The 55,808-nt window shown below is 57.1% G+C and carries 57 protein-coding genes, 2 tRNA genes, 1 other RNA gene and 2 pseudogenes (1 of these 62 running past the window's edge); 19 read left to right on the top strand and 43 right to left on the bottom strand.

Annotated features, from left to right (window positions below; all coding sequences use genetic code 11):
• The 5 genes in view from FOT55_RS09035 to FOT55_RS09015 are tightly spaced (at most 45 nt apart) and all read left to right on the top strand, a layout consistent with a single transcriptional unit that may run on beyond the window.
• A protein-coding gene (locus FOT55_RS09035) for a fimbrial biogenesis chaperone (protein ID WP_230490452.1) crosses the window boundary here: on the top strand, positions 1-14 show its final stretch. The gene continues 739 nt to the left of window position 1, outside the view; 14 of the gene's 753 nt are visible here — the last part of the coding sequence; the start codon falls outside the window, past its left edge; it ends in the stop codon at positions 12-14.
• 20 nt (positions 15-34) lie between these two features.
• Entirely contained in the window at positions 35-2,569 is a 2,535-nt protein-coding gene (locus FOT55_RS09030; protein ID WP_147823382.1) for a fimbria/pilus outer membrane usher protein, read from the top strand.
• Between the two features lie 28 nt (positions 2,570-2,597).
• Positions 2,598-3,938: a fimbrial protein gene (locus FOT55_RS09025; protein ID WP_038629212.1), complete on the top strand. Its 1,341-nt coding sequence runs from the start codon at positions 2,598-2,600 to the stop codon at positions 3,936-3,938.
• Positions 3,938-4,687 (top strand): fimbrial biogenesis chaperone, encoded by a 750-nt coding sequence (locus FOT55_RS09020; RefSeq protein ID WP_187181936.1) that lies wholly within the window; start codon positions 3,938-3,940, stop codon positions 4,685-4,687. The genes FOT55_RS09025 and FOT55_RS09020 overlap by 1 nt, the downstream gene beginning before the upstream one ends.
• Before the next feature lie 45 nt (positions 4,688-4,732).
• A complete protein-coding gene (locus tag FOT55_RS09015) occupies positions 4,733-5,605 on the top strand; it encodes a hypothetical protein (RefSeq protein WP_147823381.1) in 873 nt (290 codons plus the stop codon).
• A gap of 140 nt (positions 5,606-5,745) precedes the next feature.
• Here the strand turns inward: FOT55_RS09015 and hutU are convergent, their stop codons facing one another.
• The 7 genes from hutU to FOT55_RS08980 all read right to left on the bottom strand — a co-directional run bounded on the left by hutU (position 5,746) and on the right by FOT55_RS08980 (position 14,196).
• Positions 5,746-7,440 carry a urocanate hydratase gene (gene hutU, locus FOT55_RS09010; protein WP_147823380.1) on the bottom strand — a complete coding sequence of 565 codons (1,695 nt, stop codon included), beginning with the start codon at positions 7,438-7,440 and terminating at the stop codon, positions 5,746-5,748.
• A gap of 79 nt (positions 7,441-7,519) precedes the next feature.
• Positions 7,520-8,932 (bottom strand): UbiD family decarboxylase, encoded by a 1,413-nt coding sequence (locus FOT55_RS09005; RefSeq protein ID WP_147823379.1) that lies wholly within the window; start codon positions 8,930-8,932, stop codon positions 7,520-7,522.
• Between the two features lie 12 nt (positions 8,933-8,944).
• Entirely contained in the window at positions 8,945-10,177 is a 1,233-nt protein-coding gene (locus FOT55_RS09000) for an MFS transporter (protein WP_141997797.1), read from the bottom strand.
• A 17-nt stretch (positions 10,178-10,194) separates the two neighbouring features.
• A complete protein-coding gene (trpF, locus tag FOT55_RS08995; protein WP_147823378.1) occupies positions 10,195-11,415 on the bottom strand; it encodes a phosphoribosylanthranilate isomerase in 1,221 nt (406 codons plus the stop codon).
• Positions 11,375-12,463, bottom strand: coding sequence for an anthranilate phosphoribosyltransferase (gene trpD / locus FOT55_RS08990; RefSeq protein WP_049209208.1), 1,089 nt, complete (start codon positions 12,461-12,463; stop codon positions 11,375-11,377). Before trpD ends, trpF begins: the two co-directional genes overlap by 41 nt.
• Positions 12,460-13,074, bottom strand: a complete 615-nt coding sequence (locus FOT55_RS08985; RefSeq protein ID WP_049209209.1) for a cysteine hydrolase family protein — start codon at positions 13,072-13,074, stop codon at positions 12,460-12,462. Before FOT55_RS08985 ends, trpD begins: the two co-directional genes overlap by 4 nt.
• 45 nt (positions 13,075-13,119) lie before the next feature.
• On the bottom strand, positions 13,120-14,196 hold the full coding sequence (locus FOT55_RS08980) for an LLM class flavin-dependent oxidoreductase (RefSeq protein WP_141997791.1): 1,077 nt from the start codon (positions 14,194-14,196) through the stop codon (positions 13,120-13,122).
• A 622-nt stretch (positions 14,197-14,818) separates the two neighbouring features.
• On the opposite strand from FOT55_RS08980, the gene FOT55_RS08975 reads away from it, so the two are divergent.
• The gene (locus FOT55_RS08975) at positions 14,819-15,235 is read left to right on the top strand and encodes a hypothetical protein (RefSeq protein ID WP_060432890.1); all 417 of its coding nucleotides are present in this window, start codon (positions 14,819-14,821) and stop codon (positions 15,233-15,235) included.
• Between the two features lie 43 nt (positions 15,236-15,278).
• Here the strand turns inward: FOT55_RS08975 and FOT55_RS08970 are convergent, their stop codons facing one another.
• The 5 genes from FOT55_RS08970 to FOT55_RS08950 form a co-directional block, all read right to left on the bottom strand.
• Entirely contained in the window at positions 15,279-15,872 is a 594-nt protein-coding gene (locus FOT55_RS08970; RefSeq protein ID WP_060432889.1) for an ATP-dependent Clp protease proteolytic subunit, read from the bottom strand.
• A gap of 45 nt (positions 15,873-15,917) precedes the next feature.
• Positions 15,918-16,247, bottom strand: a complete 330-nt coding sequence (locus FOT55_RS08965; RefSeq protein ID WP_025302474.1) for an SRPBCC family protein — start codon at positions 16,245-16,247, stop codon at positions 15,918-15,920.
• Complete coding sequence (locus FOT55_RS08960) at positions 16,244-16,558, bottom strand: ArsR/SmtB family transcription factor (protein ID WP_049295409.1); 315 nt, start codon at positions 16,556-16,558, stop codon at positions 16,244-16,246. Before FOT55_RS08960 ends, FOT55_RS08965 begins: the two co-directional genes overlap by 4 nt.
• Before the next feature lie 110 nt (positions 16,559-16,668).
• Positions 16,669-17,094 (bottom strand): universal stress protein, encoded by a 426-nt coding sequence (locus FOT55_RS08955; RefSeq protein WP_025302472.1) that lies wholly within the window; start codon positions 17,092-17,094, stop codon positions 16,669-16,671.
• Positions 17,095-17,241: 147 nt separating this feature from the next.
• A complete protein-coding gene (locus FOT55_RS08950) occupies positions 17,242-17,760 on the bottom strand; it encodes a hypothetical protein (protein WP_089180784.1) in 519 nt (172 codons plus the stop codon).
• Positions 17,761-17,996: 236 nt separating this feature from the next.
• On the opposite strand from FOT55_RS08950, the gene metQ reads away from it, so the two are divergent.
• Positions 17,997-18,812 (top strand): methionine ABC transporter substrate-binding lipoprotein MetQ, encoded by an 816-nt coding sequence (metQ, locus tag FOT55_RS08945; protein ID WP_147823377.1) that lies wholly within the window; start codon positions 17,997-17,999, stop codon positions 18,810-18,812.
• Between the two features lie 46 nt (positions 18,813-18,858).
• Here the strand turns inward: metQ and FOT55_RS08940 are convergent, their stop codons facing one another.
• The 5 genes from FOT55_RS08940 to FOT55_RS08920 all read right to left on the bottom strand — a co-directional run bounded on the left by FOT55_RS08940 (position 18,859) and on the right by FOT55_RS08920 (position 24,294).
• Positions 18,859-19,623: an SDR family oxidoreductase gene (locus tag FOT55_RS08940; RefSeq protein WP_147823376.1), complete on the bottom strand. Its 765-nt coding sequence runs from the start codon at positions 19,621-19,623 to the stop codon at positions 18,859-18,861.
• Between the two features lie 139 nt (positions 19,624-19,762).
• Complete coding sequence (locus FOT55_RS08935; RefSeq protein ID WP_043141597.1) at positions 19,763-20,683, bottom strand: sugar ABC transporter substrate-binding protein; 921 nt, start codon at positions 20,681-20,683, stop codon at positions 19,763-19,765.
• A 65-nt stretch (positions 20,684-20,748) separates the two neighbouring features.
• Positions 20,749-21,789, bottom strand: coding sequence for an ABC transporter permease (locus tag FOT55_RS08930; protein ID WP_049204184.1), 1,041 nt, complete (start codon positions 21,787-21,789; stop codon positions 20,749-20,751).
• A gap of 15 nt (positions 21,790-21,804) precedes the next feature.
• On the bottom strand, positions 21,805-23,289 hold the full coding sequence (locus tag FOT55_RS08925) for a sugar ABC transporter ATP-binding protein (protein WP_025302466.1): 1,485 nt from the start codon (positions 23,287-23,289) through the stop codon (positions 21,805-21,807).
• Between the two features lie 75 nt (positions 23,290-23,364).
• Positions 23,365-24,294, bottom strand: coding sequence for a sugar ABC transporter substrate-binding protein (locus FOT55_RS08920; RefSeq protein ID WP_025302465.1), 930 nt, complete (start codon positions 24,292-24,294; stop codon positions 23,365-23,367).
• A 484-nt stretch (positions 24,295-24,778) separates the two neighbouring features.
• On the opposite strand from FOT55_RS08920, the gene FOT55_RS08915 reads away from it, so the two are divergent.
• From FOT55_RS08915 to dcuR, 3 genes are all read left to right on the top strand, one after another.
• A complete protein-coding gene (locus FOT55_RS08915) occupies positions 24,779-25,621 on the top strand; it encodes a class I fructose-bisphosphate aldolase (protein ID WP_025302464.1) in 843 nt (280 codons plus the stop codon).
• Positions 25,622-25,746: 125 nt separating this feature from the next.
• Positions 25,747-27,360, top strand: coding sequence for a sensor histidine kinase (locus tag FOT55_RS08910; RefSeq protein WP_147823375.1), 1,614 nt, complete (start codon positions 25,747-25,749; stop codon positions 27,358-27,360).
• Positions 27,353-28,072 carry a two-component system response regulator DcuR gene (gene dcuR / locus FOT55_RS08905; RefSeq protein ID WP_004940959.1) on the top strand — a complete coding sequence of 240 codons (720 nt, stop codon included), beginning with the start codon at positions 27,353-27,355 and terminating at the stop codon, positions 28,070-28,072. The genes FOT55_RS08910 and dcuR overlap by 8 nt, the downstream gene beginning before the upstream one ends.
• A gap of 37 nt (positions 28,073-28,109) precedes the next feature.
• On the opposite strand, the gene FOT55_RS08900 is transcribed toward dcuR, so the two are convergent.
• From FOT55_RS08900 to fabV, 7 genes are all read right to left on the bottom strand, one after another.
• Positions 28,110-28,445, bottom strand: coding sequence for a hypothetical protein (locus tag FOT55_RS08900; protein ID WP_025302462.1), 336 nt, complete (start codon positions 28,443-28,445; stop codon positions 28,110-28,112).
• A 33-nt stretch (positions 28,446-28,478) separates the two neighbouring features.
• Positions 28,479-28,904, bottom strand: coding sequence for a hypothetical protein (locus FOT55_RS08895; RefSeq protein ID WP_049204176.1), 426 nt, complete (start codon positions 28,902-28,904; stop codon positions 28,479-28,481).
• A 61-nt stretch (positions 28,905-28,965) separates the two neighbouring features.
• Positions 28,966-29,265 (bottom strand): hypothetical protein, encoded by a 300-nt coding sequence (locus FOT55_RS08890; RefSeq protein ID WP_043141607.1) that lies wholly within the window; start codon positions 29,263-29,265, stop codon positions 28,966-28,968.
• Between the two features lie 170 nt (positions 29,266-29,435).
• Entirely contained in the window at positions 29,436-29,675 is a 240-nt protein-coding gene (locus FOT55_RS08885; RefSeq protein ID WP_072008265.1) for a hypothetical protein, read from the bottom strand.
• 227 nt (positions 29,676-29,902) lie between these two features.
• Positions 29,903-30,118 (bottom strand): helix-turn-helix domain-containing protein, encoded by a 216-nt coding sequence (locus tag FOT55_RS08880; RefSeq protein ID WP_025302459.1) that lies wholly within the window; start codon positions 30,116-30,118, stop codon positions 29,903-29,905.
• 7 nt (positions 30,119-30,125) lie between these two features.
• Positions 30,126-30,689 carry a DUF2975 domain-containing protein gene (locus FOT55_RS08875; protein ID WP_025302458.1) on the bottom strand — a complete coding sequence of 188 codons (564 nt, stop codon included), beginning with the start codon at positions 30,687-30,689 and terminating at the stop codon, positions 30,126-30,128.
• A 157-nt stretch (positions 30,690-30,846) separates the two neighbouring features.
• On the bottom strand, positions 30,847-32,046 hold the full coding sequence (fabV, locus tag FOT55_RS08870) for an enoyl-ACP reductase FabV (RefSeq protein ID WP_025302456.1): 1,200 nt from the start codon (positions 32,044-32,046) through the stop codon (positions 30,847-30,849).
• 200 nt (positions 32,047-32,246) lie between these two features.
• Between fabV and FOT55_RS08865 the strand changes: the two genes are divergently transcribed.
• On the top strand, positions 32,247-33,083 hold the full coding sequence (locus FOT55_RS08865; protein ID WP_049209429.1) for an aminoglycoside phosphotransferase family protein: 837 nt from the start codon (positions 32,247-32,249) through the stop codon (positions 33,081-33,083).
• Between the two features lie 38 nt (positions 33,084-33,121).
• On the opposite strand, the gene FOT55_RS08860 is transcribed toward FOT55_RS08865, so the two are convergent.
• From FOT55_RS08860 to FOT55_RS08845, 4 genes are all read right to left on the bottom strand, one after another.
• A complete protein-coding gene (locus tag FOT55_RS08860; protein ID WP_025302454.1) occupies positions 33,122-33,472 on the bottom strand; it encodes a DUF4377 domain-containing protein in 351 nt (116 codons plus the stop codon).
• Between the two features lie 135 nt (positions 33,473-33,607).
• Complete coding sequence (locus FOT55_RS08855) at positions 33,608-34,027, bottom strand: hypothetical protein (RefSeq protein WP_230201378.1); 420 nt, start codon at positions 34,025-34,027, stop codon at positions 33,608-33,610.
• Between the two features lie 354 nt (positions 34,028-34,381).
• A complete protein-coding gene (locus tag FOT55_RS08850) occupies positions 34,382-35,614 on the bottom strand; it encodes a hypothetical protein (protein ID WP_141997780.1) in 1,233 nt (410 codons plus the stop codon).
• A 675-nt stretch (positions 35,615-36,289) separates the two neighbouring features.
• A complete protein-coding gene (locus FOT55_RS08845; protein ID WP_147823374.1) occupies positions 36,290-37,348 on the bottom strand; it encodes an acyltransferase family protein in 1,059 nt (352 codons plus the stop codon).
• Positions 37,349-37,425: 77 nt separating this feature from the next.
• Here FOT55_RS08845 and FOT55_RS08840 point away from each other — a divergent pair.
• A pseudogene (locus tag FOT55_RS08840) lies at positions 37,426-37,617 on the top strand (tyrosine-type recombinase/integrase); the annotation flags it as partial.
• Between the two features lie 351 nt (positions 37,618-37,968).
• On the opposite strand, the gene FOT55_RS08835 reads toward FOT55_RS08840, so the two are convergent.
• From FOT55_RS08835 to ftnA, 4 genes are all read right to left on the bottom strand, one after another.
• A complete protein-coding gene (locus FOT55_RS08835; RefSeq protein WP_025302452.1) occupies positions 37,969-38,310 on the bottom strand; it encodes a YebY family protein in 342 nt (113 codons plus the stop codon).
• Between the two features lie 69 nt (positions 38,311-38,379).
• A complete protein-coding gene (gene copD / locus FOT55_RS08830; RefSeq protein ID WP_141969492.1) occupies positions 38,380-39,261 on the bottom strand; it encodes a copper homeostasis membrane protein CopD in 882 nt (293 codons plus the stop codon).
• Between the two features lie 2 nt (positions 39,262-39,263).
• Positions 39,264-39,680, bottom strand: a complete 417-nt coding sequence (yobA, locus tag FOT55_RS08825; RefSeq protein ID WP_046899289.1) for a CopC domain-containing protein YobA — start codon at positions 39,678-39,680, stop codon at positions 39,264-39,266.
• 292 nt (positions 39,681-39,972) lie between these two features.
• Positions 39,973-40,491 (bottom strand): non-heme ferritin, encoded by a 519-nt coding sequence (ftnA, locus tag FOT55_RS08820; RefSeq protein WP_147823373.1) that lies wholly within the window; start codon positions 40,489-40,491, stop codon positions 39,973-39,975.
• 340 nt (positions 40,492-40,831) lie between these two features.
• Between ftnA and FOT55_RS08815 the strand changes: the two genes are divergently transcribed.
• On the top strand, positions 40,832-41,062 hold the full coding sequence (locus FOT55_RS08815; RefSeq protein ID WP_063989545.1) for a DNA polymerase III subunit theta: 231 nt from the start codon (positions 40,832-40,834) through the stop codon (positions 41,060-41,062).
• Between the two features lie 78 nt (positions 41,063-41,140).
• On the opposite strand, the pseudogene tnpA reads toward FOT55_RS08815, so the two are convergent.
• From tnpA to FOT55_RS08790, 4 genes and pseudogenes are all read right to left on the bottom strand, one after another.
• A pseudogene (tnpA, locus tag FOT55_RS08810) lies at positions 41,141-41,555 on the bottom strand (IS200/IS605 family transposase).
• 154 nt (positions 41,556-41,709) lie between these two features.
• Positions 41,710-42,072, bottom strand: a complete 363-nt coding sequence (locus tag FOT55_RS08805; protein ID WP_147823430.1) for a hypothetical protein — start codon at positions 42,070-42,072, stop codon at positions 41,710-41,712.
• 456 nt (positions 42,073-42,528) lie between these two features.
• Positions 42,529-43,482, bottom strand: coding sequence for a prolyl aminopeptidase (gene pip, locus FOT55_RS08795; protein ID WP_025302447.1), 954 nt, complete (start codon positions 43,480-43,482; stop codon positions 42,529-42,531).
• Between the two features lie 156 nt (positions 43,483-43,638).
• Entirely contained in the window at positions 43,639-44,034 is a 396-nt protein-coding gene (locus FOT55_RS08790) for a RidA family protein (protein ID WP_049203470.1), read from the bottom strand.
• 148 nt (positions 44,035-44,182) lie between these two features.
• Here FOT55_RS08790 and FOT55_RS08785 point away from each other — a divergent pair, with 148 nt between their 5' ends.
• Entirely contained in the window at positions 44,183-45,079 is an 897-nt protein-coding gene (locus tag FOT55_RS08785) for a LysR family transcriptional regulator (protein WP_147823371.1), read from the top strand.
• 4 nt (positions 45,080-45,083) lie between these two features.
• Here the strand turns inward: FOT55_RS08785 and dksA are convergent, their stop codons facing one another.
• Positions 45,084-45,509 (bottom strand): RNA polymerase-binding protein DksA, encoded by a 426-nt coding sequence (dksA, locus tag FOT55_RS08780; protein ID WP_025302444.1) that lies wholly within the window; start codon positions 45,507-45,509, stop codon positions 45,084-45,086.
• 369 nt (positions 45,510-45,878) lie between these two features.
• Here dksA and FOT55_RS08775 point away from each other — a divergent pair, with 369 nt between their 5' ends.
• Positions 45,879-46,625 carry a carbon-nitrogen hydrolase family protein gene (locus FOT55_RS08775; RefSeq protein ID WP_147823370.1) on the top strand — a complete coding sequence of 249 codons (747 nt, stop codon included), beginning with the start codon at positions 45,879-45,881 and terminating at the stop codon, positions 46,623-46,625.
• A 26-nt stretch (positions 46,626-46,651) separates the two neighbouring features.
• Positions 46,652-47,320, top strand: a complete 669-nt coding sequence (exoX, locus tag FOT55_RS08770) for an exodeoxyribonuclease X (RefSeq protein ID WP_060433866.1) — start codon at positions 46,652-46,654, stop codon at positions 47,318-47,320.
• Between the two features lie 35 nt (positions 47,321-47,355).
• Here exoX and FOT55_RS08765 read toward each other — a convergent pair whose 3' ends face one another.
• From FOT55_RS08765 to FOT55_RS08740, 6 genes are all read right to left on the bottom strand, one after another.
• Positions 47,356-49,389 (bottom strand): S9 family peptidase, encoded by a 2,034-nt coding sequence (locus FOT55_RS08765; RefSeq protein ID WP_147823369.1) that lies wholly within the window; start codon positions 49,387-49,389, stop codon positions 47,356-47,358.
• 68 nt (positions 49,390-49,457) lie between these two features.
• The gene (locus FOT55_RS08760) at positions 49,458-50,111 is read right to left on the bottom strand and encodes a tellurite resistance TerB family protein (protein ID WP_025302440.1); all 654 of its coding nucleotides are present in this window, start codon (positions 50,109-50,111) and stop codon (positions 49,458-49,460) included.
• Positions 50,112-50,268: 157 nt separating this feature from the next.
• Complete coding sequence (locus FOT55_RS08755) at positions 50,269-50,847, bottom strand: TorD/DmsD family molecular chaperone (protein WP_060432878.1); 579 nt, start codon at positions 50,845-50,847, stop codon at positions 50,269-50,271.
• A gap of 42 nt (positions 50,848-50,889) precedes the next feature.
• Positions 50,890-51,627, bottom strand: a complete 738-nt coding sequence (locus tag FOT55_RS08750; RefSeq protein WP_025302439.1) for a phosphatase — start codon at positions 51,625-51,627, stop codon at positions 50,890-50,892.
• A 90-nt stretch (positions 51,628-51,717) separates the two neighbouring features.
• Positions 51,718-52,659 carry a glyoxylate/hydroxypyruvate reductase GhrA gene (gene ghrA, locus FOT55_RS08745; protein WP_043141640.1) on the bottom strand — a complete coding sequence of 314 codons (942 nt, stop codon included), beginning with the start codon at positions 52,657-52,659 and terminating at the stop codon, positions 51,718-51,720.
• Between the two features lie 126 nt (positions 52,660-52,785).
• Positions 52,786-54,252 (bottom strand): peptide MFS transporter, encoded by a 1,467-nt coding sequence (locus tag FOT55_RS08740; RefSeq protein ID WP_049203463.1) that lies wholly within the window; start codon positions 54,250-54,252, stop codon positions 52,786-52,788.
• 447 nt (positions 54,253-54,699) lie between these two features.
• On the opposite strand from FOT55_RS08740, the gene FOT55_RS08735 reads away from it, so the two are divergent.
• From FOT55_RS08735 to FOT55_RS08725, 3 genes are all read left to right on the top strand, one after another.
• A tRNA-Ser gene (locus FOT55_RS08735) sits at positions 54,700-54,789 on the top strand.
• Positions 54,790-55,424: 635 nt separating this feature from the next.
• Positions 55,425-55,514: transfer RNA gene (locus tag FOT55_RS08730), tRNA-Ser, on the top strand.
• Positions 55,515-55,560: 46 nt separating this feature from the next.
• A non-coding RNA gene (locus FOT55_RS08725) (RtT sRNA) lies at positions 55,561-55,680 on the top strand.
• Positions 55,681-55,808 lie beyond the last annotated feature (128 nt).

The raw sequence follows: 55,808 nt of genomic DNA, 5'->3' as shown, positions 1-55,808 counted from the left end.
GCGTCGCGCGCTGACGCCAGACAGGGAGGTTTTCATGTTCGATGCTCGCAAAGCGACGCCGCTGCCCGCACGCTGGTGTTGCGCGCTGCTGGCGCTGCCGCTGGGCTGCGCCGCCGCCGACGGCTATACCTTCGATCCCACGCTGCTGCGCGGCAGCGTGCTGAGCAACAGCGCCCTGAGCCAGTTCAACCAACAGGACGCCGTCGCCCCCGGCAGCTATCAGATCGATCTGTATCTCAACGGCCAGTTTCTCGAGCGCGATCAAATTCGCTTCGTGCGCGAAGGCAAGCAGGTGTTGCCCTGTTTCGATCGGCCGCAGCTGACGCGCTTCGGGCTGAAAAATCCGCCGGCGGCCGCCGAAGCAGAATGCCTGCTGCCTGGGCGGGATCTGAAGGATATCGCGGTGAGCGCGGACATTTCGCGGCTGCGGCTGGATCTCAGCATTCCGCAGGCGCTGTTGAACGGCCAGCCGCGCGGCAGCGTCAATCCCGCCAGCCTGGACAGCGGCGAATCGATGGCCTTCGTCAATTACAACCTCAACCAGTACCACGTCAGCTACCGACAGGGGCAAACCCGCGATCTCGACTCGACCTACGCCAACCTGAACGGCGGGTTCAACCTCGGGCTATGGCGCTACCGCCAGCAGTCCAGCTACCGCTACGATCGGGAGTTCGGCGGCCACCTGGACACCAGCCGCCGCTACGTGCAGCGCGCGATCTTGCCCTGGCGCAGCGAAATGCTGTTGGGCGAAGGCTTTACCGACGGGCACTTCTTCTCCGGCCTGGGCTTTCGCGGCATTCAGCTCAGTTCGGACGACCGCATGCTGCCGGATTCACAGCGCGGCTATGCGCCGGTGGTGCGCGGCGTGGCGAAAAGCAACGCGCGCGTGACGGTGCTGCAGGGCAAAAGCACGCTGTATGAAACCACCGTCGCACCGGGGCCGTTCGCCATCAACGATCTGTACGCCACCAACTACGCCGGCGATCTCACCGTGGTGGTGACCGAAGCCGACGGCAGCGTCAGCACCTTCACCGTGCCGTTCGCCGCGGTGCCGGAATCCATCCGCCCCGGCCAGTCGCGCTACTCCGCGATCGTCGGCCGTTCCCGCTACGTCGGCGACAACGATCTGTTCAGCGAAGTGACCTGGCAGCACGGTCTGACCAACGCCCTGACCTTCAACCTCGGCAACCAGCTGGCGGACGGCTACCAGGCGATGATGCTGGGCGGCGTGTACAGCAGCTGGCTGGGCGCCTTCGGCATGGATACCACCTATTCCCACGCCAGCCTGCCGGACGGCGGCGCCTCCGGCTGGATGCTGCACCTCTCTTACAGTCGAACCTTCAGCCCGACGGACACCACCTTATCCATCGCCGGCTACCGCTACTCTACCGAAGGCTTTCGCGATCTCAGCGACGTGCTCGGCGTACGGCGCGCCGCCACTACCGGCCAAAACTGGCAGTCCGACTCCTACCGCCAGCGTTCGCGTTTCGAGGTCGCCGTCAATCAGGGGATGGGGGCATTCGGCAGCCTGACGATGTCCGGCTCGACTCAGGACTACCGCGATCAGCGCGGCCGCGATAATCAGCTCCAGTTGGGTTGGGGGAAAACCTTCGGCAACGGCGTGGCGCTTAACCTCTCCGTCACCCGCACCCGCAGCCTGGGCGACAGCAACGGCGACTACCGCGGCTACGGGCCGCTGGACAACGTCTACAGTGCGCCGCTGGCGCAGAACACGCAAACCGTCACCGCCCTGTCGCTGAGCTTCCCGCTCGGACGTTCATCATCCGCCCCCAGCGTCTCGCTGTTGGCCAACCACAGCCAGGGTCAGGGCGGCAACTATCAGGCTGCGCTGTCGGGCAGCGTCGGCGACGAGCAGCCGGTCAGCTACGGCCTGAACTTCACCACCGACGACGATCGCCAACAAAGCATCTGGGGCGGCAACCTGCAAACCCGCCTGCCTTACGCCAACGTCACCGGCTCGTTCTCCACCGCGCGCCAGTACCGACAAGGCTCCCTGTCGCTGCAGGGCGCCGTGGTGGCGCACCGCGGCGGCGTGACATTAGGGCCGTATGTCGGCGATACCTTCGCCCTGATCGAGGCGCCCGGCGCCAGCGGCGCACGGGTGATGGACGGCCAAGGGGCGCGTGTCGATCGCTTCGGCTACGCCCTGGCGCCGTCGCTGGTGCCCTATCACTACAACACCGTCGCGCTGAACCCCGAGGGCATGAACGACAAAGCGGAACTGGAAGACGGCCAGCGCCGCGTCGCCCCGTACGCCGGCGCCACGGTGCGCCTGCACTTCAACACCGTGCGCGGCCAGGCGCTGCTGATCACCGCGCAGCGGCCCGATAACGCACCGATCCCGATGGGCGCCAACGTCCTTGACACGGCAGGCAACAGCGTGGGCATGGTCGGCCAGGCCAATCAGGTATATCTGCGCAGCGATAAGCGCGCCGGGGAACTGACGCTGAACTGGGGCGACGCGCCCAGCCAACAGTGCACGCTGCATTACCGCTTGCCCGCCGGGGAAGACGGCCCGATTCAGCGGCTCAGCGCCCCATGTCGCTAGCCCATTAAACGTATTCTCAGGAGAGACGATGAAACGTATTGCTTACCCGATCGCCGCCCTGGCGCTGCTTGCTCTGTCGCTGTTCGGCGCGCCCGCCGCGCTGGCCCAATGCACCCGAGTCGCCCCCTGGATCGATTCCGGTTGCGATCCCTGCGGGGTGGGCACGGCGCTGGGCCGGGTCAATCTGACCAGCACTTACCTGCAGCCCGTCGGTACGCCGCTCGGCACCAGCGTGTTCGATCTTACGTCCGGCACGCGCTATCCGGATCCCAACAAGGTGTTGTATGAATGCGACGCTAGCGATGCGGGGCAGATCTATGAAGTCTTCGCCACCAACGGCGACGATCGCGTCGGCGGCTATTACGATCTGGGCGCCCAGGACGGCAACCCCAACTACTACGCCACCTACTTCCCTTACGTCGGCATCCGCCTGACCCACCTGGATTCCGGCAAGGTTTTTACCCGCTACTGGCAGTCGGCGCCGATTACCCGCTACGCCACCGTCGGCAGCAAAATTCAGATCCGGGTGAAAGACTTCAGCGCCATCCGTGCCGACCTGATCCGCATCAGTTCGCTGCCGGGTGCGGGCGCCAGCAACTACTGTGGCTACAGCGCCGGCAACCCGCTAGTGGGCATGGCCTCGACCACCGGCAATTCGAACTATACCTGCACGCAGCCGAACGGCTATGTCACCTTTCAGGGGCCCGGCATCGCCTCGGATCCTATCGGCAGCGACTCCGCCACCAACTACGCCACCTGGGGCACCGGGCGGTGGAACGCGATGGGCATGGGCACCGCACCGATCTCCTCATTGACCTATACCGCCACCTGCGTGGCGCGCAACGTCACGCCGCTGGTGATCCTGCCGACCCTCTCCGTCAGCCAGCTGACCGCCGGGCAAACCTCACAGGCGCAGTTCACCCTCAATATCGAATGTGACAACGCCGCCGTGTCCGGCGTCAGCAGCAACAATACCGCCCTCGGCCTGCAGGTGCCGTATGAAAGCTATGTCGCGGCGCAGCGGCTCGGGTTAGTCAGCGCCAACGGCGGCGTGAGCTACCTGCTCTCCAGCGGCTACGGCACCGACAGCAGCGTCGCCACCGGCGTGGGTATCGCGCTCGCCAACGCCGGCAACGGCGCGCCGATGAACTTCGTCGGCTGGGCGCGCTGCAGCGCCGGGCAATGCCCGCAAGGTAATGACGCCGGCTGGTACCCAGTGCTTAACGGCGCCAGCGGCGGGGGCAGCACCGCGGCGGGGTTTACCCACTACACCACCCAACTCACTGCCACGCTCGCCCGGCTGCCCGGGCAGACCGTCACCGCGGGCAAAGTGGACGCCAGGGCCTACGTCTGGGTTAAGGTGCAATGATGAGAAAGAAATATCTGACGATGGGATGCGCCCTGTTGCTGACGCTGGCGACCATGGGCGCGCAGGCGGGCATCATCGCCTCCGCCACGCGGGTGATCTTTCACGAGGGCGAGACGGAAAAAACCCTGATGCTGCTCAACACCAACGGCTATCCGATCGTAGCGCAAACCTGGGTCGATAACGGCGACGTCAACGCCGCCCCCGAACTGTCCCGCGCACCGTTTGTCACCCTGCCCAGCGTATTCGCCCTGCCGCCTTCCGCGCTGAAAGGGCTGCGGATCCTGTTTGCCGGCGCGAGCCTGCCCACCGACAGGGAGTCGGTGTTCTGGCTTAACCTGTATGAGATCCCGCCCAGCCGGCCGATCACGCCGCCGCAGGCGTCGCGCGTGACGATGGCGATGAACACGCAGATGAAAATCTTCTACCGCCCCAGAGCGCTGAAGGGAAACGCCGACAACGCGGCCGAGGCCGTTTCGTTCACGCTGCAAAAATCACCGCGTGGCTATCTGCTGCGCTGTCACAACCGGTCGGCGTTTTATCTCTCCTTCGCTCGCATCGCCGTGCAAACCGACAGGCGCGATGCCCCGGTGCGGCAAGAAAGCGACATGACGACCGCGCCATTCAGCACGCGGGATTATCACCTCGACGGCGTTGCGGCGTCGGGGCTCCCCTCTCAGATCACCGTTCAGGCCACCCTCATCAACGACCAAGGCCAACAGATCGTCAAGTCATACACAGCAAACCCATAACGATAAAAAGCAGCACATTTTTTTTAAGTACAGGAAATAGGGAAAATGAGTCTAAGCAGATTCCAGCTACAGTTTCACCTGGAGAAACAGGCCAACATCATCAGGCAGTCACCGGCGTTTCACGCCGCCATCGTCAAACACGGGGAGTTATTAAAAGAGACCTACAAGAAACATCCGCTGTTTTATAAAATCATCTTCAGGAACAGCCGGTTCATCATTTGTTCCACCATCCTGTCCATTTATTACCACCAGCCCGACGCCGGGCTGAAAGACGTCAAAGCCTTTTTTAAAGGAAAGAACATGATCAGCGAGAACTCCCTGGACTCCTTTCTGTTCTTTTTGCGGGTCGGCCGGCGACTGGAGGTCAAACCCTGCGAACATGACAAACGCCAGCTGCGCTATAAGCCTACGCCGCACGCGCTGGCGGAAACCCAGGCGCTGATCGCCTCCATGGCGCGGCCCTATCAGGCGCTGGCGCCGCAGATGCCCATCGCGGCGCTGCTGGCGGCGCCCGACTTTCTGCCCACCTTTTTCGCCGCCTACGGGCAACTGATGCTCAAGGAGATCTACCTGATCGATCTGGTGCCGCAATCCGGACTGTTTATCAGCAAGGACGCCGGCCACATGGTGCTGCTGATGCTGCATATCGAAAGCATCCGGCAGGACTCCCCCTTTCTGCTGCTCTCCTCGGCGAAAATCGCCAAGTCGTGCTCCGTCTCACGCGCGCACGTGAATCGCATTCTGCAGGCGGCGGAAAAATCCGGCCTGCTGACCACCACCAATAACGTGGTGATCGAACTCAACAGCTCGTTCTTTATCATGGCGGAGCGCTACTTCAGCCTCTATTTCGCGATGGTCGAATGCGGGCTTGAATGGGTTTGGCAAAACTGGCAAGAAGGCCAGACAGCAAAACCGTAAGTTGACGCCAAGACTAAATCGTCACATGCCAAGAGGTGAAATACTCACAAGACAGGCAATACAGTGTAAAAATCATCCTATAGAGAAATAGCGGTTCTACCTTATAAGAACCGCTATAAAGCCTCAATATGCTCTTATTCTCAAAGCATCGGCAGTTTCAATCCAAACCTTTTCGCGGCAGCAACGGCTTGCTCATAGCCAGCATCGGCATGGCGCATCACGCCGGAACCGCAGTCGTTGACCAACACCCGAGCAAGCCGCCGGTCAGCCTCCTCACTGCCATCGCACACGATCACCATTCCCGAATGCTGCGAATATCCCATCCCCACACCGCCACCATGATGCAAACTCACCCAGGTAGCGCCGCCCGCAGTATTGAGCAATGCATTCAGCAACGGCCAATCGGAAACGGCATCGGTTCCATCCTTCATGCTTTCGGTTTCACGATTGGGGCTGGCGACGGAGCCAGTATCCAGATGATCTCGGCCGATAACAACCGGCGCGCTAAGCTCCCCTCTACGCACCATCTCGTTGAAAGCCAGGCCTGCCAGATGACGCTCGCCCAACCCCAACCAACAGATACGCGCCGGCAATCCCTGGAAAGCAATGCGCTCACGCGCCATATCCAGCCAACGATGGATATGCTGGTTTTCAGGAAACAGCGCTTTAACCTTGGCGTCCGTTTTGTAGATATCTTCCGGATCGCCAGATAACGCCACCCAGCGAAACGGCCCTTTGCCCTCGCAAAACAGGGGGCGAATATAAGCCGGTACGAAGCCAGGAAAATCGAAAGCATTTTCCACGCCCATATCGCGTGCGACCTGGCGAATATTGTTACCGTAATCAACAGCCGGCACACCCATGTCAACGAAATCAAGCATTGCCTGCACATGAATGGCGCAGCTAGCGGCTGCGGCGTCAGCCAACCTGGCATGCTGCCCCGGATCGCGTTGCGCTGCTTTCCACTGCGCCACGCTCCATCCCACCGGCAAATAACCGTGGATCAGGTCGTGCGCAGACGTCTGATCGGTAACCAGATCGGGTCGGATACCGCCTGCATGCGCGCGTTTGACCAGTTCAGGTAACACCTCTGCGGCATTGCCTAGCAGGCCTATAGAAACCGCCTGTCCGGCCGCCGTGTGCTCCTTGATCAAGGCGATAGCTTCATCCAGATCTTTTGCCTGTTTATCGAGATAGCGCGTACGCAAACGAAAATCCAGGCTACTCTGCTGACACTCTATATTCAACGAAACCGCGCCGGCCAATGTCGCTGCTAACGGTTGCGCCCCGCCCATCCCCCCCAGCCCGGCGGTGAGGATCCAGCGTCCGGTCAGATCCCCGCCATAGTGCTGGCGGCCCGCTTCGGCAAACGTTTCAAACGTACCCTGCACAATGCCCTGGCTACCGATGTAGATCCAACTACCGGCAGTCATTTGCCCGTACATGAACAATCCCTTGCGATCAAGCTCGCTGAAGTGTTCCCAATTGGCCCACTGTGGAACCAAATTAGAATTGGCGATTAACACTCGGGGAGCATCAGTATGGGTGCGGAATACTCCAACCGGTTTTCCGGATTGAACCAACAGAGTTTCGTCTTCATTGAGCTCTTTAAGTGAGGCCAAAATCTGATCGTAACATTGCCAATTGCGCGCAGCGCGACCGATACCGCCATACACAACCAGCCCTTGCGGGTTTTCGGCGACGTCGGGATCCAGATTATTTTGAATCATGCGATAGGCCGCCTCGGTCAGCCAATTTTTGCAGGTCAATTCGTTGCCCCTGGGGGCACAAATATTCCGGGTGGAATCGAAACGAGGATCGAGAGTATTCGTCATGGTTTGTCTCCTTCAACATGACAGACATCATGGTTCGCCAGCCTGGTCAGGCAGGCTACAGAAAGGCGTACCGCTCACATTAAAACGCCCGTTGAAAACGCCGCCGAGAGCTAAAAGGAACCGTACAATCAACGACGCATTTATTGACGAGCCCATTCGCATCACTCCCGCCATAAAGCGGCAATTGCGAGGGGTCAAGGGAAGTGCCGGGCAGCAAAGCGCTGACGTGAATATCGTGTTCAAGTCGGGCGCGCGTACTCATAGCCCAGAGGACATCACGCTCCGAATAAGGGTCAACATCCTCATCCACCAGTAACACATTTTTGAGTGATGGCACCTCGCCGAGCAATCTCTTAGCTGCGTCGATAACGCGCAGGTCATCACCGCAAGCGCGTTTAGCGACTTGCAATACGGTAAACAAGTGACCGCCGCCGGAAGGCAGAGCCGCGACGCGACAAAACAGCCTCTCAAGTCCCTCTGTTTTTAGTCGGGCGAGCAGCGAACACTCTTGGCCTAAACCAAGTAAAATGGATTGCTCCACACCAGGACCCGACAGCGTCTGATATATCGCCCCGGCGCGGTGACTTAACGCCTGAACCTCCAGTGTTGTGGCCATACCACATGGCGAGCGATAACCCAGATACTCAGGTAAGGTAAAACCGGCCACCTCCGCTGTCTCCGGTTCTTTTTCCGCACCCAACATCCCTTCTATAACGATCTCGGCATGGTCGATATATCGCCCCGTATTGGCGTAACATGGCGCAACCTCCACCGCATTGCTGCGCAGAGCCCCCGCAACGCCTAACTCGTCGCTACCGTAAGAAAGACAAGGCCGAGTCAATACCGAAGCCAGATAAATGGCAGGATCAAGCCCGATATTGACGGAAATAGGCAGTTGCTCTCCGCGCGCCAGATGTGTCGAAAGCATACGTTGCAAGTGACCACGAGAGTCAATCGCCACCACTACCGAATCCTCTTTGAAGGTAATTCGGTGGTAAGAACAATTCGCGGCTCCGGTTCGATTATCGCGTGCATAGATCAACCCCAACGTCACCGTCGGCCCAGGATCATCTTGCAGATAACGTAGGATCGGCAACAAAGCCAGGATTTCAGCAGGCTTACGCACGTTGTGAAAGTTGCGTTCCTCCCCGCCCAGTAATCTGGGCGCTATCGGCCTACTCGCCGCCTGCAGCAACAACTGAGCATTTGATATGTCTGCGGAATAACGTCCGAAGGGATCCAAAAACAACCTACAACGGCGACGATTGCCAAACATCCCCATCAAAACGGGAAACTCGCCCCGTGTTGGTCGTCGATAAAGCCGTAACGGTTGCTCATCGGCAAACCAGGAACCGCCAGGCTGGCGATAGGCATCGAGAAAATCTTCAATCATCTCCACCTCGGGAGAAATCGATCTCTCCACCGGGGTAATCTCATCCCCTGCTTGCCGCAACAACGCCAAGGCAGAGCGCAAGTCATTAGGCAATAGCATTTGACTCCTCCCTCATCCCATCCGGGAAGTACAGCGAGAAGCCAAGACGATCCCCAACGCAGACAGCAGCGCCGCCATGCCAGCCAACGCAATAGACAACGTGTAACTCTGATACAGGTCATACAGCCAACCGGCGGCGCTACCCCCGCCAACGGCGGCGATCCCCACGGCGATATACAATGCCCCCAGAATGGCGCCCAGATTGGCGGTGCCGAACCATGTACTGGCCACTGCCGGGTACAGCGCAATACAGCCGCCGTTGGCCGCGCCGAACAGCAGCGCGAAAATCGCCAGCGCGGTAAAGCTGTGCGCCACACTCCAAAAACCGCATAACAGGGCCAAACTCAACGTGACGATAACCAAAAAACGCCGCGCGCCCATACGGTCGCCTATCCGCCCCAAAACCAGACGGCCGCCGATATTGCCCACGCCGATCAAACCGATGAGCAGATTGGCCTGCGTTGCATTTAGCCCCTGTTGTTGTGCATAAGGATTAATATGAACCAACGCCAGGAACAGTCCGATAGAGCCGAAAAATATCGCGATAAAAAACCACCAAAACTGAGCCTGTCTCGCCGCTTCTCGCAACGTAACGCTACCGTTAAACGCGGAACCCGGTATTAATGCCACCTCTACGGGACGAAGCCCATCGGGATATTCTCCCACGTCCTCTGGCCTGCCTCGCAAGACGAAGGCGGCAGATAATCCCAGCGCAGCGATAGCGACGGCGTAAACTTGTAGGGTGCTTTGCCAGGACAAATGCTGCATCAACCCACCAGCCACCATCGGCCCCACCAGCGTTCCCAAACCGGTGCCAGCCAGCGCTAAGCCGGAAGCCGAACTTCGATGAACGACGAACCAGCGTTGAATGGTTGAAACCGCCGGCACGTAAACCAACCCGACTCCCCCGCCAACCAACAGGCAAAACGTGAACAAAAACGCCGTCAGTGTCGACGCCAGCAGGCTACTGCCCAAAAAGCCTAGGGAAAGCAGTAAAATACCGATGCCGGTTACCGTCCTTACTGAAGTACGATCGCTCCAGGCACCGGAAAATACGCCGACGACGTAGTAAATTAACGCCGTCAACGAGAATATTGAGGCGGTAGAGAAACGCCCCGCGTCAAAATTCGCCTGTAATGCAGTAAAAAATGCGCCAAATGAATAGGCCGCACCGAAAATAACCGCCAGCAAAAGATGAACGGCGCCTACCATGTACCAACCGCGGAATTTCCTTTCCTTGATCATCACAGCCTCCTTTTTATTTAATAATTGACGCCGACAACGACCGAATGCTCGCCGCTCACATCCACTTCAATAAGCGATTGCACCGAGATCCCCGTCGCCTCGAACACGCGCCTGGCTCCACCATAATTGCGTTTTTCCACCACGCATAAGATGCCTGATACATCAGCCCCTGCTTTCCGCACTGCACAAACCAACCCCACCAATGTTCCGCCAGTGCTGATGAGATCGTCCACGATATAAACGTTATCGCCGGGCTCCACGCCGTTCAAAAAGAGGCTGCCGCCGGTATATTCGCAATCGAAATCAACCTGAACCTGTCCTTCAAGACCGGATGGGTACCAGCGGGCAATGCCGTATGGCAGGCCTGAAAGCAGCGAAACGGCAGCCAATAAACCGCCTCCTTTGTCTTCTTCCCCCACCAACTTGGTACCAGGTGGAAATTGCGCCGCATCGCAGACTCGCCTGGCTGCTTCACGCAAGAGTTCAGCCGGGGTTGCCGGGATCTGTTCCGTCAGAGCATTCAGCAGAAATCGCCGCCCTTGAATCTCCACCAAAGGCTGCCGATCAAAAGACGCCTTGAGGATGTCCTCTTGCCCACTCTCAGCCGGCACCTGCACGCGAAGGCGATCGGGATCGGCGACAGCGTCAAAAAAGGTTTGGAGTCGCACAGGGTCCTTACGGCGCGCGGACCGGGAGACGCCAGAACAGACATCAATGGCCGTGGGGAAGCAGTGCTGAATCAGATGGCTGACATTGCCGGTATGCAGTCCGCCCGCAACAATTACCGGCCGCACAAATGTTTTGTTTTTCAACAAACTCCAATCGAATGGCTTTCCAGAACCGCCGCTCAGCCCCTCGACCTGTGTGTCCAATAGGTATGCACTAACCTGATAGTCGTTTATCCTGTCCAGAGCCAAAGTGCTTTCGAGATGGAAACTTTTAATGACCGGGACATCAAATGCCTGGCAATACTCATTCGTTTCGTCACCCTGAAGCTGAATCGCTGCCAGGCCGCAATAACATATAATGTTTTGCACCCATTCCCTGGGTTCATTGACAAACACGCCGACCACCTGAGTAAAAGGCGGCAATCGTTCAATGATCGAACGGGCTTCGTCGGGCGAAACCTGACATGGACTTTGTGAAAAAATGAACCCCAATGCATTGGCCCCCGCGTTTAATGCCGCCAGAGCATCCTCAAGGTGCGTGATGCCGCAGACTTTCACTCTCGTTCTCATTCATCGTCTCCTTGAATCGTTTAAGAACCTGATACGCCCGCCCGTTATCCAATACTTGCCGCACGAGTTTCGCCGCCTCGCCAAAGGAGCGCGTCTTGCCGGCCAACACCAGCGCCGTCGCGGCGCTCACTATAGTCGCGTTGCGATAGGCCCCCCGCTCGCCGTTAAGCACTGCCAGGCAGATTTTCGCGTTACGCTCCGCAGCCCCCCCTCGCAACGCCCGTAATTCACAGGCAGGGACCTCAAAATCATCCGGCCGCACGGAAAACCGACCTATACAGCCATCACTTACACACAGGACCTGGGTTTCTCCCAAGCAACTGACTTCATCCAAATCTCCGGCACCATGTACGATAAAAGCCGTCACCTCGCCCAACCTCACCAGCGCCTCAGCCATGGGATACAAAAGCGAAGCATGCGCAACGCCTATCAGTTGGTGCGTCACGTTAGCAGGATGAACCAACGACCCACTCAGATTAAACAGGCTACGAACACCCAAAGCGCGCCGTACAGCAGTCAGCCGTTCAGGAAACGCATACCAAGACGAAGTAGAGAGAAACGCGAAGTTGCTCGTTGCCAACGATCGCCGCAGCCACGCTTCATCACCCTTGCGCGAAACATCAATGCCCAACGCCGACATCATGTCGCTGCTGCCGCTGACGCTGGTCACGCGACTATTGCCATGCTTGATCACTGGCACACCAGCTGCGGCCACAACCAAGGCTGCCGTTGTGGAAATATTGAAGGTCCCGCTCCGGTCTCCTCCAGTACCACCGATATTCAACGTAAGCGGCAAACCGCTTACCAATGGCCGGCAACGTGCCGCTATTGCGTCAACCGCACCGGCTATCTCGTCAGCGGACTCGCCCTTTTGTGCCATAGCGACGAGCAACGCGCCGATCTGCATATCATCCAATTGCTGTCCCAGCATGGCCTGGACCAGATCTCGGGTCTGTTCCCGGCTCAAGCTAAGCCGTTTTTCAACCAAGATTTGCAAGACGTTTCTGAATCTCTCTTCCAGCGGTTTTATCGACAGCGTTGCGCTCATGTCTCCTCCAATCCCGCCCGCAAGAGATTCATAACCTCAGTCAAACTCTGAATACGGCCAAATACATAACCGATGTTCTCAAGCGCCGCCTCATGTCGCACATGACGCGTCCCCGCGACGCACTCGCGCGGCACGATGACGCGATAATCTAATTGCATGGCGTCCTGAGCAGTTGCACGCACACAAACATCCGTGGCAACACCGGTCAGAACGACGGTATCTACTCCCATCCCGCGCAGCAAAAGATCCAGATCAGTGGCGAAGAACGCACTGTAACGGCGTTTGATTAATACCTGATCGCCAACCTGTGGGGACAAGTCTGCGATGATCTCAACGCCACGGCTTCCCTCGAGGCAATGAAGTATCTCGCCGTAGTCAAGCTCCCGGCCGAAGTCCACACGGTTGGCACGGTGACTTTCCTGGGTATAGATCACCGGGATGCCCGCGCCGCGCGCAAAGCTCAACAAAACTTGAAGCGACGCGATAATCGCCCTCCCTCCTTCGCAAGGAACAGGACCACCTTCATCCAGAAAGTCGTATTGCATGTCGATCACCAAAACGGCGAATCGACGTGTCCGATTGGGGGGCAGAGTTGTTTTTTGACGTTGCATCTTTCTCTCCATGAATGACCGCACGGTGCCGATATTCGGCCTGAGTCAGGCGAAATATTTCGTGGCGATCTCTTGCAATGCGCGATGGCTTTCGCGCACGGGTTCCAATTCATCCAAATGATCGAACCCCATGACATGCAACACACCGAATCCGCCAGACAGCGATTGCATTTCTTCTATGCGTTCACGAACCGTCTCCGGCGATCCAAGGAGCCAGCAATGCTTGGCGCAATACTCGACGGTGACTTCACTGTCGGGGACATCCGGGTGATGTTTGAACAAACCAAGCGCCTTGTTACCGGCGATCATCGGCAAGTAATCCTCACGAAAGTAGCGTCCCATTTCGCCTTCGACAGCAAGCCGCCATGCTTGCGCATCTGTGTCGGCGATCAGAATAGGACGACTGACACGCCATGTATCCCTGGCCGGCGGAACCCTTCCATTCAATGCGGCGCCCTCTTCAACAACTTGCCAATGGGTATGGAGATACTGAGGCGTAAAACAAAAGCTGATAGGGATCCAGCCATTACGACCGGCAATCTTCAACGTCGAGGATGAAGGTGAAAGACCGGTCACGCCTACTGGCGGATGGGGTGATTGATAGGGCTTGAGGTGATAACCGGAGGTTTTATCCCACTGATCCGCCGGCCGACGCGCTGTCCAATACTTACCTTTAAATTCGAATGGCCCATCGCTATTCCAAAATCGCATCATGATCGCTATCGATTCTGCCGTCATCTCCCGATGCACACCTGACTTATGATCTATGTCGAACATGTCGAGATCCAAAGTGGTACCGCTGGCGCCAATTCCCACCATTAATCGCCCCTTAGATATATGATCCAGCCAACAAATGCGGTGAGCCAACTCGGCTGGATGATGAAACGGCAGCATAAAGGCGCCCGGCGCCAATTTTATGCGCTCAGTCTGCAAAATGGCTTGAGCGATGAGCAAATCTGGAGAAGGGCACGGTTCAGCCGGCATCGTATAATGCTCGCCAATCCAGGCCTCATCGAAACCGATTTTGTCCAAAAACCTCAAGGTATCAAGATCGTGGTAATGCCCATCGTGCAACGAGCGATAACGCGGATGTGCCGGCATTAAAAATGCGCCAAGTTTCATGTTCGATTATCTCCTTGAAGCGTAAAATCCCGATTAGCACGTGATATACGGCAAATTGATATTCAACCCATCAATTTCATTCAAATTAAAAATGAATTAATGCTTAGATATTATTAAATCGTAAAATTAAACACCAAAAAAAGTTAACCACGAAAAGTTAAGATGATTATTGAACATTGCTTTTCCCTTAAGTATATAATTGTATAGACAAGGCAATGGCAACACGGAATTGCTTAATTTGTGATCAATAACAAATTCATAACAATTCGTCATGCAGAAAAAAAGACATTACTGGTTCAAAAAAAGAGGCAAAGTGAAGTGTGCAAAAGCGTGACAAAAAATGGCTAACCACACTGTTAAATAAAGAAAAAACAAACATCCCCGTGTGAATGATTGTGAGAAAGATGAAACATTTTCCCCAACTTGGTTTATTAACAGAAGCAAACAACCAAATGAAATAATTAGAATGATACGTATTTTTAATTATATGGTATTCGAATGATTAAACAAAACTGCATTTGCAAATATTATGAATTATATTTTCATTTGCGCTTTACCCATTTAGTATGGGAAAGGCATTTTCACCAAACATCAATATAATAAATACCCATGGAGAAATATCTTGCAAAATAAACTCCCCATCCTCGCGGGCATAGCCACAATTATCGGCACCCTCTTCGCTGGTTATTCTGCCTTTTCATCTTCAACGGAAACACGCAGTCAGTTCGTTAATGGCAGCGCGAATACGACGATTGGTAGTAATAGCGGAAATATCACCATCACTAACACACCGGGTGAAAAGGCGCCTCAGCTAGTGCTGAAGCGGCCGATGCCTTTAATTGCTCAACCCAATATGGGTAACTTGTTGGAGCCCACCAAACATATTTGCCAGCTCATCGCCGGCACACAGGTCGCATTGACAGGTAAAAGCGCTGCAATGGACATCGGCAATGCGGAATGGAAAGAAATCTCCATCATTACCGGCGAATGTGCCGGTCAGCGTGGCTGGATCACCTCAACGGCGCTCACCTACCAATAATCGAGTGATATTGCCCCCTTCATTCCGCTATCGGAGCCGACACTCACCGCGCCCGCAATACCCGATCGATCAATCCCCAGGCCGCCGCTTCGTCGGCGGTCATAAAGCGATCGCGATCCAACACCCGCTCCACTTCCTCTTCGTTCAGGCCGCAATGTTGGGCATACAACCGGATCACCCGGTCTTTGGTGCGTTTCATTTCCTCTGCCTGGATCAGAATGTCGGACGCCTGCCCCTGAAAGCCGCCCAGCGGCTGGTGCACGTGCAGGCTGGCGTTGGGCAGCGCCATGCGGTGCCCCGGTTCGCCGGCCATCAGCAGGAATGAGCCCATCGAACGCGCGGTGCCCATGCACAGCGTATGCACCGGCGCGCGGATATACTGCATGGTGTCGTAAATCGCCAGCCCGCTGGTGATCGCCCCACCCGGCGAGTTGATGTACAGGTGGATCGGTTTTTCCGGGTTTTCCGCCTCCAGAAACAGCAACTGGGCACACAGCATTTCGGCCACGTCGTCATTGACCTCACCGTTAAGGAACACGATCCGGTCGCGCAGCAGGCGCGAATAAATATCAAAGGAACGTTCTCCCCGGCTGGTCTGCTCCACCACCATCGGGACGAGCATCATCTTCTCACGCATCGGTGAACTCCTGGGTTGGCAACAAAGAGAAATGTGTTTAACGCGTCAGGCGGCGCGCATCATCATCGTCGGGCCGTCGTTGACGGCGTCGAGCCGGTGGATCACCCGCAACAGGCTGCCGCCGCCGGCATCCGGCACGATCTGCAGGGTGACGACGCTTTCGAGAAACGGCGGCTGGTCGTCGCGCAGGCGATAGCTCACTGCTTCGCCCGGCGTGGTGGCCAACGGCTCGGCCTGCGCCAGATCCCCCGGCGGCAGCCACTGCTCGCGCAGTTCGGGAATACTGAGCGCCCGCCACACTTTTTCCGGCGGCGCCTCGAGCGCATACTCCAATACCAGCCGATCGCGCGGCGGCGGCTCAACCCGTTTATTCATTGATCCATATCCTTCAGCAAGATTTGCAGCGCGTCGATGCGCGCCGGCCAATAGGCGCGGTACTTCGCCAGCCACTGGGCGATCTGCGCCAGCCCGTCCGGGTCGACCTGGTAATTAACGCAGCGCCCCTGCTTCGCCTCACGTATCAGCCCGGCATTGCGCAGCACCGCCAGGTGTTGCGACATCGCCGACTGGCTGATGGTCAGCCCTTCGCGCAGCGCGCTGGCGTTCATGCTGCCGGCGGCAAGTTTGTCGAAGATGCCGCGGCGGGTCGGATCGGCCAACGCCTTGAAGATGTCATTTTCGTTCATACAAACACATTAGTATTTACTTATGTATTATGCAACCGAGTAAGGCATTTTTTGCTGCAAAAGAAACTCCGCGCTGCAGCGCGGAGTGAATGGAAGAGGCATGATCGCGTTTATGAGCGGATCGGGATCACCAGCACGTCGATATTCAACTGGTTGATGGCATTGCGGGTGGAAGAAAACAGGTTGCTCCACAGATCGTGGTGATGGCCGAACACCAGCAGATCGATGTTCTTGTCCACGACTGCCGTGCGCAGTTCGTCAACGAAGCCGCCGCGCCCAATAATCACTTCCGCGATCGGGTAATTGACGTTTTGCGTGGTGGGCTCCAGCTCTTTGCGGATCTTCTCTTCGAACGGCACGCCGTTATCGCTGCGCTCCGAAAAACCGATCGCCGCGTGGTAGGTGTCGTAGTGAACGTCGACATAGATCAGCGAGAGTTTGGCCTGCAGCGCCTCCGCCAGCCGCGCCCCCTTTTCGACCAACCGTTTGCCGTCATCGCTCAGATCGGTGGCGATGACAATATGGTGGTAACACATAGCGCCTCCTGTCATGGACTCGGTAGAGCCGAGGCTCCGATATCACGTCAGGGTCATATCGTTATGGTTAATTTTAGTTCAGAAATGGCCCGTATGACGGGTGGCGACGCGGTGGGAAAGCCCCGTTGCCGGGGCTGAAGGCAAAAATTACTTCTCGCGCTGCGCCTCAAACCAGACGTTGCACAGCGACAGGATCAGCGTGTTGGCGTCTTTCACCAGCACGTTATCGCCGGGCACCCCATCGGTGCCCTGATCGGTAATGCCTTTGATGGTGGTATCCGCATGCTGAATGGCCACGCGTTCGACCGACGGCGTGCTGATGCCCAGCATCGGGAAATCGATGTAGGAGCTGCTGCCGGAATTGTCCTCGACAAACTCCTGCGCTTCTACGGTGCTGACGGTGGCCCCTTCGCTTTTCAGCGCCGTGCCGTTCCAGCTGAATGCATCCGCCTTATAGCTGATTTTGCCGCCGATCAGGCTCTGCGCCTGCTGTTGATCCCAGCAGCCGGTGGTCTGGGTCGGCACGATCTTGCTGACGCGCCAGTTGCCCAGCAGCTGTTTAGGGATCGGTCCGGTATCGCTCTCCGCCGCCCGAACCTGAGTCGCCGAGACGCAGGCCAACACCACCAGCGGCAGCAGCGCCTTGCTCCAAGTGTTCAATCGCATTGTCTTTTCCTTCGTTTCAGTACCCAGTCTGCCCTTGCGGGCCAACGGCTATCATAATAAGCCCGTCGATTCGCCGTCAAAGCAATCCGCACCGCGCCGGGCAGCGGCCGCTCATAGCTAATCGCTATGAGTCATAGTGAATCAGTATTTTGTTTTAGCCCAGCGATTACCTACAGTCACTGCCACTATTCTGCCCGCCAAAATTAGCAGGCAATGTTGACAAGGACCCTGGGAAAATGACATTTACGCTGAAAAACCTCACCCTGGCGCTGGCCGCCGCCGGCACGCTGCTGCTGACCGCCTGCGGCCCGACCGCACAGGACGCTCACCACATCAAGGTCGGCATCAGCGCCGGCATCGATCAGTCGCTGTGGGCGGTGGTGCAGAAAGTGGCCAAGCAGAAATACGATCTGGACGTGGAGGTGGTGACCTTCAACGATTACGTGCTGCCGAACGAAGCGCTGAACAACGGCGATCTGGACGTCAACGCCTTTCAACACAAACCGTATCTGGACAAACAGATGCAGGAGCGCGGCTACAAGCTGGCGGCGGTAGGCAACACCTTCGTCTACCCGATCGCCGGCTATTCGAAGAAGATAACCGCACTCAGCCAACTGCCGGACGGCGCGCAGGTGGCGGTGCCGAACGATCCGACCAACCTGGGCCGCTCGCTGCTGCTGTTGCAAAAACAGGGGCTGATTACTCTGAAAGACGGCGTCGGCCTGCTGCCGACCGCGCTGGACATCGTCAGCAACCCGAAAAAGCTGAAGATCGTCGAGATTGAAGCGCCGCAGCTGCCGCGCGCGCTGGACGACCAACAGGTGACGCTGGCGATCATCAACACCAACTATTCCAGCCAGATCGGTCTGTCGCCGGCGAAGGACGGGCTGTTTGTCGAGGACAAAAACTCGCCTTATGTCAACATCTTCGCCAGCCGCATCGACAATAAAGACAGCGAGAAAGTGAAGGATCTGGTCAAGGCCTATCAGACCGATGAAGTGGCGGCCAGCGCCACCGAAATCTACAAGGGCGACGCCGTCAAAGGCTGGTAACGCCTCACGTAGAGCCCGTGGCACCCGGCCACGGGCCATGCCAACCTCAGCCGCGCTGGATGGATACGCCGCCGTCCACCAGCATCGCGGTGCCGGTGACGAATGAGGAGGCGTCAGACGCCAGATACAGCGCCGCCTGCGCGATCTCCTCCGGCATCGCCAGCCGCTTCAGCGCGTGCAGTGCGGCCACCTGCGCCAGCGCCTCCGGGGTATTGCTCATCTGCCGGCCCATCGCCGTATCGGTGCCGCCCGGCAGCAGCGCGTTCACCCGAATGCCGCGCCCGCCGAACTCCACCGCCAGCGCCTGCGTCAGGCCGATCAGCCCCGACTTGCCGGCCGCATAGGCCGCCGTGCCGGGAAACGCCGCGGTGTGGCCAACGAAGGTGGAGGTGAAGATCACCGAGCCTGCGCCGCGCGCCAGCATGGCGGGGATTTGATATTTGGCGCTGTAGTAAGCGCTGGACAGATTGGTTTCCAGCACGTCGCGCCATTCTGACGCGCTGTGCGCCAGCGATGGCCCCAGCGGCCCCAAGGTGCCGGCGTTGTTGAAGGCGATATCCAGCCCGCCGAACTCATCGACGGCCGTCGTCGTCAACCGTTCGGCGAAGGCTTCGTCGCGCACGTCACCGGCTACCGCCAACGCCCGGCCGCCCTCGCGTCGAATGTCCTCTACCAGCTCGGCCAACAGCGGCGCGCGCCGGGCGCCCAACACCAGCGCTGCGCCCTGCCGGGCGAACAGCAGCGCCGCCGCTTTGCCGATCCCCGAACTGGCGCCGCCGATCACCGCCACCTTGCCGTTTAATGCGTTCATCGCTCATCCTCACGCGGTTTAAAGATCCTCAGTGTGAGGCAAGATTCGGCGCCGCGCTGGCCGCAAGCGGACATGTAACTGGCGCCAATAAGAAAGGCGCTGCAAGCAGCGCCCCGGCAACGCGAACCTGGCGGTTAACTTACGGCCTGGCCGCATATTTCCCCTGATTGGCCGGCGTCACCAGCTCGAACGGGATCCAGTAATACGGCTCGAGTTTTTCACCGTTGATCATGCGCTGCGCCACATCGACCGAGGCCTTGCCCTGGCCGACCGCGTCCTGGAACACCGTGACCTGCATCTTGCCGGAGGCCAGCGCCTTGAGGCCGTCCGGCGTGGCGTCGATGCCGCCGATCAGCACTTTCTTATCCGCCTTGCCCGCCTGCTGCAGCGCCATGATCGCACCAATCGCCATCTCGTCGTTGTTAGCGGCGACGATGTCGATCGCTTCGCCGTTGGTAAGCCAGTTCATCATCAGATCCATGCCTTCACTGCGTGAATAGTTGGCGCTTTGCTTCTGCACCACCTTCATTTTCGGGTACTTGGCCACCACCTGCTCCACGTCTTTGGTGCGCTGCAGCGCGCCGGCGTCGGTCAGGTTGCCGATCATCACCGCCACGTTGCCCTGATAGTTAGCCAACCGCGCCAGCTCTTCCATCTGCAGCGTGCCGGACTCCCGCTCGTCGGAGCCGACGAACACCACGCCCTGCGGCAGTTTGGCGTCGCCCGGCGTGCGGTTCACGTACACCAGCGGCACGCCGGCGGCCTGGACCATTTTGGTCATCACCGGGGTGCTGGCCGAGTTGACCGGATCGACGATAATCGCGTCCACCCCGGCGCTGATAAAGCTCTGCACCTGATCGGTCTGGCGGCCGACGTCGCCGCGCGCGTCTTCGAACTGTACGGTAATGCCGCGCGCCTTGGCCTCCTTGTCGATCGCCTGGCGGATAATGGTGAGGAAGTTCTGGTCAAAATAGGCCATCGATACGCCGATGGTTTGCGCCCATGCCGAAGTGGACGCACACAGCGCCACCGCCAGCCACAGCCCTTTCAGGTAATTCATCATGTGTTCCCCCGGGTAAAAAAACGCCGCCGGCCCACCTTGGCGCCGGCGGCAATTCACGGCAATCAGTGTTTTTTGCGGTTGCGCCGCATGTCGATAGACACGGCGGCGACGATAATCACGCCTTTGATAATGTCCTGAATGTAAGAGTCGACGCCGATAAAGGTGAAGCCGCTTTTGATAAGGCCGAGGATCACCGCGCCGATCAGCGTGCCGGTAATGCGCCCGACGCCGCCCATCAGGCTGCTGCCGCCGATCACCGCCGCGGCGATGGCGTCCAGCTCGTACGACATCCCCATGCTCGACTGGCCGCTGCTGACGCGCGCCGCCAGCACCACGCCCGCCAGTCCCGCCAACCCGCCGGCGATGGTGTAAACCGTCACCAGATATTTGTTGACGTTGATGCCGGACACCCGCGCCGAGGTCATGTTGCCGCCGATGGCGTAGATGTATTTGCCGTAGCGGGTGTGTTTGAGCGCGATATGGAAGATCACCGCAATCACCAGGAAGATGATCACCGGCATCGCGCCCTGGCCGATTGACGTGAAGCCGTCCGACAGGAAGCTGACCGGGTTACCCTTGGTGTAGTACTGCGCCAGACCGCGCGCCGATACCATCATCCCCAGCGTGGCGATGAACGGCGGAATGCCGGTGCGGGTGATCAGGAAGCCGTTGATAAAGCCGCAGACGATGCCCACCCCAATCCCGGCGCCGATCGGGATCGCCGCCGGCAGATCGAGCAGCCCCGGATACATCGGCGAGATGCTGTCCGAGGTCTGCGCCAGGCTGGCCGCCACCACCGCGGTCAGCGCAATCAGCGAGCCGGAGGAGAGATCGATGCCGGTGGTGATGATCACCTGGGTGACGCCCACCGCGATGATGCCGATGATCGCCACCTGCAGCACGATCAGCAGCAGGCGGTTCGGGTTCAGCAGGAACGACTGATCGCGCATGTACCAGCCGAGGATTTCGAAGATCAGCGCGATGCCGATCATCACGATGAAGATACCGGTGTCCTTCGGCATTTTGCCGCTCAGCCCGGAGAACAGCCCTCCCTTGCCCGTTGAATCTGCGGAGAGCGGCTTCTCAATCTTTACGTTACTCATGATGTTCACCCTTCGTTATTCTGAGGCCAGCGCCAGGATCTTCTCCTGGTCCGCGTCGTCTTTGTCCAAAATGCCGGTAATGCGGCCGCCGTGCATCACCATCACCCGGTCGCTCATGCCGAGGATCTCCGGCAGTTCGGAGGAGACCAGAATGATGGCGACGCCGCGGTTGGCCAGCTCGCTGATCAGGCGGTAGATTTCCGCTTTCGCCCCCACGTCGATGCCGCGCGTCGGTTCGTCGAGGATCAGGATTTTCGGCTGCGCCAACAGCCAGCGCGCGATCAGCACCTTCTGCTGGTTGCCGCCGCTGAGGTTATTGATGATCTGATCCATGGTCGGCGTTTTGATGTTGAGCTTTTTGATCTGATCCATGCAGTCTTTGGCCATCTGCACATGGCTGACGAAACCGTTCTTGCCGATGTATTCCGACAGGTTGACGATGCTCATGTTCTCGACCACCGACAGCACCAGAAACAGGCCGGATTTCTTGCGGTCTTCGGTGAGAAACGCCAGCCCGCTCTCGATCGCCTTCGCCGGGGAATCCACCTTCACCGCCTGGCCTTCGATAAAGATCTCGCCGCCGTCCGCCGGGTGCATGCCGAACAGGCTTTCCATCACTTCGCTGCGCCCGGCGCCCACCAGCCCGGCGACGCCGAGGATCTCGCCGCGTTTGACGCTGAACGACACGTCATGAAACCAGCCGCTGCGGCGCAGCCCCGCCACCCGCAGCACTTCCTCGCCGATATTGTTGTTGAATTTGGGGAACATCTGCGTCAGTTCGCGCCCCACCATCATGGTGATCAGCGACTGTTTGGTCAGGTTTTCGGTTTTGTCGCAGGCGATGAAGGTGCCGTCACGGAAAATGCTCACTTCGTCGGTGATGGCGAAGATCTCGTCCATCTTGTGGCTGATATAGATGATGCCTTTGCCCTGCTCGCGCAGTTCACGGATGATGGCGAACAGGTGCACCACTTCGCCTTCGGTCAGCGCCGAGGTCGGTTCATCCATGATCAAAACGTCGGCGTTGTAGGACACCGCCTTGGCGATCTCCACCATCTGCTGATTGGCGATGCTCAGCTCACCCACCAGCGTATCCGGCTGCAGTTTGATGTTCAGCCGCGCCAGCAGCTCGCGGGTCTGTTCGTTCAGCTGTTCGTGGTTGACGAACCCCAGCCGCGCCGGCTCGCGCCCCAACCAGATGTTTTCCGCGACCGTCATGTCAGGCACCAGGTTCAGCTCCTGGTGGATCATGGAAATGCCCGAATGCAGCGCCTGCAGCGTGTCGCTGAAGGTGACCGGCCGGCCTTTGATTTTGATCGAGCCTTCGTCCGGGTGGTAGATGCCGATCAAGCATTTCATCAGCGTCGATTTGCCTGCGCCGTTTTCCCCCATCAGCGCGTGCACGCTGCCGGGTTTGATTTTAATCGAGACCTTATCCAGCGCTTTGACGCCGGGGAACTGCTTGCTGATGCCTTCGGCCTCAAGAACATAAGGGTACATACCGCTTACCTCCGCACTGACCCACGTTTTCCGCCGCGCTCGCCCCACACCGGCGCCCGCAGCGGGCTTCAAGGCTTATTTCTTGTTTTTATCGGCGAATTGCTGGTAATTGGCCTGGGTGATCAGCTGGTAAGGGATCAGCACGTTGCTCTCCACTTTCTCGCCTTTCACCAGCTGAACGGCGGTTTGCACCGCGCCCTCGCCCTGGCCTTTGGCGTCCTGGAACACGCTCAACGCCAGATCGCCCTTCTTGATGAACTCCAGCGCGTCCGGCGTGCCGTCAACGCCGGCCACCAGCACGCCGGATTTCTTGGCTTGCTTCAGCGCCAAAATAGCGCCGATGGCCATTTCGTCGTTGTTGGAGGCGATGGCGTCAATCTGCTGGCCGGACAAAATCCAGTCGGTGGTGACGTCCACGGCCTCTTTACGGAAGAACTTGGCGGTTTGTTTGTCGACTATTTTGATGCCGGGGTAGTTGGCCGCCACCTCTTCCACGCCGCGAGTGCGGTCGCGCGTGGCTTCGCTCGACAGCTCGCCCATCAGGATCATCACGTTGCCCTTGCCGTTCATCAGCTTGGCCAGCTCTTCCATCTGGAGCTTGCCGGCCAGCTTGGAATCGGAGCCGACGTAGGCCATGCCGGCCGGCAGCGCCACTTCCGGCTTGCGGTTGACGAACACCAGCGGGATCTTGGCCTTCTCGGCCAGCTTGATCATCGGCTTGACGCCCTGGGTATCCACTGGGTTGAGGATGATGGCGTCGACGCCCTGGCTGACGAAGTTTTCGATTTGTTGAATTTGCTGCGCGATGTCGCCCTTGGCGTCTTCGAACTGGCCGCTGACGTTGCCGTCGGCCTTCATTTTGCTTTGCATCGACTGGCGCAGAATGGTGAGGAAGTTGTCATCGAAGTAAGCCATGGAAACGCCGATCTTGATGTCTTTCGCCAACACGCTGGCCGGCAGCATACACATCAGTACCGAGGCGGCGATCAGTTTCTTCAGCTTCATGTTCGTTACCCTTTAATCGTTAGAATGAAGAGGTCTGTTGGTTGACAGCTAATGAAAAATATTTTTTACATTCAAACAACAATACGGTCGGTGTTATCCCTTTGATACGGCGAAATTACCGCGTTATCGCCGTATTAAGGCCGTGAAAAAAATGGTGATCGATATCTCAAAACAGATTAAAAACAATCAATTGAAATAAACCCCTGGCACAGCAAACGGCGTCTTTATCGCGTTTTTAAATGTTTATTTCATAATTTAGATTATTGAAACTTTTTAACCCAAACAAGCGAAACATGCATTTTGGAATGGCTTATTAACAAAAACATGACACGGATCTAACAAATGAAATGAAAGCCACCGGCGAGCGTTCCCCTTTCGTGCGCCGGCAAAAACTGCGAGCGGCTACGCAGTTTGCGGTTTCCGCGTTTCCCGACCATTCTTACTCGGCAATAATGGACATATCCCTATCTCAGGAGGACCTGACATGCAGCTCAGCAGTAAGGTGCGGATGAACCGCCTGTTCAACAACGGCAAGTGCCTGGATGTGGCGATCGATCACGGCATCGCCAACGAACCGGATTTTTTAATCGGCCTGGAAGATATCGAACGGGTGATGGGCAACCTGATCGCCGCGCGCCCCGACGCCATTCAGGTCAACTACGGCCAGGCGGAGCTGCTGCAGCGCGCGCCGCAGCGCGAAAAGCCGGCGCTGGTGCTGCGCACCGACGTCGGCAACGCCTATAACGCCGCGCGCCACCGTGAGATGTGGGCGGTGTTGCACAACCCGGAAGCGCCGATCCTCGCCGCGCTGCAAATGGACGCCGCCGCGGTGGTGGTCAATCTGTATATGATCCCGGATGAACCCGGCATTTTCCGCCAATGCGTGGAGAACATCGGCCGCCTGCGCCACGCCTGCGATCGCTACGCCATGCCGCTGATGATCGAACCGCTGGTAATGGCGCCAGCCGGCCAGGGCGCCGCCTACGGATCGCTGGGTGACGTGGAGAAGATCGTGCCGCTGGTGCGGCTGGCGCGCGAGCTGGGTGCCGACATCATCAAGGCCGATCCGACCGATCGGGTGGAGGATTTTCACCGCGTGGTGGAAGCGGCGCGCTGCCCGACGCTGGTGCGTGGCGGCGGCAAGGGGGAGCTGGGGCCGGTGCTGGAAAAATCCGCCGCGCTGATGGCCCAGGGCGCTTCCGGCATGGTCTATGGCCGCAACGTTTACCAACACAGCAATCCGTCGCAGGTGGTGCGCGCCCTGATGGCGATCATCCATCAAGGTGCCAGCGGCCAACAGGCGCTGGAGCTCTACCACCAGCAATGACCCGCTTTTGTAACTAAAATAACCCCTCCGCACCCCGGCAGCATGCTATAACCTGCTGCCGGTAACTGCAGCTTGCCTCATTCCTCGCTAGAATACGCCGTGATATCGCCATTCGGAGAACCGCCATGCCAAAACAACGGGTGCCGCTCAAGCTGAGCACCTCCATCACGCTGATGGTGTCCGCCATCATCGCTTCGGTGCTGCTGGTGGTGTTCGCGCTGTTTTTCGTGCAGATGAGCCGCGAGGGGCAAGATCAGCTGCAGCAGAAAGCCATCGCCGTCGCCAATACGCTGGCGCTCTCCAGCACGGTGGTTGACGGCCTGCAGCGGCGCGACCAAAGCGGCGCCATTCAGCGCTTCGCCGAGCAGGTGCGCCATCAAAACGAGCTGCTGTTCGTGGTGGTGGTGGATATGCAGGGCATCCGCTATTCGCACCCCAAACCCTGGCTGATCGGCAAGCATTTTATCGGCGACGATCTGGCGCCCGCGCTGCAGGGCAACGTCAACAGCGCCATCAACCGCGGCACGCTGGCCCCGGCGCTGCGGGTGTTCGTGCCGGTGTATGACGCGCAGAAACAGCAAATCGGCGTGGTAGCGCTCGGCATCGCGCTGGACACCGTGCAGCGGGTGGTGGCGGAAAGCCGCTGGATCATCTATTGGACTATCATCTTCGCCGCGCTGGTCGGCAGCCTGGGCACCTTCTTCCTGGTTTCCGCGCTCAAGCGCATCATGCTGGGTTTCGAGCCTTACGAAATCTCCAACCTGTTCGAACAGCGCAACGCCATGCTGCAATCGATTAAAGAAGGCGTGATCGCGGTCGATAATGAATCCCGCATCACCATCGTCAACGACGAGGCCAAGCGCCTGCTGCGCCAAAGCGGCCCGGTGGAAAACCTGCTGCTGGAAGCCGCCAGCAAACATTGGCCGGCGCAGCTGCATCTGGCGGAGGTGCTGGCCAGCGGCAAGCCGCTGCGCGATCGGCAGATCAGCTTCAACGGCAGCGAACTGCTGACCAATACCGTGCCGGTGATCGTCAATGGTCAGGTGACCGGCGCCATCGCCACCTTCCGCGACAAGACCGAGGTCAGCCGCCTGCTGCAGCGCCTGAGCGGCATGGCGCACTACGCCGATGCGCTGCGGGTGCAGTCGCACGAATTTATGAACAAGCTGCACGTGATACTCGGCATGCTGCACATGAAGGCTTATCAGCAGTTGGAAAACTACATCATCAATACCGCCAGCAACTACCAGGAAGAGATCGGCGCGCTGCTGCGCAAAATTCACTCGCCGGAAGTGGCGGGCTTCTTCATCGGCAAAATCAGCCGCGCCCACGAAGCCGGCGTTGAGCTGACCATCGAGGAGACCAGCCTGCTGCCGGAAACCGACGACGCGGAAACGACGCACGTGCTGATCAGCGTGCTCGGCAATCTGATCGAAAACGCCATCGACGCCATCGACGGCGTTGAGGGCCACGAGATCGGCCTGAGCTTCCATCACCACGACGATCAATTACACTGTATCGTCAGCGACGACGGGCCTGGCATCGATCCGGCGATCGGCGCACGCATCTTCGAACACGGATTTTCCACCAAGGGAGCGGGACGCGGCATCGGCCTGGCGCTGATCCGCAGCCATCTGGAGAAACTGGGCGGCAGCATCGATTTCGAATCAGAACCGGGCGAGCTGACCCAATTTTTCGTGCACCTTCCCTATCAGGCCAAGAGCAGAGCCCATGATTAACGTACTGATTGTCGACGACGACCCGATGGTGGCAGAGCTAAACAAATACTACCTGAGCCAGGTCGGCGGTTTTCACTGCCAGGCGACGGTCGCCACTCTGAGCCAGGCGCGCGCCCTGCTGGCCGATGCCAGCGTCAGCATCGATCTGGTGTTGCTGGATATCTACATGCAGCAGGAGAACGGGCTGGATCTGCTGCCCGGCCTGCGCGAGCTCGGCGAGAAGACCGATGTGATCATCATCTCCTCCGCCAGCGACGTGAACACGGTGCAAAAAGCGCTGCACTACGGCGTGGTGGATTACCTGATCAAGCCGTTCCAGTTCAGCCGCTTCAAAGAGGCGCTGAGCCACTACCGGCAACAGTCGCAGCTCTTGGCGCAGCGCGAGTTTTCGCAGGCCGACGTCGACAGCCTGCTACGCCGCCAGCCCGGCGGCCAGGAGAGCAAGAAGCTGCCGAAAGGGCTGACCAGCATCACCCTGAGCACGGTGTGCGAGTGGATCGAACAGCAGCACGACAGCGAATTTTCCACCGACAACCTGGCCAACGCCATCGGCATTTCGCGGGTGTCCTGCCGCAAGTACCTCATCTATCTGGCGGAGAGCGGCATTCTCGGCACCCGTATTCTGTACGGCGCCACTGGCCGACCGGTCTATCTGTATCAGTTGAAACCGGATGCGATCGCCATGCTGAAAGAGCATTGCCGCCCGGCCTAAACGACGCCAGGCGCTGCAAGCGCCCGGACGTTGAAGGCTAGAAGTTGTGCATGTAACACTTCGCCTCGGGGTGAGGATCTTTCGAGTGTCTGCGCAGGCAACGCTGCTTTTTCTCCTGCTGTTCCAGGTTCCGCTGCTGCCGCTCGGCGGCCTCTGCTGCCTCGCGCTGCTGTTCCCGTGCAATCGCCTGCTCGTTGACCAGCGTCAGGTTATCGACATTCCACACCTTGTGACGCAATGCATCACGCTTTTTCTGGTATTCCTCGGTGATCTTACTGTCCTTCGGCGCCGCCGCATGGTATTCCAGATCCACCCGCGCCTGCGCGAAGCTGGCGCAACACAAGGCCACGCCGGTCAACACTATCATTTTCATCGATAAACTCCTGACAAGTCCCTGTTCTCATCTTTAGCAATTCAGCGGCCGACCATTCAGCCAGGCCCGGCAATATGCGCCGACAAACGGCCGATGCGGCCCCATCAGGGACGTCCGGCGCAGACGCAGCGACAGGCAGCGAACAATATCGGCTCCCTGTTCGCAGGCCGATCGGGCGCTCTGGTGCCCCTGCGCAGAACGTCTCGCCGTTTTCTGTGTTTGCAACCACATTTCCAACGCTTCCCGCTCCGCACGCAGCCGCGCCAGCTGCATGCGCTCCGCCTGAATCTGTTCAGCCAACCAAATATGCTGCAACAAGCCATCCAGCCGCGCCGGGCATCCCGCCGCAGAGGGACTTTCCGTCGAGGCGCCGGGCGAGGAATGGCGATCGATGAACGCCTGACTGCAAAATGAGGCCAGCAGCGCCAGCGCCGCAGCGATTAACGAGGGTATTTTCAATACACAAGCTCCATGAATAAGCCGACTAGGGCGCGCCACGAAAAATGACGCAGAGAACCGTTCAACAGCCATTGAGTGAAGACATATGAGGCTCTGCGGGATCGGGCGCATGTTGCCCTCCCGTCGCCGGCGTTTTCGCGTTTTCGGCAGCGCATTCCGCCAGACGCGCCAAGGTTTCAGCCTCGTTCTCCGTGGGTGGTGTCGGCACCGCCATCTCTTGTCGCAGGCCATGCGCCAGCTCTTTCAATTTCTTCTGAAACAGCACGGGAGAAACTCCCTCGCATTGCCGATCGTAACGGGCCGCATTTGCTTGCAGACTCAACAACGACATTATCAACATGGCGACAATACGCTTTGCCATTGAAAACTCCTGTAATGATGTCTAGGTATGTCGATATAAATTCAACAAGCAGAGATTCATCGTTTAAAGATAAATAACGCATCGGAAAAACAGAGTAGCGAATTAATAATAAACCGCTCCATAATATCTCTGAGATAACGTCTGGCGCCACGCTGAATAAAGAGTGGCGATTAGCGCCCCCCTATTTTCGACCAGTCCAGCGTACCGCCGATACCGACCCGGCCTTCATTCAGCACGGAAGCGGCGGATTCGCCGGCGATAATACGCTGTTTTTGTTCTCGCGTTGCGGGCTGCGGTGCTCCCCAATTCCCCCGATGAGTGGAGGAGGATGAGGATGAAACAGTGGGGTAAATGGCACTGCATCCGTTTAATACCAGACACAATGCCAGAAGATAATTACGCCATGTCATACTATTCCCCTTAAAATAACGCCATTGGTAGTGACGGTAAATGAAAAATGAGTTTATTTAGTTTAATAACGTTCGCCGCATGCCATCGCCAGCGACAAAAAGAATACGCAAGTGTTAATCACCCGTTATTTTAATTAACCTGAATAAAACAAATATCGCTCAATAAGATAACGCTAATCGCAGAAATGGGCCAGCAGGTTCAGCGCACTTCCGAGTGCGCTGGGATCTTACTCTTCGCCGTCCGGCTGCCAGGCCAACAGATCGCCAGGCTGGCAGTCGAGAATGCGGCAGATCTTGTCCAGCGTTTCCAGCCTGACTCCCTTGACCTTGCCGTTTTTCAACAGAGACAGGTTTTGCTCGGTGATCCCCACCTGCTCCGCCAGCTCCTTTGAACGCATCTTCCTTTTGGCCAACATGACATCAAGACTTACGATTATTGCCACTCTATTCTCACACGAAAGAAAGCTGTTCTTCATTCAGCCGCAACGCTTCCAGAAATACCCGGCTAAATACCAGGATTGCGCAGCCTACGATCAGCGAGCGCACCGACTCGCTATTGACGCCATAATAAAGGATAAACAGCATTTTTTCATCGGCGGTCAATACCATCACCTGCAGCAGACCGGCTAACGACGGGAACAACACATCGACGATCAGCAAGATGCCGATGATCTGCAACAGCACCATATTGTTGCGATGCCACACGTTGCCGCGGAAAAATTGATAAAACAGCCCGGCGCCGCACAGCAGCGCGCTGTAATAGGGCAAATAACCGAGCATGTCGATAAGCAGCGTGGCGAACAGCGCCCAGCGTTGCTGCGGGATCGCGTAGGCAAGCAGCTCCGGGTAATATTCCCGGTAAGAGGCGACGATATCGCGATAGGCTACGCCCTGCAGCCAATCCCGCACAATGATGAACATCTCAACGCCGGTGCTGACGATCAGCATCGCCATAATGAGCAAACACAGACAACGCACGTACAGCGGCAGATGGATCCTTGGCGCAGCGCCCATAATTTTCTATCCCTTAATCAACAGCAATAAATTATCGTAAAACGATAATTTATTGCTGTCAATGATCAAGTGGACTGATGAGTCAGACGGTGGGCGCCAATGCGCGGGCAATAAAAAAGGCCGGGCTAACCCGACCTTGTTTGACTGCTCGACGCGCTTAGACCAGTTCGATCACGTCGAAGTTGGCTTCGCCGCTCAGATCGGCATCGTAATCAACGCCCTGCAGACCGAAGCCGAACAGGCGCAGGAATTCCGCCTTGTAGCCCTGGTAATCGGTCAGTTCGTTGATGTTATTGTCGTTCAGCTGCTGCCAGATTTCACGGCAGGTTTCCTGCACGGCATCGCGCAGTTCCCAGTCATCCAGGCGCAGACGGTGTTTCTCGTCGGTGTCCGGCGCCGCACCGCTGTACAGCTTGGTCGCGAACAGACGCTGGATCTGCTCGATGCAGCCTTCGTGAATGCCCTGCTCCTTCATGATTTTGAACACGATGGAGATATACAGCGGCATCACCGGAATGGCGGAGGAGGCCTGAGTTACCACCGACTTGAGCACCGCAACGTAAGCCGCGCCGCCTTTGGCCTGCAGCTTCTGGTTGATGGCCTGCGCCGCGCGATCCAGATCTTCTTTCGCCTTGCCCAGCGTACCGTGCCAGTAGATTGGCCAGGTCAGATCGGTACCAATGTAGGAGTAAGCGACAGACTGCGCGTTATCCGCCAGCACGCCCGCTTCGTCCAGCGCGTCCATCCACAGCTGCCAGTCCTGGCCGCCCATCACCTTCACGGTGTCGGCGATTTCTTGCTCGTTGGCCGGCTCGACCACGGCTTCAACCAGCACGTCTTTGTTGGTGTCCAGCGCAACGGATTTGTACGGCTCGCCGATCGGCTTCAGTGCGGAACGCACCACTTCGCCGGTTTCCGGCATTTTACGCACCGGCGAAGCCAGCGAGTAAACCACCAGGTCAACCTGACCCAGGTCTTTTTTGATCAGATCGATAACGGTCTGACGGCACTCGTTGGAGAATGCGTCGCCGTTGATGCTTTTCGCGTACAGGCCTTCTTCTTTAGCTGCCTTGTCGAAACCGGCGGAGTTGTACCAACCGGCGGAACCGGTTTTGCCTTCGCTGCCAGGCTTCTCGAAAAATACGCCGATGGTGGCCGCACCGCTGCCGAAAGCGGCATTGATGCGCGAGGCCAGACCGTAACCGGTGGATGCACCAATGACCAGCACCTTTTTAGGCCCGTTTTTCAGTTCGCCGCGCGACTTAACGTAGGCGATTTGCTCACGGACGTTGGCTTCACAGCCTGCCGGGTGAGCGGTGGTGCAGATAAAACCACGAATTTTAGGTTTGATAATCATAGTAATTTTTTCTTGGTAGCTAAAAACCGAAGGACAATATACCTGATTTTCTCGATATACTTAAGAAAGTGCGAAAACAAGCGCAGTGAACAGACCAGTCGGGGCCGCTCCCTGCGCCAGTGAAGGAGCCGTACCGGGTGAATGCCATTCCCAAAATACATGCCGATGAGGCCGAAATCTCTCTCCCCCATGTCCGAGCTATGCTCGCCGAACAGTTCCCGGCCTGGGCGGCGTTACCCATCGAACTCGTCACCACCGGCGGTACCGACAACGTGATGCTGCGGCTCGGCGACGCGCTGTTCATTCGCCTGCCGCGTACCGCCTCGGCGGCCGAAGCGCTGGCGCGCGAGAACCGCTACCCCGCGTTGCTGGCCCCTCATCTGCCGGCACCGATTTCAGCGCCGTTAGCCCAGGGCAAGCCGGATGACGCCTATCCTTTCGCCTGGAGCATCGGCCGTTGGATCAGCGGTCGCACGCCCGCCTGCGGCGAATGCAGCCCGGCGCTGGCGACGCAGTTGGGCGAATTCGTACGCACGCTCCATACCATCCCGACCGCAGACTATGAGATCACCGCCTATCGCGGCGGCCCGATCAGCGCCAGAGATGCCCTCACGCGCGAGTCTATCGCCCAGTGCGCCCCTCACCTCGATGCCGCCGTCCTGCTGCGGACGTGGGACAATGTGAGCCAGGTGCGTGAAAACACCGCCGGCGCATGCTGGCTACATACGGACATTCAACCCGGCAATTTGCTGGTCGACAACGGTGAACTGGCGGCGGTGATCGACTGGGGCGGCATCGCCATCGGCGATCCGGCGGTCGATCTGATCGTCGCCTGGAACCTGATGGGGCCGGAAGCCCGCGAACATTTCCGCCGAGCGGTGAAGGTGGACGATGAGACCTGGCGTCGCGGTCGCGCCTGGGCGCTGTCGATTGGCGTTATCGCTTACGCCTACTATGTCGATAAGGAACCTTTGCTGACGCGCACGTCACGCTACCAGCTGAAGCAGGTCGCGGCGGAGATGGGATTGACGCTATAAAACAGCAGACCGGACGCACTTCGCCCGGTCTGCAATCATTACGCCTTGTTCTTTTCCAGCTGCTCAATCAGCGTATAACGCAGCGACGAGGCATCGGCCGGCACGTTCTCCACCGGGGTAACAAGCACTTTCAGCCGATACTGATAACCCGGTTCGAAGGTGAAACCCTCGATGCCGGTATAGAACAACTCCCACGGCTGCTGCGCGGAGCGACGCACCTGCATGCACTTCATCGGGCCGACGCCCACGCAGTCCACCAGCGCGCTGTTCACCAGCAACACTTCCGTTTGGCCGCCTTTCTCATTTGCGGGCTGATTCATCGAGGTTCCCTCCTGGCTGCAGCCGGCCAATGCGGCCAACGCAACAAATAACAACGCTTTGATTTTCAATGCACTGCACCAATAGTCATGTAGGTCAGGCGATCCTAACAAATTGACTGGATGAATTGAACCTTGCTCCGTATCACAGAGGCGACATTATTCGCTCGCGCTTATTCTCCAAACTCATGCGTTACAGGACAGAGGTCATGACGGTACGCTGTCGTTTTTATCATCGGTATCAATGAGAAAACCGGCATCACGAATCGCCGCCCTCACCTGCCTGGCGTCCATCACCGCCGTTTTCACATAGCCAAAGAATGCCACCCGCGCGCCGGGCAAACGGACTGGCGTCGCCAGTTGGGCACTGAGTTCGCGATTGCGCTGCGCCATCTGCTCGGCACGCGCCTGCCAAAATGCAGCCGGTTCGGAGGGAGTTTCAGTGGCGGTTTCGAACCGAGACGCCAATTCGCTTAGCGCCTCCCACTCCGCCAACAGGGCGGCAACCACTTCAGGATTAGCCACCTGCCCCCAGTCAGAGGGTAAAATCCCCTCACGCCACGCCTCAAGGTAGCCGGGCAACGCCCTCTTCAACCGACTCAGCCGATCGTTCAACGCAGGTTTCATTTTACAACGCCTAATGTCTTGATATTCCCCATAATGTCACTCTCGCTTAACCGGTGATGGGAGCAATGACCGGAGCTTATCAGCGCCATAGATGACGTAATGACTTTTAGTGCGGCTAAATTAGCGATATGTGCGGGTGGGGATGGAGATCGGGTTGGTGGCTGTGATTCGAAAGAGGAGCGGGGATTGTTGCTGGCGAATTAAGAGGAATTTACTTATAAATCAATCACAAACAAAAACTGAATACGATACCTATATGTACAAAAGAATGAACACATCTCTATAAAAATACAAAAAACCCCGGATTCTCCGGGGTGAATGATTAAATCAATAGAAAATTAATAGGAGGGAAGGTTATTTTATGGATTCTTTTATCCCATACATGTTCCGATCGCTATCCATCGAAATCCCACCGGGGAACTGCTGAACAGCGTTGGGCCCAGACGTTGCCACATAGTCAGTATTTGAGGGTCTCCCCTCGAAGTACCTCTGGCTAGAGTCATTAGGAAATACAACAGCATTAATCATATTATGGCCTGCGTTATTCCCCCATTTGAGTTGTGCTATTTTATTGTTATGGAGTTGAAGATTCAGGTTATTAACACCAGAATAAGACTCATCATCACCTATTTGAACACCATAAGTTCTGTTGGCATAAAATGTTCCTTGTACGATAGAATCATTAGAACGCAGCAGCAAACCTACACCTTTATTGGCCTCACTTTCAATCCCATAAGCAAGAATATTTGCCCCTGACTCAGTCCTCATGCCATTACCGTTAGCATATAGATGGGTATTAGTAAGCATTAGACCTCCGCCGCTATAAAAGCCCTCCTTATGCAGAACATCAATCCCCCACCCTCCATTGTTAGCAGCAATCATCCCAGAAACGATCGAATCATGCGGTCCTCGCATCGTCCATCCATTACCTTTATTGCTAATTAATTTTACTCGAGTAAAGTAAGACTCCATTGCATCATTTTCATCTGGATGAACAGAACCGCTTGGAATAAATTGAGTAACTAATGCATCTCCAGAGAACCGCTCGATTGATACATCTTCAAGCCAGAACCATAAACCATATATTTCAACACCATTAACGCTGGCTTTTTTTCCATCACCACCATCAATAGTAATGTCTTTTATTTTTATGTATTTAACACCAGGGAGGCTTTTTCTATCACCATCTAATGGCGATGCAATTTTCAATGCATTTTTTTCGCTCAGGCTTGATAGTTTTTCATAGTCAGCACTTTGAATAATAGGCCCAGAAGAAGCCGAGGCTAATTTCAACTGAGTTCGATAGATTCCAGAACCGATAACCTGGGATGCATTATCAATTACAATGCAAGGTGACGCACTGCAAGTCCACACGCCTGGCGAAAACTCAATTGCTTGCCCAACACCAAGCTTTATTGTAGATTTAATCTCACCCGGTTCATTGGCTTTGATAGTAATTTTCTTGCCATTGGCGGCAATTATCTCTTTATTAATAATGTCGCCAACATCTGCCATAGAAAATGCATATGCATAATTAGCCACCATAAACGGAATAATTGATAAAAAAGACACATACCCCTTTGTCATTGTTAGACATCCTTTTAACTTAAATTTGAGAGCCAATAATTTAATGATAGATAACAAAATGTCAACTTCAAAATACTTCAAGCGTCACATTTATCGAGATGTTAGCAACACATCACCATTACTAGCATGGCCTGTCTATCCAAAGTTCGCTCGTCCCCAAATACACCATTACGAGAATTATTTCCTGGTGATGTGATGCTAAGGTTCCTGTGCATCCGTGGTTACAGTTGACCGTCCCCATTGCCGTACTAGTCCTAATGCGGATTCCTGATAACCATTGACCCTATCCCAAAATCAGTGCAGTGCTAAATCAGAGAGGAGCTCAAAAGTAGGTATTGGCGTCCGCGATGTTCTTAGCATTTCTGCGGCCCCCTCAGCGCGATCTGCATCGTCAGATACTCCCACTGCTACTACTTTCGCCTCACGACTAAACTTAAACGCGGCATCAGTCGACTGAGCTGCGCTATCTGCAGACTAGCTACTCTTTGCTTCGTCTGTTGCTTGTTGCGTACTGCGGGCTCCCAGCACAATGTTTTTGCCAACGACGCCATCCACGGGCAATCCTTCAGATGACATAGATGGCCCCCGAAATAATTCAGATTATGAACTGGTTGTTATAATTGGGGCGCGGACAAAAAAGCCCTGAATTACCAGGGCTTACATTGAAGTTATTATTTATTGCACTGCAAATTTAACCTCTGCCTTTCTTATGGTTTTTTTTCTTAATTTCTCTGATTGCCTTTCAACGGCTAGATACATTAAGATGCCAAATCCTATCACGAAAGCAAAAGCCATAAATAACTTAACCGGGGTTAAGTCGGTTCTGTCTAGCGCCCAGAAAATATAGTTATACAAATAAATAGAAAACGAGCACTTCCCTACAAATGCTACACTGCGCACAACGTGCGGCACACGCTTTCCTGAGAACCGATTAATAAGTGATGCCATTAATAATGCAAAAACCGATGAAATCAACACTTCATATAGTTTAATCTTGTTATTAAAACCATGCCCTTTGTAGAAAAGAAGCAATACAAATAACGCGATCAATATCCATTGAGCTTTCAATTTTCTTATAAATGAACCTATTCTGTTTTGATATATGGCGCAAAGCCACCCCAAAACGAAAAGTGAAAGGTAAGATGGAATACCCCATGTTAACAATTGATTCTCACTGTAAACATTAATCAAAATACTAACAGCAAACACACTGACCAACAAAACAACCCTTCCCAAAACAGTGGTAAATAAAACAACCAGAGCAGGGAGAATTAAATAAAACTGCATCTCAACAGCGAGCGACCAATAAACCCCACTAATTGAGAAAAATGTCTTTTCTGAAAAATTGTGAATAAATAAAGCATGGGATATTACATCAAAGACCCCTGTAGGTTTTGTTGCAATGCCAAAACCTCGAATTAGAACAAACCAAACCGCGATTGATATGTAAAATGGAATAGCTATCCGCAAGTATCTTTTTAAAAAATAGATGCCATACTTCTTTGCTGAAAAGCCACTTGAAAATGCTTTTCCACTTGACCCAGCCATACAATAGCCTGAAATTACAAAAAACATTCCAACGCCGATCCACCCGTTACCAAAAAGCCCCATCACATCGAAGCCGAATGGTAGCGGTCGGCCTAAAGAACCGGACCATAGGAAAAGGTGAAAGGCGGTAACGAGCATAACCGCTACACCTCTAAAAAAGTCAATAATATCATTGCGCTGAGACATGTCATTTCCTTTAGTTATTGACGCAATGATAAGCCACCTACCAGCAGATTACCAACCTATCGGAACATAGGAGTAACTCAATCCATCCCAACGGGCTAACGAAAAAGTTTATCGCCGCGCGGAAAGCATCAGGTTTGGAATTTCAGGCAAGCCCGCCGACGTTCCACGAGATCCGAAACCTGTCCGGCCGCCTGTACGAAAAGCAGAACGACAAGGCATTTGCCCAAAAGCTGCTGGGGCATACAACGGAAATGAAGACGCTGAAATAGCTTAAAACGAGGGGGAAGGAGTACGTGATGCTGTAAAAAACCGAATATCAAAATTCGAGTAAATTTCGAGTAATTCCGATTTTTTCAAAAAAAGACTTATAAATCAATCACACAAAAAAAGACCGAATACGATTCCTATATTCGGTCTAGGGAAATGGCTCTTGGGAGAGAGCCGTGCGCTAAAAGTTGGCATTTAATGCAGGGCTTGTTCAGCCGTGCACTTTAAGAGTAGCCTACCGCGCCAGTTTTGCCAGCCGCCCGGCGGCCGCGTGATAGTTTCGTGACGAAATAACTATGCGGCAAATGCGCATCAATCCGCGCACGTTGGGCAAGGCGTTGGCAAACAAGCGGTTAGTCAGCGCACAGCTTCTCGGCGCGTTCAATGAACGGCGCCAGGCTCATTTTTTTCCCTGGTTCGGCAGGGTCGTCCAGCAGGAGCACCTCCAGCGGTTGCGCGCGCTGATGGCCCTTCTTCACCTGCTGCTCCGCTGCGTCGTTGAGCGGGTATTGCATCAGAGTGCTGTTGTTGAGCACGAACAGCGCGCCGCCGCTGCGGCACTGCAGCGTCACTTCTTCCTTGGTGAACGCCCACTGTTTGCCGTACTCCAGTTTGGTGATGTTCACCAGTTTGTCTGCCGCCAGCGCGCCGGTCGCGGTTGCCAGCAGCGTAATGCCGAGTAATACCGATTTCATGTGATGGCCTTAAGGTTGCTATTCGCGTCGATTTTCCCGCAGCTTGCCGGCCTGCGGCAAGCTGAAATGTCAAACCGGCGCATAGGTTGCAAATAAACTGACCAGCAGCAGCACCGCCATCCCCAGCCCGACTTCGAGCCAGCAGGCTAGCACCACGCCGCGCTGCGCCAGCGCCGGCACGCGGCTCATTGCCGGCACGATGGCGTAGCGATTGGCCAGCGCCACCATCACCATCAGCGCCACCAGCGCGGTTTTGATCAGCAGCAGGCGCTGATAAGGCGAGCCGAGGTTGAGCGGCCAACCGCCGAGAATGATCAGGCTGTTGACGATGCCGGTGACGATCACCGCCGCCACCGCCAGATGCCCCCAGCGCGAGAAACGGATCAGCGTGGTGATGGCGTCGCTGCGCCACTGCGGCGGCTGCAGGTAGCGCAGGCAAACCAGCAGCGGCGCCAGGCTGCCGAACCAGTAGCCGGCGGCCAGCAGGTGCACCGCATGGTTGGCGCGGTGCAGCGCGCCCAGCGTACCTTCGTGCATCGCCGCGTGGCCGATAAACGCCAGGCTCACCAGCAGCAGTGCCGAACACAGCGCCAACGCCTGCGCGCGCGGCCTTTCCGGCAGCAGCAGGCTCAGGATCGCCAGCAGCGACAGGCCCAAATGCCAACGCCACACTTCGCCGAAGGTGGTGCCGAGTACCGCCCACCAGACCTCCAGCCGCCAAGCGTCTTGCCAACCGTCGCCCATTTGCCCGGCCTGAATGGCCAGTAGCGCCACGGCGGAAAGCCCGGCAATCCAGGTGCCGGCAAGCAGCAGCGGTCGCACATCGCGGGAGAGGATCGGGGAGAGGCGCTGCGGTGACAATAAGGCGGTGAACAGACTGATGCCGAACATCAGCATCACCGCCGCAAAGTGCACCAAGCGACACAGAACGAACAGGGTCGCCAGACTCACGATCAGTTTACGGTGAAGCTGTACTGGCCTTTGGTTTTGTGCCCGTCGACCGACACCACATGCCAGCTGACGTTGTATTTGCCCGCGCTCAGCTCGCCGTCGATCGGCACGTTGACCTGGGTGTTATTGTTCGGATCGAGCTGCAGCTTGCCGGTTTTCACCACGGCGTTGTCCGGGCCGGTGATTTTCACGCCGCTGAAGTTCGGCTCGATGCCTTCGGAGAAGCTGAGGGTCAGCGCCTTCGGCGCCGGGCTGACGCTGGCGTCGGCCTTCGGCGTTTCCACTTTCAGGTGGGCGTGCGCCAGCGCTTGCTGCGAAGACAGGCCGACGAACAGGACGAAAACGGTGGAAAGCAGGCGACAGGAGGAACGAATTTTACCGATCACAGTGGTATCCCTTAACAGTATAAAGAGGGTCATAAGGGTTAAGGCCACAGCCAAGGCGATGTATCAGCGGCCCCAACCCACCGCAAATGATTGCGCCACGGGTAAACAGAAAAACGGGTTATATCGGCTAACCCGCTGTTTTGACTCTACCATCCCTGTAGCGTATCGCGGTAAATCATAACGACCACGCTGCGGCAAGTCGAGCGCATCACTGGCATTTTGCGATCCGGCAGCACGTATCGCCGCATAACCGCGATAAACGCAGGGTAAAAAAAACCGCGCGTCAGGCTCGCCCGCGCGCGGTTTTTCGATGTTCTGATGCGGATTAAACCTGGCCGTTGCCGCCCTGGCCCATCGCGCCCATTTTCTTCAGATCTTTGTCGATGAAGAACAGGCCTTTGCCGCTGGTGCCCACCAGCGCCAGCTTATCCAGCACGGATTTGAACAGTTTCTCTTCTTCGTGCTGCTCCGCCACGTACCACTGCAGGAAATTGAAGGTGGAGTAATCGTGTGCGGTCATGGCGGCGTGCGCCAGTTCGTTGATCTGACGGGTGATCAGCTGTTCGTGTTCGTAGGTCTGCTGGAACACGTCCGCCAGCGATTCGAACGCCACCGGCGGCGCGGCGATGCTGCCCAGCAGCGGCAGAGAGCCGGTGTCGCTCAGGTAGTCGAACAGACGTTGCATATGCTGCATCTCTTCCTGAGAGTGCTCTTTAAGGAATGCGGCGGCGCCTTCAAAGCCTTTATCGCTGCACCATGCGCTCATCTGCAGGTACAGGTTGGCGGAGTAGAACTCCAGATTCAGTTGCTCATTCAGCTTTTGAGTCATTTCTTGCGTCAGCATAATGATTCCTTTTATTTTGCAGGTCATGAATTTAATTTCCGCGCATTATGCCCTGCCGCCGTAAAAATAAAAACACCTTATTTACACTCAAATCACATTTATTATAAAACACTTTAATATCATTAAGTTAAAACATTAACCTCGCATTGAGAATTAACATGATAATTATTTCCATCTTTTATTTTAATCAAAAAGCGAATCATTCTTATTTAAAAGAATAAATAGATTGCATTACTCCTGGATAAATATCGCTCGCGACGGCGGCGCAACGGGCTTGCCAAGCGCCGCCGGGTGGATTACCTTCTGCGCAGATTCAATGCGGCAAAGTAAGGAGCATAAGGTGGTTTACAATCTGGCCGAGTTGTCCAAAGAAGAGATGGACAGGGTGAATGTGGATCTCGCCGCCTCAGGCGTGGCGTACAAAGAGCGCTACAACATGCCGGTGATCCCGGAAGTGGTGGAGCGCGAGCAGCCGGAGCCGCTGCGCGACTATTTTCGCGAGCGCGTGGCGCACTACCGCGCGGAATCCCACAGGTTTTCGCGCCTGCCGTACGAGCCGAAGGTCAAATAAAAGACCACTTCCTGAGGAAGCGACTTAACTCGATGCCCCCTAGAAGGGGGCATCGAGTTAATCCTTCAATAACTCCATCTACTGTTCGATCTCTTGATCCTTTTTACCCTGATGCTTCACATATCGTTTGATAATTCCTCGTTTACTCCGACCGCATCGACAAAGTAACCCTTTGCCTAAAAATTGTTACACCTTAGCTTCTTTCGTATGTGGCGGAACGATTGTAAAAGCAAATTACACAGCGCCCTTTTAGGATGCCCATCAACGTAAAAATCAATAGATTCGGTTGGACTTTAACGACCAGATGCCATGAACTGGCTAAATATTTAGCTCCAGAACCTCACAGTCCTTCATGTTGCAAAGGATGTAAATTGTTCGAGAGAGCTCTTTGCCTACCTTGTCGCGGAGTATTTCAAATCGATACTTCCGCCGTCCAGATCAGGAGGTATTTGCAACGCCAGAACACATGTAGTGAATTCCTGTATAAACCCATGTTGGTGATTTACTTCTTACCTGCGGTGAGTAAGCTGAAATATTCCGGCATGGGGTTCCTGGAAACTAGAGCCTCACTGAAACTATCACCACCTCCCAGGAAGGTGGTGTGAGGCTTACACTAAAAACAAGGTGAGTAATTGCTCCCCTTGTTTTTAGAAGTTGGCTTTCATCTGGGCTGGAAATTTCTTAGCAGCTGCATAGTAACTTCCCAACGTGTAAGCTTTCATCTGTTGTTCAGTATCGACCCTACACGAAGCGTCGTAACAAGCTCCGCTGACAATTCCATATGCTGTAGCCTTTTTGTTCATGTCGGCTTTTGCTTCGGCTAATGTAGGTTTCCCCATCGTGACAACACATCCAGATACGATAGCTTGGGCTTTGTTATCGTTCATGCCAAGAATCACAGTTTTACCGATATCTGAATAACCGTTGTTTTTGTATACATCCATTGCGAAATCGCGACATTCTGAATAAAACGGACTAGTTTTAACTTCGCTGTAATCTGGAATTCGCATTCCGGCACAACCAACAAGGCCCGTACTAATTACTAAAACAACTGCTTTTTTGAACTTATTCACCCTAAGGTTCCTTGTGAAATTTATTTTTCGACTACCCTGTAGTCCCATTTGTAACTGCTGTAAAGATGTTCAGTATCGTTTTCATCTTTCGGATTCTTGACGACAACGTCCAGTTCAACAATCGTGCCAACTGGAAGTTCTCTAATCGCTTTAGAACATTCGATCCGCATATTAGTAGGAAATCCCGGCTGACCGGGAAGCGGATGCAGTCTTCCACGTTTCCGGATTGGATCAGGAAAGACTTCTGCTTTTATTGTCCTATACTCTGACGGGCTTCTACGACCTACCATCATATCCCCTTAAAATTTCATCACATCCGTGACGCCAACTGTTGTCTGAGTGGTTTAAGGCTTAAAATAACAAAAAACCCCGCCATTACGGCGGGTTTTTGCGTCACTTGCCGGCGAACCGGTCGGTGGCGATCATCAGCTGGTGCAAAATACCCGGCTCATCATACGAATGCCCCGCCCCTTCCACGATATGCAGCTCCGCCTCCGGCCAGGCCTTGGCCAGATCCCAGGCGTTCTGCACCTGGCAGGCCATGTCATAGCGGCCGTGGACAATCACCGCCGGAATATGGCGGATCAGCGGCACGTTACGCAGCAGCTGGTCGTCGCTCTCCAGGAAGCCCAGATGCGTGAAGTAGTGGTTTTCAATACGGGCGAACGCCAGCGCGAAATCATCCTCGCCAAACGAAGCAGATTCACGGCTCGGCAACAGCGTGACCGTCTCCCCTTCCCACACGCTCCACAGCTTGGCCGCTTCAAGCTGCACCTGCGGATCGGCCGAGGTCAGCCGCTGCCGGTAGGCGGCGATCACGTCTTGACGCTCGTCATCCGATAGGATGGACAGCACGCGCTCCCATTTGTCCGGGAAGAAGCGCGAAGCGCCGTCCTGGTAATACCAATGCAGCTCCTGCTTGCGCAGGGTGAAGATGCCGCGCAGCACCATTTCACTGACGTGCTCCGGGTGGGTTTGCGCATAGGCGAGCGCCAGCGTAGACCCCCAGGAGCCGCCGAACACCAGCCACTGCTCGACGCCGGCCATTTCGCGCAACCGCTCGATATCGGCCACCAAGTGCCAGGTAGTATTGTTGTCCAGGCTGGCGTGCGGGCGGGAACGGCCGCAACCGCGCTGATCGAACAGCAGCACCTTGTAGCGTTCGGGATCGAACAGCTGACGATGATGCGGGGAGATGCCGCCGCCCGGTCCACCGTGAATGAAGACCGCCGGTTTACCGTTCGGGTTACCGCTCAGCTCCCAGTAGATCCGGTGGCCATCCCCAGTGTCCAGCCAACCGCTGTCGTATGCCGCTAACGGCGGGTACAAACCTCGTAATTGTTCCATGGCGCTTTCCGTCTCTCTGTGAGTCATGCTTTCATCAAAGCGGAAGCCGCCCGGCAGGTCAACGGTAAAACCCGAAAACTCGAACGCGCGCCGAGAACTCGGCGCGCGTTTGCTCAAAATCACATCGACCTGCCTGCAAAACGCCCACAGGCCCGATCAGTTAAGGTGCGCGATCGCACTGATCTCCACCAATTGCTCAGGCGAAGCCAACCCGGTGACGCCGATCAGCGAACCGGCGGGCCGGTGATCGCCGACATAACGCTTGAACAACGCAACGCACGGTTCAAAGTGCGCCAGTACATCGGTCAGGTAGATCTCCACATACGCCAGGTTCGAACGTTCGGCACCGAATCCCGCCAATACCCGATCCAGATTGTCCAACGTCTGTTGGGTTTGCCGTTCGATATCGCCCGCACCGACAAACTCCCCCTGCATATCATGGGAAAACTGCCCAGAGATGTAGAGGGTATCCTTGACGCGATAGCCTTGGGACACGCCATTCTCCTCTTCCCAAATGACCCCGTGGTGGTAGTGCGTGATGCCATTTTTCATGCTGTTTCTCCAACCGCTTATCGTTTCCATGACGACTATAATCGTTTGATTGGCGAATGGATGTCGTCACTGAAACGACGTTGACGATGCATTTAATATATTGAATATGTTAAATTTATTTTCTTTTCACCGGTTCTCGGAGGGCAACATGCTACGGGCGAATCTCAATGACATTCAGGTTTTCATGGCCGTCGTCGACGCCGGCAGTTTTGTCGCCGGCGGACAGACGATGGGGCTATCGCGTTCGGCGGCGGGCAAGGCCATCGCGCGTCTGGAGCAGCGGCTGAGCGTGCGGCTGTTGCATCGCACCACGCGTTCGCTTGGCCTGACCGACGAGGGACGAGAGTTTTATCGACGTGGCCTGCAGATCCTCGCTTCGGTCGACGATGCCGAGGCCAGCGTGGCCGGCGACAAGGGCACCGCACGCGGAGTGCTGCGGTTGACCGCCCCTTCCGCCTTCGGCAGACGGATCCTGTTACCGCTGGTGCCGAAATTTCTCGTCGCCTGGCCTGAGGTGCAGGTGGAGATCAGTTTTTCCGATCGCCTGGCGGATGTCGTGGAAGAAGGATTTGATTTGGCAGTACGGATCGGCGTCACGGCGCCGGATACCCGGTTGGTATCCAGAACCCTCGCCAGGTATCGCGCCCTGCTGTGCGCCTCCCCCGCCTACCTCGCCGCCCGTGGCGAACCGCATACCGTCGAGTCGCTCGCCGGGCACGAGGCTCTGCTGTTCAGCAGCCGCAACCAAAAACAGCCCTGGCGGCTGCGTGACGAGCGCGGCGAATGGGTCAAGGCCCCAGTTCGCGGCCGCCTGCGGCTGGACAGCGGAGAAGCGCTGCACGATGCGGCCTTGGCCGGGTTGGGCATCGCGTATCTGCCGGAGTTTATGATTGCGGAGGATTTGGCCGCCGGTCGTCTGCAGCAGGTGCTGCGCGCCGTGGAGGGTGAAGAAGTCAGGATTGTGGCGCTCTATCCGAATAAGCGCCTGCTGGAACCCCGCGTCAGGCGCTTTCTCGATCTCTTGCTGGATACGCTCGGCGGCTGAAACCTTACCCGCCTTTGCGCATATGCGGCTCGCGCATCTCCTGCGCGGTTTTCGCCTCGATACTCAGCTCCGCCGTCGGGCGCAGCAACAGACGCGCCAGCCCGATAGGTTCGCCGGTTTCCCGGCAGTAGCCGTACTCGCCGTTCTGCAACCGCGCAAGCGCCGCATCGATTTTCGGCAGCAGGCGGCTTTCGCGATCCAACTGGCGGAACAGCAGGCGCAGATCCTCTTCGCGCGCCGCCTTGTCGGCTTCATCGCCCGTCGCTTCGCCGCTGTCGATCTCTTTTTTCAGCTCATCGATGTGCAGCAGCAGTTTTTGCCGCTCGTCCTGCAGCAGCTGGCGGAAAAACGCCCGTTGAACCGAGTTCATATAATCAGAATCCGGCATGGCCAGTAGTTGCTGCGCATCCGGTAACGTCATGACTGTCATTGCGCTCTCCCAACACCAAAAGTGTAATATTATAACATAATATTTATTTTTAGCACCCGGTCACCCAAAAACAAAATTTTACGCACAAACAATCGGTTAAACACAACTCTCACTTTGTCGCTTGCATCCTCTTGGCTTTAGGCGGTTAATGGCTGAGCAAGCCACCCAATCATAGGTAACGAGAGGCCATCATGAGTAAGGGAATGGATAGCAAAAAGAATGCGAAGAAGAAGCCGTTGAAAACCCCAGCCGAGAAACGTGCGGAGAAACGCGCCAAAAAAGCGCATCCGTCTGGTGAGTAAGCGTCCTTCCATCCGTCATTAAACCCGCCAAGGCGGGTTTTTTATTGCCTCACAGGAGAGATGGCCGATGTCCTGCCTCACCCTTGCCGCCGCCCAATACCCCGCCGCTGCGGCCGATATCACCTGCAACCTTGAACGTCACCTTGGATTTATCGCGCGGGCAGCAGATCAGCAGGTGCAACTGCTGGTTTTTCCCGAACTGTCGCTGAGCGGCTATGAATTAGCCAATGCTGCCGAACTGGCGCTGACGCTGGACGATCCGCGTCTGCAACCGCTCAGTGCGGCGGCGCAATCGCGGCAGATGACGATCATCGTCGGCGCGCCCTTGCGCAGTGGCCAGGCGTTGCACATCGCCGCCTTGATCTTTCACCCCAACGGCACGGTGGCCGTCTATTCCAAACAGCATCTGCACGGCGCGGAACAGCAATACTTCTCGCCCGGAGAGGGTGGCCCGTTGCTGGAGCTGCATCGGCAACACATCGCGCTGGCTATCTGTGCCGACACTTCGGAACCTGGCCACGCGGGTGCCGCCGCACAGGCGGGTGCGCACATTTATGCCGCCGGCGTACTGATATCTGAAGCCGGTTACGCGAAAGACAGCGCCACGCTGGCAGGCTATGCCCGGCGTTATGGCATGGTCACGCTGATGGCCAACCATGCGGCGCCAACCGGTGGTTGGATCCCGGCAGGCCGCAGCGCCATCTGGGATAAAACGGGAGAGCTTCTGGTTGCCGCGCCGGATGACGCCCCTGGTCTTATCATCGCCGACAAGACTTCCGACGGTTGGCACGGCCGCCTGTGCCGGTTAAGCTGAAGCCTGACGGCAACGCGGAGGAAAACATGACGTTACGCGTAATAGATACCGAGACCTGCGGGCTGGACGGCGGCGTGGTGGAAGTGGCCTCCCTCGATCTGCTCGACGGCCAATTGACCAACCCGATGAGCGATCTGGTCAGCCCAGATCGCCCCATCAGCCTCGACGCGATGGCGATTCATCACATCACCGAACAGATGGTGGAAGGCAAACCGCGCATTGCGATGGCGATCGGCCGCTATCAGGGCAGCCCCTACTATGTGGCGCACAACGCCGCCTTTGATCGCGGGGTGTTGCCGGAGATGAACGGCGCCTGGATCTGCACCCTCAAGCTGGCGCGCACGCTGTATCCGGACATCAAGTACGGCAACCAGTATCTGCGCTACGCGCTGAATCTGGACGTGCAGCTGCCGGCAGACGCCACGCTGTACCCGCACCGCGCGCTATATGACTGCTACGTCACCGCCGCGCTGCTGCAACGCATCATCAAGGATTCGGGCTGGACGCCGGAGCAAATGGTGCAGATCACCGAACAGCCGGTGCTGCTGAAGAAGTTCAAGTTCGGCAAGTATCGCGGGCAGGAGATTGATCGCATCGCCCAGGAAGATCCTGGCTATCTGCGCTGGATGCTGAAATCCATCGACGATCTGAGCCCGGACATGAAGCACACGCTGAAATACTATCTGATCGGCTAACACGGCGGGCGGCGCAGGCCGCCCGCCGAATGCCGTTACTCCGCCAGCGCCAGAATGAAGGCGTACTCCAGTGCAATATCCTCATAGGCCTTGAAACGGCCGGATTTTCCGCCGTGGCCGGCATCCATGTCGGTATACAGCAGTAGCTGCCGATCGTCGGTTTTCAGCTCGCGCAGCTTGGCCACCCACTTGGCCGGCTCCCAATACTGCACCTGCGAATCGTGCAGGCCAGTGGTCACCAGCAGATGCGGGTATGCCTGCGCTTTCACCTGATCGTACGGGCTGTACTGTTTGATGTAGTCGTAATAGGCCTGCTCGTTCGGGTTGCCCCACTCGTCGTATTCGCCGGTGGTCAGCGGGATGGACTCATCCAGCATGGTGGTCACCACGTCGACGAACGGCACCTGCGCCACCACGCCGTGGAACAACTGCGGCGCCTGGTTGATCACCGCGCCCATCAGCAGACCGCCGGCGCTGCCGCCCATCGCGAACACCCGCTTACCGTCGCCGTACCCCTGTGCGATCAGCGTTTCGGTCACGTCGATAAAATCGTTGAAGGTGTTCTGCTTGTTGAACAGTTTACCGTCTTCATACCACAGCTGCCCCAGCTCACCGCCGCCGCGAATGTGCGCCAGCGCGAACACGACACCGCGATCCAGCAGGCTCAGGCGGCTGGCGCTGAACGCTGGATCCATACTGCTGCCGTAAGATCCGTAGCCATACACCATCAGCGGGTTGGTGCGGCGCTGGAAGCTGTCCTGGCGATACACCAGCGAGACCGGCACTTCGACGCCGTCGCGCGCCTTCACCCACACCCGCTCGCTGCGGTAGTTTTCTGGCGTGAAGTTCTTCACTTCCTGCTGTTTGAGCATCGTCCGCTCGCCGCTGTCCATGTTCAGCTCGTACAGCGTGGTCGGGGTGGTCATCGACGAATAGCCGTAGCGCAGCAGCGCGGTCTCCGGATCCGGGTTATACGCCAGCCAGGTGGTGTAAGTCGGATCGTCGAAGGCGATGCGCTTCTCTTCGCCGCTTTGCCAATGGATCTGGCGTAGCAGCGTCAGGCCGGCATTGCGCTCTTCGACCACCAACCAATCACGGAACAGGCTGAAGCCCTCCAGCATCACGTCGGCGCGCGGGGCGATCAGCGTCTGCCACTGCGCTTCGTCCGCCTGCTCGCTCTGGTACAGGCCAAAGTTCTTGCCGTCCTTGTTGGAGCGGATATAGAAATGCTGGTGATAGTGATCGATGGCGTACTCGTGATCCTTGCGGCGCGGCACGAACAGCTGCGGCTTGGCATCCGCACGATCGGCGTCCAACAGCAGGATCTCCGAGGTGGTGGTGCTGCTCAGGTGGATCAGGATAAAGCGCTCGGAGGTGGTCTTCTCCAGCCCGACGTAAAAGGTATCGTCCAGCTCTTCGTAAATCAGCTCGTCCTGCTGCGGATCGCTGCCCACCACGTGGCGATAAACCTGATACGGCAACAGCGTCTTGGCGTGCTTGCGCACGTAGTACACCGTCGAGGAGTCGTTGGCCCACTCGAAGCTGCCGGAGGTATTTTCCAGCACTTCGTCGGCCCAGCTGCCGTCGGCCAGGTTCTTGAAACGAATGTCATACTGGCGGCGCGACAGGAAATCCTCCGCCACCCCCAGCCGCTGGTTATCGGGGCTGACGTCCAGCCCGCCCAGGGTATAAAACTCGTGGTTCTCGGCGCGCTGGTTGCCGTCGATAAGCACCTCCCAGTGCTCACTCTCGGCCTGCGGCTGGCGCACGGAAATCGCGTATTCGTTGCCCGGCTCGTAGCGCGTCTGATAGCGATAGCCATGGCGCACGTAAGGCACCGAATGTTCCTGCTGCGGAATCCGCGCCACCATCTCTTCGTACAGAGTTTCGCGCAGCGCCTGCTGCGGCTTCAGCATCGCATCGGTGTAGGCGTTCTCCGCCTGCAGGTAGTCCAGCACCTGGCGGTCCGCGCGCTCATCGTCGCGCAGCCAGTAGTAGTCATCCACGCGCGTATCGCCGTGGATGGTGATGGGATAAGGGCGTTTTTCCGCTTTCGGTGGGGTCATCATTGCTAAATCATCCGCTTACATAGATTGCGGCAAGAGTGACACGATTCCCCCCGGCTTGCCAAGCGGCGCTACGCCAGCTCGCGCTTTTTCTCGTTGACGTCGCTCTCGATGCCCTGCTTGACGTCCGCCGGGATCTTCAGCGCCTGCGCCAACGCATCGAGGTAGCCGCGCTCCATAAAGTGATCGACGTCGATCACCAGACAACTCAGATAGTAAACCTCCAGCGCCTCGTCTTCGTTTTGCACGCTGCGGGCGATCAATTCCGGGTTGAGCGGCTGATCGAGCGCTTCCTGTACCCAACCCTGCGCCTCTTCCCCCACCTGCAACTGCGCCAGGCTGTGATCGATGGCGCGCTGCTCGTCGGCATCGATATGGCCGTCGCTCTTGGCGGCAAACACCAGCGCCTGCACCAGGCGTTTGGCGCGCAGATCCACCGGCGTGGTTTGCAAACCGAACTGCGGTTCGTCCTGATGGGTCTCTTTCACCCGCTGTTTGTACTTGTTCCACAGCACTGCGCCCACCGCCGCGCTGCCGCCGATAATCAGCGCATTCTTGCCGAACTTGCCTACCAGCTTGCGCGAGGACTTGTTGGCCAACAGCACGCCGACCAGGCCGCCCAGCGCCGTGGGCGCCAGCAGCTTGCCAATGCCTTCCGCCCCGCCCATCGCGCCGGCCTTCTGCCCGATCAACGTTTGAATCTGCTGCATCCAGTTACTTTTCATCATCTACCCCTTGCGTGAAAAAACGCGGCGCGCAAGCGCGGCCGAACCGACGGTAAACCGCCAGATTAGGGGATCTTTTGTCAATTTACGTCTGGGGGATGCAAACCTGTGTTTAGCGGATCGGCGGGCCGGGCGGCCCGCCTGGATGGCTGCGGCGTTACGCGTCTTCGTCGCCCGCTTCGTCGTCCTGCTCGTACTCCGCCAGCTCGTCGCGCATCGCCTGGATGGCGTCGCGGGTCATCAGCGCCAGCGTGCGGTAGAAACCGGTGGTGGCGTGCGCTTCCACTTTGCCGAGGAAGCGGCCGCACCACGGCAGCAGGAACTCGTCGAACAGGGCGATCTGCGCCTGCGCTTCATCTTCCTGCGACTGATCTTCCAGCCAGGACGCCGCCAGCAGCAGCTGGCCGAAATGGTCAGCCGGCGCCTCCGCCAACGGCATGCCGCGCTGCTGCAGGAAAGTGCGCACTTCCGCTTCGTTCGCGCCTTCGACGTAGTCGGAGCGGAACGGCGACACGCTGCACTCGCTGCCGACGAACATCGCGTTGAAGTCGGTCGCCAGTTGGTTGACGTCGCAGCCCTGCTGCAAACGCTTCAGCAGGTCATCCTGCTCCAGCGGCCAGTGCTGCTGCAGCTTGCCCTCTTTAATCAGCGCAAATAGCGGCACCAACAGCGGATCCTGCGGCTGGCGGTAGAACAGCGTACCCAGCACGCGGCAGACAATGGAAAACTCATTCATGATAAGGCCTTATACAATACGGAAAATTTTGCCGGGACGATGTCACAAATCGGCCAATTCCGCAATCGCCGGCTTGCCGCGCCGTTCGAGAAAATCCAGCAGCCGGCGCGGGCTGACGTTGAGAATGCGCTCCTGCGGGAAGCCCACCTCGTCGATGATGCGCTCGCAGTGCTCAAAGTTACCCAGCGAAAAGGCAACGTGCGAATCCGAACCCAGCGCCAACCAACCGCCGGCATCGCGCACGGCGGCGGCGATCGCCCGGCAGTTGGCCTCGCTGCCCTTGCGGGAGTGGGTGAACGACGAGTTATTCAGCTCCAGCGCCACCTCGTATTTGGCCGCCGCCGCCGCGACGGCGGGAATGTCGATCGGATAACGTGGGTTGCCGGGGTGGCTGATGATATGCACGTCCCCCTGCGCCATCGCGGCGATCATCGCTTCAGTATTGGACGCTTTATCCTGCGGCGCAAACACCGGCTCGTGGAAACCGGCGATGATCACGTCGGTGGCGGTCAACATCGGGCCGGTGCAGTCGATGTCGCCCTGTAGGTTTTTGATGTTGGCTTCGATACCGCGCAAGATGCCCACGCCGTTCACCCGGCGCGGCCAGACGTGCATGTTCATAAAGTGCCAGTAGTGCGGCGCATCGGCCATGTCCGGGCCGTGATCGGTGATGGCGAACAGCTTGATGCCCTTCTGCTGGGCTTCGGCGATGTAATCGTGCAGCGTGCTGTAAGCGTGGGTGCTGGCGACGGTGTGCATGTGCAAATCAACGGGGTACATTGTTTCTCCTTCCAGAGGGCCCGCCCGCAAAGGTACGGGCAGGCGCGATGACGATAACAGCTTATCAGTTACCGAACGGCGGCTGAAGGATCAGTAACCCCGCTGCCTGTCGACCACGCCGGCCGGGGTGTGCCCCGCCTCCAGCGCGCGGATGTTGGCGGCGATCTGATCCATCGCCTGCTGCGGCAACGTGATGGCAGCAATATGCGGGGTTATGGTGACACGCGGATGACGCCAGAACGGGTGATCCTGCGGCAGCGGCTCGCGGGTGAACACGTCCAGCGTGGCGGCGGCCAGCTGCCCCTGCTCGAGCGCCGCCAGCAGATCGGCCTCCACCAGGTGTGCGCCGCGCGCGATGTTGATGAGATAGGCGCCCGTGCTCAACTGCGCGAACAGCTCGCGGTTGAGGATGCCGACGGTCTCCGGCGTATTGGGCAGCAGGTTGATCAGCAGTTTGACGCCGTCGAGGAAGGCCGCGCGCTGCGCCTCCCCGGCGAAACTTTGCACGCCGTCGATCTGTTTGGCGCTGCGGCTCCAGCAGCGCACGCGAAAGCCAAACTCGGTCAGCTTGCGCGCCACGCTCTGCCCCAGCACGCCGGCGCCGAGGATGCCGATGGTGAAATCATCCAGCGAGTGAGGATCGAGCGGCTGCCATTCCTGCCGCTGCTGCAGCGCCTGATACTCGTCGAAACGGCGGAAATAGCGCAGTACATAGCTCAGCGCATATTCCTGCATCTGCTGCGCCATGCCGGTATCCTCCAGCCGCAGCAGCGGCACGCCGGCGGGCAGCGTGCCGGGGTGTTTGCGCTCCTGATCAAGAATGGCATCGACGCCGGCGCCGAGGGCGAACACCGCTTTCAGATCGCGGCGGTTGGCCAGCATTTCGTGCGGCGGGCGCCACACCAGCGCGTAATCGGCTGGCCGCTCGTCGCCGCGCTGCCACTCGCGGATCTCGGCCTGCGGTAGGCGTTGCTTGATGCCGGCCAGCCATTCCTGGGCGTTAAACAAGGGGTGGTAATAAATGATGTTCATACTGCGGGCTCCCGTTTGTTTTTATTGGTTTTCCTCCAGCCTTCCGCGATTCGCCGCCGGATGCAAGCGTTAAAGCCCAAAATAAAAACAGCCCCGACCAGTGGGGCTGTTGCGCATACTCGCCAATCAGGCGGCAGACGGGCCGTCGCGCCGGATAAGGCGCCGCAGCAGCGGAATGAGAATCAGCATCGCCACGCCGACGCCCGTCGCCCCCCAGCCCAGCGCGCTGAAGATTTCGCTGTAGCCGGGATTGGTTTGCAGCGGCGTGTTGCCGCTGTTTTCCGGCATCAGGCCGGAGACGTAGCCCGCCAACACCGAAGCGACGCCGGTCACCATCATCCAGCAGCCCATCATCACGCCCTGATAGCGCGGCGGCGCCAGCTTGCCGATCATCGCGTAACCGATCGGCGAGATCATCAATTCGCCAACGCTTTGCAGCACATAGCTGATGACGATCCATTTAAACGCCACCAGCCCGTCGCCGCCCGCCATGCTGATGCCCAGCGGCAGCACCAGCATGCCGAGCCCGATACAGAACAGCGATCCCGAGAACTGCAGCGGAATGTCGATGTTGCAACCGCGAGCGCGCAGGCGATTGAACCACCAGGCCAGCAGCGGGCCGCCCACCACGATCACCAGCGTGTTGATGTTCTGGATCCACTGCGGCGCCACCTGAATGCCGTAAACGTTCAGATTGATGTTGTGCTCGGAGAACAGCATCAGCCCCATCGGCGCCAGCTGGTACAGCGCCCAGAACACCAGCGAGCCCAGCGCCAGGATCAGATAAGCCGCCATTCTGCGGCGCTCATCGCGCGGATGGTGGCGCAGCGTCACGACGCACAGCATCAGGAAGATCAGCGCGCCGAGCACAATCACGAAATGGCCGCTGAACTCGGCGTGGGTCAGCATCACGCGGATGATCGGCACCAGCGCTACCAACACCGCCAGCCCGACCAGCATGCGCCAACGGTATTGGCTGCGGCTGGCGTCGTGCAGCGGCGTATTGAGATCGGCCAGAATGCGCCAACGGCAGACGGCGACGATAATCGCCGCCGCGTTGCCCAGCGTGGCAAACAGGAACAGCGCGCGGTAGTTTTCCGTCAGTTGGAAATAACCGGCGACAGTAAAGCCGACGAAGAACCCGAGGTTCATGCCGGCGTAGTTCCACAGGAAGGCCGATTCGCGCCGATCATCGTCCGGCTTGAAACGCTGAGTCAGCATCATATTAATGCAGGTCACGTTAAGGCCGCTGCCGGTCAGGAACATCGCCAGCCCCCAGTACAGCCCCCACACGCCCGCGACGGCAATCAGCGCGCAGCCGATCACCTGCAGCACCATGCCGAGCACGAACAGGTTGCGGTTGCTGAGGAAACGGCCGCCGAGATAGCCGCCGAACATGTGCAGGCCATAGTTGAAGGCGCCGAACACGCCCATCATGGCGTTGGCGCTGCTTTCGTTGAAGCCCAATCGCTTGGTGGCGTACAGCACCAGCGTGGAGTAAAGCACGGCGAAGCCCAGCGTGGCGAAGATCTGGATGAAGAACAGCGCCCCCGCACCGGGGGGAATGGCATGGCGCGCTTGCGGCGCCGGCATGGCATCTGAAGGAGTCAAAACGAACCTCTACTGCATTATTATGTAATGAGTCTGTCCCTGTCTGCGATATCGCCGGCCTGTCACCCGGCAATCTGCGCGGCGTTGTGATGTTCCTTGCCAAAAACGCCGCGCCGACATGATTCCATTTAGCGACACATCTGACTAATAATCCAGTATTAATGCATATAACAGCAGGCAACCTAACGTTAGTGGCGATATATTGAGCTACCTGTACAGAAAAAGGTCAAACAATCGTCTTTCACCGATTCCGACTGCGGTCTTCCCTGCCAACGCGTGGCCACGAGTGGGAATATCGTTCGGTAAATCAGCAAATTGCTGCAAGTTTGGCTAAACAGTCATGAGAATGAAATAAGAGGGTTGACGCTGAGATCAGATTCTCCTACATTAGCGCCCGTCGACAGCGCAAAGCGTTTTCGACAACAAAACGGTGAGGTGTCTGAGTGGCTGAAGGAGCACGCCTGGAAAGTGTGTATACGCGAAAGTGTATCGAGGGTTCGAACCCCTCTCTCACCGCCAAATTCAAAGAGAAAGCCTGGATTCGCATCCAGGCTTTTTTTTTTGCATGGTGCACCGCCGAGAGGGGCGAGAAGCCTCGACAGGGTTCGACAAAACGCCTGCGTTTTGGACCGCCAACGGCGGCCCGCAGGGTGAGCGCAGCGAATCAAGCCCTCTCTCACCGCCAAATTTAAAGAGAAAGCCTGGATTCGCGTCCAGGCTTTTTTTTTGCATGGCGCACCGCCGAGAGGGGCGAGAAGCCTCGACAGGGTTCGACAAAACGCCTGCGTTTTGGACCGCCAAAGGCGACCCGCAGGGTGAGCGCAGCGAATCAACCCCTCTCTCACCGCCAAATTTAAAGAGAAAGCCTGGATTCGCGTCCAGGCTTTTTTTCATGGCGCACCGCCGAGAGGGGTGTGCACAGCGCATCTCCCCCCCTCAGCAACCGTGATTCCCATTTCCGCCGGTTATCCACGAGCCTTACTTCTGATTTTCTCACCCTTTCATGACTTCTGCCCTACCGTTCGCCGCAGTTTTCAGCAAAGTGCACACGGCTTGAGCGGACGAACAAAAACACAGAAATTATTCTTGACCGGATCGGCCCCACTCCCTATAGTAGCGCCCCGTTGCAGCGATGATTTCGCAACAAAAAATATGGTGAGGTGTCCGAGTGGCTGAAGGAGCACGCCTGGAAAGTGTGTATACGCGAAAGTGTATCGAGGGTTCGAATCCCTCCCTCACCGCCATATTCTACGAAGAAGCCTGAACTCACGTTCAGGCTTTTTTGTATGCATAACGCACCGACCGGGAGGGTAAGAACCCTCGACAGGGTTCGACAAAACGCCTGCGTTTTGGACCGCCAACGGTGGCCCGCAGGGTGAGCGCAGCGAATCTATCCCTCCCTCACCGCCATATTCTAACGAGAAAGCCTGAGCGAAAGTTCAGGCTTTTTTGTATGCATAGCGCACCGACCGGGAGGGTAAGAACCCTCGACAGGGTTCGACAAAACGCCTGCGTTTTGGACCGCCAACGGTGGCCCG

It is taken from the genome of Serratia bockelmannii, from assembly GCF_008011855.1.
GTDB classification, from domain to species: domain Bacteria; phylum Pseudomonadota; class Gammaproteobacteria; order Enterobacterales; family Enterobacteriaceae; genus Serratia; species Serratia bockelmannii.
The sequence above is the reverse complement of the archived record's forward strand: the minus strand, read 5'-3'. Positions and strand labels throughout refer to the sequence as shown.

What these genes read in the sequence shown, in the direction of transcription:
- FOT55_RS09030 (WP_147823382.1), top strand. Translation starts at nt 35, where the DNA reads ATGTTCGATGCTCGCAAAGCGACGCCGCTGCCCGCACGCTGGTGTTGC.
- FOT55_RS09025 (WP_038629212.1), top strand. Translation starts at nt 2,598, where the DNA reads ATGAAACGTATTGCTTACCCGATCGCCGCCCTGGCGCTGCTTGCTCTG.
- FOT55_RS09020 (WP_187181936.1), top strand. Translation starts at nt 3,938, where the DNA reads ATGAGAAAGAAATATCTGACGATGGGATGCGCCCTGTTGCTGACGCTG.
- FOT55_RS09015 (WP_147823381.1), top strand. Translation starts at nt 4,733, where the DNA reads ATGAGTCTAAGCAGATTCCAGCTACAGTTTCACCTGGAGAAACAGGCC.
- hutU (WP_147823380.1), bottom strand. Translation starts at nt 7,440, where the DNA reads ATGACGAATACTCTCGATCCTCGTTTCGATTCCACCCGGAATATTTGT.
- FOT55_RS09005 (WP_147823379.1), bottom strand. Translation starts at nt 8,932, where the DNA reads ATGCTATTGCCTAATGACTTGCGCTCTGCCTTGGCGTTGTTGCGGCAA.
- FOT55_RS09000 (WP_141997797.1), bottom strand. Translation starts at nt 10,177, where the DNA reads ATGATCAAGGAAAGGAAATTCCGCGGTTGGTACATGGTAGGCGCCGTT.
- trpF (WP_147823378.1), bottom strand. Translation starts at nt 11,415, where the DNA reads ATGAGAACGAGAGTGAAAGTCTGCGGCATCACGCACCTTGAGGATGCT.
- trpD (WP_049209208.1), bottom strand. Translation starts at nt 12,463, where the DNA reads ATGAGCGCAACGCTGTCGATAAAACCGCTGGAAGAGAGATTCAGAAAC.
- FOT55_RS08985 (WP_049209209.1), bottom strand. Translation starts at nt 13,074, where the DNA reads ATGCAACGTCAAAAAACAACTCTGCCCCCCAATCGGACACGTCGATTC.
- FOT55_RS08980 (WP_141997791.1), bottom strand. Translation starts at nt 14,196, where the DNA reads ATGAAACTTGGCGCATTTTTAATGCCGGCACATCCGCGTTATCGCTCG.
- FOT55_RS08970 (WP_060432889.1), bottom strand. Translation starts at nt 15,872, where the DNA reads ATGCGTGAGAAGATGATGCTCGTCCCGATGGTGGTGGAGCAGACCAGC.
- FOT55_RS08965 (WP_025302474.1), bottom strand. Translation starts at nt 16,247, where the DNA reads ATGAATAAACGGGTTGAGCCGCCGCCGCGCGATCGGCTGGTATTGGAG.
- FOT55_RS08960 (WP_049295409.1), bottom strand. Translation starts at nt 16,558, where the DNA reads ATGAACGAAAATGACATCTTCAAGGCGTTGGCCGATCCGACCCGCCGC.
- FOT55_RS08955 (WP_025302472.1), bottom strand. Translation starts at nt 17,094, where the DNA reads ATGTGTTACCACCATATTGTCATCGCCACCGATCTGAGCGATGACGGC.
- FOT55_RS08950 (WP_089180784.1), bottom strand. Translation starts at nt 17,760, where the DNA reads ATGCGATTGAACACTTGGAGCAAGGCGCTGCTGCCGCTGGTGGTGTTG.
- metQ (WP_147823377.1), top strand. Translation starts at nt 17,997, where the DNA reads ATGACATTTACGCTGAAAAACCTCACCCTGGCGCTGGCCGCCGCCGGC.
- FOT55_RS08940 (WP_147823376.1), bottom strand. Translation starts at nt 19,623, where the DNA reads ATGAACGCATTAAACGGCAAGGTGGCGGTGATCGGCGGCGCCAGTTCG.
- FOT55_RS08935 (WP_043141597.1), bottom strand. Translation starts at nt 20,683, where the DNA reads ATGAATTACCTGAAAGGGCTGTGGCTGGCGGTGGCGCTGTGTGCGTCC.
- FOT55_RS08930 (WP_049204184.1), bottom strand. Translation starts at nt 21,789, where the DNA reads ATGAGTAACGTAAAGATTGAGAAGCCGCTCTCCGCAGATTCAACGGGC.
- FOT55_RS08925 (WP_025302466.1), bottom strand. Translation starts at nt 23,289, where the DNA reads ATGTACCCTTATGTTCTTGAGGCCGAAGGCATCAGCAAGCAGTTCCCC.
- FOT55_RS08920 (WP_025302465.1), bottom strand. Translation starts at nt 24,294, where the DNA reads ATGAAGCTGAAGAAACTGATCGCCGCCTCGGTACTGATGTGTATGCTG.
- FOT55_RS08915 (WP_025302464.1), top strand. Translation starts at nt 24,779, where the DNA reads ATGCAGCTCAGCAGTAAGGTGCGGATGAACCGCCTGTTCAACAACGGC.
- FOT55_RS08910 (WP_147823375.1), top strand. Translation starts at nt 25,747, where the DNA reads ATGCCAAAACAACGGGTGCCGCTCAAGCTGAGCACCTCCATCACGCTG.
- dcuR (WP_004940959.1), top strand. Translation starts at nt 27,353, where the DNA reads ATGATTAACGTACTGATTGTCGACGACGACCCGATGGTGGCAGAGCTA.
- FOT55_RS08900 (WP_025302462.1), bottom strand. Translation starts at nt 28,445, where the DNA reads ATGAAAATGATAGTGTTGACCGGCGTGGCCTTGTGTTGCGCCAGCTTC.
- FOT55_RS08890 (WP_043141607.1), bottom strand. Translation starts at nt 29,265, where the DNA reads ATGGCAAAGCGTATTGTCGCCATGTTGATAATGTCGTTGTTGAGTCTG.
- FOT55_RS08885 (WP_072008265.1), bottom strand. Translation starts at nt 29,675, where the DNA reads ATGACATGGCGTAATTATCTTCTGGCATTGTGTCTGGTATTAAACGGA.
- FOT55_RS08875 (WP_025302458.1), bottom strand. Translation starts at nt 30,689, where the DNA reads ATGGGCGCTGCGCCAAGGATCCATCTGCCGCTGTACGTGCGTTGTCTG.
- fabV (WP_025302456.1), bottom strand. Translation starts at nt 32,046, where the DNA reads ATGATTATCAAACCTAAAATTCGTGGTTTTATCTGCACCACCGCTCAC.
- FOT55_RS08865 (WP_049209429.1), top strand. Translation starts at nt 32,247, where the DNA reads ATGCTCGCCGAACAGTTCCCGGCCTGGGCGGCGTTACCCATCGAACTC.
- FOT55_RS08855 (WP_230201378.1), bottom strand. Translation starts at nt 34,027, where the DNA reads ATGAAACCTGCGTTGAACGATCGGCTGAGTCGGTTGAAGAGGGCGTTG.
- FOT55_RS08850 (WP_141997780.1), bottom strand. Translation starts at nt 35,614, where the DNA reads ATGACAAAGGGGTATGTGTCTTTTTTATCAATTATTCCGTTTATGGTG.
- FOT55_RS08845 (WP_147823374.1), bottom strand. Translation starts at nt 37,348, where the DNA reads ATGTCTCAGCGCAATGATATTATTGACTTTTTTAGAGGTGTAGCGGTT.
- FOT55_RS08835 (WP_025302452.1), bottom strand. Translation starts at nt 38,310, where the DNA reads ATGAAATCGGTATTACTCGGCATTACGCTGCTGGCAACCGCGACCGGC.
- yobA (WP_046899289.1), bottom strand. Translation starts at nt 39,680, where the DNA reads ATGACCCTCTTTATACTGTTAAGGGATACCACTGTGATCGGTAAAATT.
- ftnA (WP_147823373.1), bottom strand. Translation starts at nt 40,491, where the DNA reads ATGCTGACGCAAGAAATGACTCAAAAGCTGAATGAGCAACTGAATCTG.
- FOT55_RS08805 (WP_147823430.1), bottom strand. Translation starts at nt 42,072, where the DNA reads ATGCGAATTCCAGATTACAGCGAAGTTAAAACTAGTCCGTTTTATTCA.
- pip (WP_025302447.1), bottom strand. Translation starts at nt 43,482, where the DNA reads ATGGAACAATTACGAGGTTTGTACCCGCCGTTAGCGGCATACGACAGC.
- FOT55_RS08790 (WP_049203470.1), bottom strand. Translation starts at nt 44,034, where the DNA reads ATGAAAAATGGCATCACGCACTACCACCACGGGGTCATTTGGGAAGAG.
- FOT55_RS08785 (WP_147823371.1), top strand. Translation starts at nt 44,183, where the DNA reads ATGCTACGGGCGAATCTCAATGACATTCAGGTTTTCATGGCCGTCGTC.
- dksA (WP_025302444.1), bottom strand. Translation starts at nt 45,509, where the DNA reads ATGACAGTCATGACGTTACCGGATGCGCAGCAACTACTGGCCATGCCG.
- FOT55_RS08775 (WP_147823370.1), top strand. Translation starts at nt 45,879, where the DNA reads ATGTCCTGCCTCACCCTTGCCGCCGCCCAATACCCCGCCGCTGCGGCC.
- exoX (WP_060433866.1), top strand. Translation starts at nt 46,652, where the DNA reads ATGACGTTACGCGTAATAGATACCGAGACCTGCGGGCTGGACGGCGGC.
- FOT55_RS08765 (WP_147823369.1), bottom strand. Translation starts at nt 49,389, where the DNA reads ATGATGACCCCACCGAAAGCGGAAAAACGCCCTTATCCCATCACCATC.
- FOT55_RS08760 (WP_025302440.1), bottom strand. Translation starts at nt 50,111, where the DNA reads ATGAAAAGTAACTGGATGCAGCAGATTCAAACGTTGATCGGGCAGAAG.
- FOT55_RS08755 (WP_060432878.1), bottom strand. Translation starts at nt 50,847, where the DNA reads ATGAATGAGTTTTCCATTGTCTGCCGCGTGCTGGGTACGCTGTTCTAC.
- FOT55_RS08750 (WP_025302439.1), bottom strand. Translation starts at nt 51,627, where the DNA reads ATGTACCCCGTTGATTTGCACATGCACACCGTCGCCAGCACCCACGCT.
- ghrA (WP_043141640.1), bottom strand. Translation starts at nt 52,659, where the DNA reads ATGAACATCATTTATTACCACCCCTTGTTTAACGCCCAGGAATGGCTG.
- FOT55_RS08740 (WP_049203463.1), bottom strand. Translation starts at nt 54,252, where the DNA reads ATGCCGGCGCCGCAAGCGCGCCATGCCATTCCCCCCGGTGCGGGGGCG.